The sequence below is a fragment of the Proteiniclasticum sp. C24MP genome, from assembly GCF_043951855.1.
GTDB lineage: Bacteria > Bacillota > Clostridia > Clostridiales > Clostridiaceae > Proteiniclasticum.
Genome location: NZ_JBINJW010000015.1, coordinates 1 through 57,067 on the forward strand (window position 1 = coordinate 1; position 57,067 = coordinate 57,067).

Sequence of the window (57,067 nt, forward strand, 5' to 3'; positions counted from 1 at the left end):
CCAGAAGAGTTTAAAGGAGAGTCAAATGAAAAAAACACTTGGAATCATCTGTGCCATGGAAGAAGAACTTGCCCCACTGAAGAAAATCATGAACCTGGAAGAAACCAGAATCAAAGCAGGAATGGAATTTTTTAAAGGAAACATCGAAGACGTATCTGTCGTCATGGTGGTTTCCGGTATCGGAAAAGTGAATGCCGCTGTATGCGCACAGATTCTGGCTGATGACTATGAAGTGAGTCATCTCATCAACGTAGGTGTAGCAGGAGGCGTCAAGGAAAACATCATTCCTATGGATGTCGTTGTAGCGACGTCGCTGATTCAGCATGATATGGATGTGACAGCCTTCGGACTGAAACGGGGAGAAATCCCAAGATTCGAGACTTCTTCTTTCCCTGCAGATGAAAGGCTCACCGCCCTTGCTCTGGCTGCTTCAAGAAAGAACGAAGCCTATACCACCCATGAAGGCGTCATCGTCAGCGGTGACCAGTTCATTTCCAGCAAGGAAAAAATCATGGACCTGTCGGAGTCCTTTGATGCTTCCGCCTGCGAGATGGAAGGCGCTGCCATTGCTCAGGCGGCTTATCTCAATCACATTCCCTTTTCTGTCATACGGGCGATTTCAGACAATGCCAATACAGGCGCCAGCATGGATTATGAGAAATTCAAGGATCTGGCAGTGGAAAACACCGTATCGATACTTCTTCACATCATCAGGCATCTTTAGAAGAGGCTACTCGGTTCAATAGAACATATGAAAGAATGAAGGTCCTGAAGGTGCATCACCTTCAGGACCTTTTTCATGCTTTCTATAAATTGTAGATCTTGCTGTACTTCTCATTCAGATACTGAAGGAAATACTTCGCATCAAGGGGTTCGCCGGTGATCTTCTCGATGAGGACCTTCGGCTCATAGGTTCCGCCATGGATATGAACATTGTCTGACAGCCATTTTGTGATTTCACTGATCTTTCCTTCCTTAATCAGCTGATGATAGTCTGGCAGATCTCTCAGAATTCCCTTATAGAGCATCTGAGCCCCATAAAGATTCCCCAGAGCATAACTCGGGAAATAACCGATCATACCACCGGACCAGTGGACATCCTGAAGAACGCCCTTGGAGAATGTATCAGGTCTTACGCCCAGATACTCTTCATACTTATCCGCCCATAATTCTGGAAGCTCATCAAAGTTCACTTCCCCGTTGATCATCATCTTCTCCAGTTCATAACGGATGATGATATGAAGGCTGTAGGTGAGTTCATCCGCATCGATTCTGATGAGGGAAGGTCTCACATTATTCACTGCCTGGAACACGTCAAAGGAGGACAGTTTATTCAGCCCTTCAAAAGCCTTTACCATATTCGGATATTCGGCATCGATGAATTCCTGACTTCTAGCGAGAATATTCTCATAGAATCTGGATTGGGATTCATGAATCCCCATGGAAACGCCTCCACCGATATTGGTTTTTGTAAGGTCATCCGGAATATTCTGCTCATATATGGCATGTCCTGTTTCATGAATGGTGGAATACATTGCTGTAAGCGGGTCTTCCTTGCTGTAGGCAGTTGTGATTCTCACATCCTTGTTTCCGAAGTTTGTGGAGAAAGGGTGTGCACTCTCTGCAATGGCTCCACGTTCAAAATCATAGCCCAGTCTCTTGGCAAGCTCGGTGTTGTATTTCTTCTGAGGCTCGATTTCGTACGCGCCCTTGAGAACATCCCCATCAATACTGACATCGCTGGCATTGATCTTGTCGATCAGCTCAATGAGTCCATCTCTCAGCTCTTTGAACACCTTGTCAATTTCCTTCACTGTGGCGCCTGGTTCGTACATATCCAGAAGCGCATCATAGGGAGTATCCTCATAGCCGATATATCCTGCAATCTTCTTGTTGAAATAAACGATCTTCTCCAGAATCGGTTTGAATGCTTCATAGTCGTTCTTGCTTCTTGCATCCGCCCAGTAGTTTTCCCCAGATGCCACAAGTTTGCTGTATTCAAGATATTCCTGTTCAGGAATCTTGTTCATGAAATCAAGAGATTTCTTCGCAGCCTTGATCATGGCTTTTTCCTTGTCGTTCATTTCTTCCAGGTGTTCATGGAGACTATAGACCAGATCATTGTATTCCTTGCTGGTTTCCAGGTCATACATGAGTTTGCTGAGGTATGCCATCACTTCAGATCTTCTTTCCACTCCCTTGGAAGGCATGATCGTCGCCATATCCCAGTAAAGAACGCCTTGCGCATCTCCGATGTTCTTCATCTCTTCCTGAATTTCAAGAAACCTCTTGAATCCTTCATTGTAGTTTTCCAAAATCTTCACTCCTATCTATTCCATATTTTTTGTCTTGTAATATCTTTCTATCATATATTCACGTTCCATGTCTATAGAACCTGCCAGTTCCAGAACCGATTCTGTTTCTCTGCAGTACTTAACTGTTATGCATTGCCCCAGATTTCTCGGACATCTGTAGCAGAGACAGGAAGGATCATTGCCCTCGCAGCTCTTCTGATACTCCGGACAGTGTTTGCAGTTTTCCGCTAATACTATTGTACTCAATAATTTTGCCCCCTGTATTTATCCATCAGTTTCTTCATGATTTCCGTATTGGAAGGTGGAGTATAGGTAATCGCATTGGCTCCCGCTTCTATGGTTTCCCGAATGCTTTCTTCCGTAGGACCGCCCGTGGCGATGATGGGGAAATCCGGATACCGCTCTCTTATTTTCCTTACAATCTTTGCCGTGTCTCTCGCTCCGGACACATTGAAAATCGTGGCACCGGAACTGATTCTTGCTTCGAAATCATCCAGTATGGAAATGACGGTGATGACGATGGGAATGTCTATGGTATCCCTCACCCCTTGTAGTATATCATTTTTTGTGGGGCTGTTCAGCACCACTGCCATCGCTCCTTTGAATTCGGCATCCAGTGCAAGATTGATGACCCTTTTCCCAGTGGTGGTTCCACCACCTACTCCACAGAAAACAGGTACATCCGATGCAGAGATGAGGCTTTGGGTGATGATGGGCTGAGGTGTAAAAGGATAGACGCTCATGACAGCATCCGCATTTGTATTCTTTATGACTGCCACATCCGTTGAAAAGATCAGTGATTTGATTCTTTTACCCAGTATGACAATTCCGCTTGCCTTTCGGATCACTTCCGGCACTTCAATCATATGCCCCCGAAGATTTGTAGTAATGATCGGTGCAGGTCTTTTTTCCATATGCTACCTCCAGAATTCCATTTCATTTTGAATTATTATATCACTAATCAAGTCCATCGATATTTAATTTTCTCTGAACCTGCAGTCAGTCATCCTCCCGGAATCGCACCGGAACCCGATGTGTAAGATCAAGGGAGTGCTCTGTCACTTCGCATTCGTAAGCCATGACTTTCACGCCATGCTTCATAGCCTTGAAAAGCGTTGCGGAAAAGAGCGGATCCTTCTCATAAGCCGGAGAGAATTCTTTCATGTTCTCCATCTGAAGAACAAATAATACACCTGCACCAAATCCTTCATCATAGGCATCCATGAGCTCGTTTATGTGCTTTGTTCCTCTTTCCGTGGGTGCATCTGGAAAACTTGCTCTTCCATCCTCCTCCAGCGTCACTCCTTTGACTTCCAGATAGAACTTCTCCCCTTCGGGACTTTCAAGCAGAAAATCGAACCTGCTCTTATTGTATGTTTTTTCTCTCTTTATGATGGAGTATTTTCTAAGCTCTGGTATATGTCCCTTGTGAAGAGCTTCTTCCACGACCCGGTTGGGAATCTGAGAATCGATATTAATCAGCGCTTCCCCCTTATAGGCTGCAATGAGACTGAATGCGGTTTTACGTGCAGGATTGTCTTCCTTTCTCAGAACCACCGTGGTTCCTGGAACGAGAATCTCCTGAACACGGCCAGTATTGGGTACATGGGTCATGATCACTTCTCCTTCATACTCCACAAACCCCTGGAAGCGGTTTGGTCTTTTTACGAAGGTCGCGCGAACAGTATCTTTTATGAATTTCATAATAAATTCTCCTTGAAATATGATTCACAATATGCTTTGCAGCTTTTAAATGTTATCCACAGATCGGTGGATGTTCCACTCCTTTTCCTGTGGATAATGTGGTCAAAACAGTGGAAACCCACAGAATCAATGATGATGTTATCCACAGTTTTTCATTATTGTCCACATTCTCTGTGCATAACTTTTTACGCGGAAATCTTCGGATGTCAACCTGCTTCAGCAGATTTAACATTTCCATAATATCTACCCGCTATATGTTGTCTAAAACCTTTTCATCGCAAAGGTAGATTTAACATTAATCATATACCGGAAATCTTAACACTTCCTTTGCAAATCACAGAATATCTACGAACACCATGAATAACAGGCACAACATATTCATACATTCTTCATGATACAGCGCTCAATTCACTGTTTGTCAAAATAATTCATTGCCAGAAAATGGTATAATAAGACTAATCAGATGTATTAACTTTGTACTACTGTGTTGTAATAATCATGGCATAGGAGAGAATGGATATGAAATGGAAAGGTAGAAGAAGCAGTTCAAATGTAGAAGACCGAAGAGGCAGTTCCAGTTCCGGTATGGGCGGAAGCATCGGTGGAAAGAGCATCATGGGCGGCGGATTCGGAATCATCATTATCATCATCATCGCTTTACTGGGCGGAGATATCGGATCTTTCCTCAACCCTAATTCCGGTGTTGTAGATCCTGGTACTCAGGCACCCTATGAAAGCACTCAGCAGGAAGACGAGCTGGCGGAATTCGTGTCAGTGGTTTTGGCGGATACCGAAGATGTCTGGACTGCAATTTTCAGAGAGAACGGTAGAACCTACCAGAAGCCTACTCTGGTGCTGTTCAATGACAGCGTCCAATCCGCCTGCGGTGTAGCAGGTTCATCCACTGGACCGTTCTACTGTCCTGCCGATCAGAAGGTATATATCGATCTCGAATTCTACCAGCAGCTGAGTCAGAGGTTCGGCGCACCTGGAGATTTCGCCATGGCTTATGTCGTGGCTCATGAAGTGGGGCACCATGTACAGACGCTCCTGGGAATCTCTCAGCAGGTTCAGGATCTTCGCGGCAGAGTCAGCGAGACAGAATACAACACCTATCTCGTTCGTCTGGAGCTTCAGGCGGATTATCTGGCTGGCGTATTCGCCCATTATGTACACGGCAAAGGTTATCTGGAAGAAGGAGATCTGGAAGAAGCCATCAACGCTGCCAACGCCATCGGTGATGACCGACTGCAGAAGCAGTCCCAGGGATATGTGATTCCTGACACGTTCACCCACGGCACATCTGAACAGCGAATGAGATGGTTCAAGAGAGGTTTCCAGTATGGTGACCTGGACCACGGAGATACCTTCAACACAAACGATCTTTAACAACATCCTATACATAGAACTGATCCAGTACTGAACAAAGGCCTGAAACATCATTTCCCGATGTTTCAGGCCTTCTTGCCGTACTATAACCACGAAGCAGTTCTGCCTATCCTTTTATTCGAAAGTCACCTGGCTGTCGTTTCTCATGATCTGAATGAAGGTCTTTCCAGGTTTGAAAGGAATTTCATTCCCCTCTTCATCAAAATATCGGGTCATGGATCCTTCATCCCGTCTCTCCCAGGTTCCTTTTTTCATGACGCCATCGATGAAATACTCGGCATCACCAGTACCGATGAGATCAATATTGGTGTAGACCGTCCCCGTCACATGAAAATGATTCGTATGCTGGACAATGATGTTCTTCACTGCAATCTGCTGGTCTGATTCCTTGTCCATCATAGGCTTCCCGTTGATGAAACGAAGATACTCCTCTTCTTGCTCATCATATTCGTATGTGACCTTGTTATCGCTTCTGTAGGAAAGAGAAATCTTCGTAGCACTTTCTCCACCCTGTCCAGCCTCATCCGCATAGTACAGCGTTCGATCATAAGGTTCGAAATCATAGGCTTGCGACATGACTGTATCCAGATTCGTGTAGGCATTGTGCGGGGCTTTTCTGTCTGTCGATCTGGAGAATCCGATGGTATCTCTCATGCCATCCACTCTTCTGGCAGTGATATCAAGGTCTCGCATCCAGTCATAGATGTTCTGCCCCGATGGAGTGGAACCCCCATAAAATACATAAAGATAATTCCATTCGCTCCACAAAAACATATGCTGCTTTCTTGCGCTTCTTACCGGACCCACCTTTTCAGGGTAATTCCCGTGAAAGAAGGCTGTGAGCCTTGTGATGGTGCTTTCCACTTCCATCTCGTAGATCAGACCCGCTTCTGCCAGACCGCTGTGAGGCCTAGCCGCTTCTGTATTCTCGATCTGAACCATGATGACTTTTCCATCCCCCTCATAAGGAAGTCCAGTCAGTGGAGAAAGTCCAGGCTGTGGTGAATCGTAATGGTGTTTTTCTCTCACTTCCGGCTCTTCTTCGGGTTCCTCCACAGGGTCTTCTTCTGCCGGTTCTTCCGCAGGTGTCTCCGCAGGTGTTTCTATAGGTTCTTCCGGCACTTCATCTTTTCCACAGGCCGAAAACCCCATGGATAAAATCAGAACTGATAAAATGACTGCAATTTTTTTCATACTCATCCCCCAAGATTTTAATAATCATACTCTGATTTTACCATATCTCCACCCAAACAACTTCCGTCAGATGACGAAATCTTCAAAATCATTTGTCTATCTGCAATTCCTTCCCTATAATGGAACTAATAAGGAAGTTGGAGCGTGATGATTTTGAGTTATAACAAGACAATGGAAACCTTCCCCAGCAGCAACGGTCTTTTTGATATTCACTATTATATCTATACACCGAAGAAACCGGTTCGTTTTGTTCTTCAGATCACCCATGGCATGTGTGAATATATTGAAAGGTATGAGGGATTCATAAAATACCTTTCCAGAGAAGGAGTTCTGGTCGCCGGTCATGACCATGTAGGGCATGGCAGAAGCATCAACACCCTGGAGGATTTAGGATATTTTTCTGAAGATGCATCAGACCTCACACTGGTCAAGGATCTGAAAACCATGACGGATCTGCTTTCGGAACGGTATTCCGAGCTGCCGCACTTTATCCTGGGACACAGCATGGGTTCTTTTGTCCTGAGAAAATATCTCATGAAATTCGGAAGGAGCCTTTCCGGAATCCTGATCAGCGGAACCGGAGGTGCCAATCCAGGCGTTTCCCCTGGCATCACTCTTGCAAAGTCCATTTCAGCAGTGAGAGGAGAAAAGCATCGAAGCACGCTGTTCAACTCCGTCTTCTTCAACGGTTTCAACAAGAACTTCCAGGACGAAAAGGATAAGTTCTCCTGGCTTACAAGAGATGAAAAGGTTGTGGCCGCTTATCATAAGGATCCGAAATGCAATTTCGTGTTCACCATGAATGGCTTCAAGGGATTTCTCGAAATCATGAGAGAGGTCACTTCCGATGAATGGGCAGCACAGATGCCCAAGGAAGTTCCAGTCCACCTTTTCAGCGGAAAGAATGATCCTGTGGGTACATATGGCAAAGGTGTCACTGATACGTTCAATCATCTCCTGGATGCCGAAGTGAAAACCGTGACCATGAAGCTCTATGAAAAGGGACGACATGAGATGCTCAATGAACTCAATCGGAAGGACGTCTACCAGGATCTTCTTTCGAAAATGGAAGAAATGCTTTCCCTGGAGGAAGAAGAATAAAAAAACAGCAAACTGCCCCTGTGATTCACATCATAGAGGGCAGTTTTTCTGTTTACTCATGCCTCAGAGACTCTATTTTCTTCTTCTCTTTGAAGTATTTCCTTATGGAGTCAATGGTGTATTCTTCGATCCTTGTGTAATGGGATTTCAGTTTGTAAGTCATGACCACCTGCCAGGAGATCGGTTTTTTGAATGACACTTCCGTCACATCCTTGAAGGAGAAATGTTCTTTGATCGGTGCCGGAAGAATGGTGATGAAGTTTGATGTTCTTGTGACTTCCAGAAGAAAATCCCAGGAACCGGACATAAGAGAGATTTTCGGCTCCATTTTCAATGACTGGAACTTTCTCATGAGCTGATGATGTATCATGAAAGTCTCATTGAAGACTGCCAGATCTTTTCCTTTGAGATCCGTCCACTCTATGGTGTTTTTTGCTGCAAGCGGATTGTCTTTGCTCATGAATGCGCTAAGGGCATCTTCTCTTATGACTTCCTCCTTGAACAGCAGCTCATTGAGATTTGTAGGGTGAAGAAGCACGGCAAGATCCAGCTCATCCAGAAGAAGCATTCTGCGCAGCTCAAAAGCTCCTTTCTCCACAATGATGAACCTGATGTCCGGATTGAGCCTGATGAGATCCGCCATGACCTCTGTGAACAGCACAGTAAGAATCAGCGGTGGGATTCCGATCCTTACAGTGCCCTTGATGAGACTTCCATGATCTCTGAATTCCTTCATGAGATGATCATGCTTCTCGATGACAATCTGCGCATTCCCATAGAAATTCTCCCCTGCAGGTGTCAGCCCGGTAAGTCTTCCGTGACTTCTTTCAAAGAGCCTTACCTTCTCCTCCTCTTCAAACTTGATGATATATTTCGATAGAGCCGGCTGACTGATGTGCAGTTTCTTTGAAGCAACGGAAAGGTTCAGATCATTTTCCACAATGGCTATGAAATATTTCAGCTGATTGATATCCATGTAACCCTCCTAGTTTTCTTTCTGAATCTCATTATATCACTTCTTATAACTTCTGGTTATAGATAATATGAAGTATTGCAATTAGACAAAAGCATCACAAAGAAATAGAATCAGGGTGTAATCGTATACTCAAAATCGAAAGAACAGATATGATCGAATACATGGAGGTAAATATGAGCAAATTGATCTCAATACAGGATGCAGCATCAAAGATTAAAGACGGTGATGTCATCATGGTCGGCGGATTCCTTGGAGTAGGATGTCCTGAGAAAATCATCGATGCGCTCTGCGCTTCAGGAGCAAAAGACCTGACGCTGATCTGCAACGATTCCGGGTTTATCGACAAGGGACCAGGAAAGCTTGTAGTAAATAAGCAGTTCAGAAAAATCATCGCATCCCACATCGGTACCAATAAGGAAACCGGAAGACAGATGCTGGCTGGAGAAACCGAGGTGGTTCTTACACCTCAAGGGACACTGATTGAGCAGATCCGATGCGCCGGCTTCGGACTAGGTGGTGTGCTTACAAAGACCGGGCTTGGAACTGAAGTGGAAAACGGAAAAGAAAAAGTGGTTGTGGATGGAGAGGAATTTCTTCTGGAGAAACCTTTGAAGGCTGATGTTGCCATACTCTTTGCCAATAGAGTGGATCATTTCGGCAATATGAACTTCCATGGAGCCACAAGAAACTTCAATGAAATCATGGCAACAGCAGCTGACCTTACCATCGTGGAAGCCGGGGAGCTTGTGGAAGTGGGCGAGCTTCATCCAGACTATGTTCATACGCCTGGGATTTTCATTGATTATATTGTAGATGGAGGGCATGAGTCATGATGGAAAAAAGAGAGATTCAGAACTATATCGCGAAAAGAGTGGCAAAAGAATTAAGAGACAACGATGTGGTCAATCTGGGTATCGGGCTGCCTACACTGGTTGCAAACTTTCTTCCAGAAGGCAAGAAAATCGTTTTCCAATCAGAGAACGGATTTGTAGGCCTTGGCCCATCACCCACAGAAGAAGAATTCGATCCGCATATCACCAATGCCGGCGGGATGCCTGTGACAATTCTTCCTGGAGGCGCTTTCTTTGACAGCGCACTGTCTTTCGGCATCATCAGAGGAGGCCATGTGGATCTGACGGTCCTGGGTGCCCTGCAGGTGGATGAGAAAGGAAACATCGCAAACTATATGATTCCCGGAAAAATGGTTCCAGGGATGGGTGGCGCCATGGATCTCATATCCGGTGCAAAGAAAGTGATTGTAGCCATGGAACATACCGCAAAAGGAAATCCGAAGATTCTACAGGACTGTACGCTTCCACTGACAGCAAGGAATCAGGTGGACATGATCATCACCGAAATGGCTGTGATTGAAGTGACGAGCAGCGGCCTTCTGGTGAAGGAAATCAATCCTCTCTACACTGAAGACGAAATCCAGAAGCTGACCGAAGCACACCTGATATTTTCAGAGGAGCTTATCTATATGAATGAAGATGAATTATCCGATGCAGGAGTTATCTGAAATCAATACTGAAAAAACCGTGGAAAGTCTCTTCCACGGTTTCTTTTATTAATCTTCAAACCAACTGAAATCCAGACTTCTCCATACCTTACTCGCCTGAAAGAACACATATCGATCAGTTCACCAGTCTTCTGATTCAGGAACGCAAAAAATACACCTCTTGTAAAGTTCAGCGGGAAGTTCCATGAAAGAACTATCCTTTAACTCATCAAAAGGTGTATTTATACTGGTGACCCCTAGGGGAATCGAACCCCTGATTCCAGCGTGAGAGGCTAGCGTCTTAACCGCTTGACCAAGGGGCCACAATCTGTCTACATGACCTTTAAATAATATCACTCTAAAAATGACAAGTCAAGAAATTTTCGTTTAAAACAGAAAACACGTGTCTTTTTATGAACTAAATGTTAATAGTACTAACTAGTATTAAATTAACGCAAAGGATACACTCCATTTACACATCGTACACAATCAAATGTTATAACTAATACATGGAACAAAACATAACCAGTAAAAACATAAATATACATAGAAAGGAACGATAATTAAATGGAAAAAGTTAAAGTAGCAATCATTTATTACAGCTCAACTGGAGGAAACTACCAGATGGTGCAGTGGGCAAAGGACGAGGCTGAAAAGGCAGGCGCAGAGGTAAAGCTGCTTAGAGTAGCTGAGCTGGCACCGGAATCAGCCATCGAGCAGAATCCGCTATGGAAGAAGCATTATGAGGAAACAAAGGATCTTATTCCAGTGGCAACGCCTCAGGATTTTGTGGATGCAGATGCAGTCATTTTCTCCACACCAACACGTTATGGAAACGTAGCTTCCCAGTTCAAGCAGTATTTTGATATTCTTGGTGGAGTCTGGTCACAGGGTCTACTCGTAAACAAGATGGTCACCGCCATGTCTTCTGCCATGAATGTGAATGGTGGAGTGGAAGAAACCGTCAGATCCATCTACACATCCGCAATGCACTTTGGTGCAATCGTAGTCGCCCCTGGATACACTGACCCAGTGATCTATCAGGCAGGCGGAAATCCTTACGGAACAACAGCAAGTATCGTTGACGGTAAGATCCTCAATGATGTGGAAGGCGCTGTCAGACATCAGGCCAAGAGACTCGTGGATGTAACGAAGCAGTTTCTTAATAAATAAGTAGAATTACAATCTTGAGAGCTTCATTCGGTGAAGCTCTCTTTCATTCCATCAGATGAATATCTTATCAGAGACATTGCAGATTACCGGCTGAACCTGACACTTCATTCAAGTAAGAATATTCAGTCAATTATTTGTATGGAACAGCTATTAATGATAGAATATGAATCAACATACAGGAAAAAAAGGAGGTCGACAATGAAAGCAGTCTATAAAAACACAGTACTTGCAGAAAGCGATCACACTGAAATTGTGGAAAACAATCACTATTTCCCAAGAAAAGACGTGAAAATGGAGCACTTCACGAAAAGCGATAAGCAGTATACCTGTCCATGGAAAGGTGATGCAACTTATTATCATATTCAGGCTGGGGAAGAACTGCTGAAAAATGCTGCCTGGTCCTATGAGGACCCGAAAGAGAAAGCAAAGAACATAGCAGGACATATCTGTTTTGAATCAAAATATGTGAAACCATAGTATCAGCTTCATCATTGCCTATACTGAGTCTCATATCGCAATTCTGATTCCATCACGAATCGTGATCTGCGTAACTCAAACATCATACACTCCATCTCAGCTTCTGATTGCTTGAGTGGAGTGTATTTATTTCTTTGATTTTATTTAAATTTCCCACAATTTAATTTGACTAAATTCAATATTCATATTACTATAGTTAGTATAATAAATAATAATTGAAGGAGCGTTTTTTAATGAGTGTATATGAGTACAGCGCAATTGATATCGATGGAGAGAAGCAGGATCTGAACCAATACGAAGGTAAGGTCATGCTCATAGTGAATACTGCAAGCAAATGCGGATTTGCCCCTCAGTTCCAGGGACTGGCAACTCTTTATGAAAACATGAAGGATCAGGGATTCATGGTGCTTGGATTTCCCAGCAACCAGTTCAAGAATCAGGAGCCTGAAGATGAAGCCGGAATCAAAAATTTCTGTGAACTGAACTACGGTGTGACCTTCCCCATGTTCTCCAAAATCGATGTGAACGGAGAAAACGCTCATTCCCTCTTTCAGTATCTGAGAAAAGAAACCAAAGGACTGCTGGGTGATTCCGTGAAATGGAACTTCACGAAGTTTCTAGTGGGCAAAGACGGAAAAGTGATCAGAAGATATGCACCGCAGGTGAATCCTATGGACATCGAAAAGGACATCAGAGAATTATTATAGTAAGAAACGATCAGAAGCGCTTGAAAAAGCGCTTCTTTTTTCTGGTTCCCTCACATTAACTTGTATGCAATAATATTTGACAATATCTAATATTTGGCTTATCCTAAATGTGACTATACTATTAATTTTTTGAGGTGCTTCATGAGTATATATGAATATCAGGCAACAGACATCGACGGAGAGCTGCAGTCCATGCGCCAATATGAGGGCAAAGTGCTTCTTATTGTGAATACGGCCAGTAAATGCGGGTTTACCCCACAATATGAGGATCTGGAGAAACTTTACCAGAAACATAAGGACAAGAACTTTCTTGTACTCGGATTTCCATGCAACCAGTTCAAGAGTCAGGAGCCCGGTGACGAAGAAGATATAAAGAATTTCTGCGAAATCAATTACGGCGTGACCTTCCCCATGTTTTCCAAAGTGGATGTCAACGGAGAAGACGCCCATGAACTGTTCAGATATCTGAGAAAAGAAACCAAGGGTCTCTTAGGTGATGCTGTGAAATGGAACTTCACTAAATTCCTCGTGGATCAGAAAGGACAAGTCATCAGAAGATACGCACCCACCACGAATCCTCTTTCCATAGAAAAAGATATACTGGATTTACTGTAGACTATAGGAGAATTCCCATGAGAAATTTTAGAATCCCCCTCACCGTTCTTCTGCTCCTGCTTCTGTTTCTCGTTACAGGATGTTCGGCAAAAGAAGCGTATTTTCCTAGAGAGGAAGCAATCCGAAACGGCTATATTGTTTTAGATGGCACCAACAGCGAGAATCACGACCGCTTTGAGATTTTCATAAAGAATGTCGATGCAAAAAGAGAGGACTCCATAAGCATCGTCATCTACGATCTCACGAAAAGCCAGTATGTGATCAATATTCACTTTGATGGGGAACTGATTCATGCTTCCCGATATTTTATGGATCAGGATTCGAATAAATCTCAGGTTACCGATGAGATGATCTATACTCATATCAGCAGAACCGAATCCAAGAACTACTTTCTCGTGGATGAACGAAACATTCATGAGGAGCTATGGATTTATCAAGGAAACTGAATATTTTTTAAAAAATCTACTGTTATATTGACTTGATTTTTGTTATACTAAAGAAGGAAGTAGAGTATTATTCTCACTGTACTTCTGACAACCAATACAAGGACAAAAGGAATCCAGAGGAAATCCTCAAATTGCTTTAAAGAATGGACATGACTTCTGCAAGAACTTGCAGAAGTCTTAATTTTTGCCCAAATTTATTTCTAGTATCTGATTTCCCTGCTGTCTCTGAAGGCTTCGATCACTTCCTGTGTTCTAAGTCCATAAAGTCCAGTGGAATCCAGTTCAGATTCCTTACCCATGGCCAGAGCCACATCACTTATGAGCGGCATCTGAACATGTTCCAGTTCCTCAAAGGAAATCTCGTCTATTCCATTCGGCTTGATGATCTCCAGAGGTTCATTGTTCATGATGGAAAATTTCAGCGTTCCTTCGCTCCCTGTAATCACCATCTGATCTTCATTCACCTTTCCATTGAAGGTCAGCTGTACGGTTCCCTGTACTCCATTCCTGAATAACAGGATACCTGAAGTATTGTCTTCCACTTCAAGCACCTTTGCCTGATTCCTGGAAATCCCTTTTGCATAGCCCACATCTCCGAAAAGATACAGGATCATGTCCATCATGTGAGAACCCACATCATAAAGCTGCCCGCCACCGGAGATTTTCGGATCATAAAGCCACGCTCTATCAGGGTTATGCTGTGGCAGCGGATTCACATAGTGATAATGAAAAGACCTGATTTCACCGATTTCGTGATTTCCCAGAAGCTCCTTCACGGTTCTGAACTTCTTCTGAGATCTTCTGTAGTATGCTGCAAACAGCTTCACGCCTTCTGCTTTGCAGACCTCCATCATTTCCACGCATTCTTCCACCGACAATGCCATGGGTTTCTCCACATAGACATCTTTTTTATGCTTCGCTGCCTCAATGGTATAGAACTTATGCATGTAGGGTGGGGTAGCGATATAGACCGCATCCACTTCCGGGTCTTCCAGAATCTCCTTGTAATCGGTGGTATAGTGTTCTATCCTGTGTCTTCTTGCATAGTCTTTCAGCTTCTCTTCATTTCTGCGCATCACCCATTTCAGTGTGGTGTGTGGAAGCTTCTGAAAAGCAGGTCCGCTCTTTTTCTCTGTCACGTCTCCGCAGCCGATGATTCCGAATGTGATGTTTTTCATTTCTTTCTCTCCATTTTCAGTCTCCATACAGTTCCAGCAGAATGCTAAACTTGCCGCCCATATAAAACACCGAGAAGATATTCCTCCGCCCGATGATATTTCTCCATTCTTTCCAGGTCTTCGCTGCTGAGGTTCTCCTTCAGTCTGGTTCGGTTCTGATTGTCTTTCAGATCACTGAGCTTGATCTTTATGGCTCTTTCATCCCCTGCAAGGTCTTTGATATAGTCCATATAAGGTTCTTTCGGATCCCTTGAAAGAATGCGGACTATACCGATGAGATCCTCACTGAACCCGTACGAAAGAAGCTCTTCTGCCGAAAGATCCGTATCTTCCAGAAGATCATGCAGCAAAGCAGCCACTTTCAGCTCCATCTCTTCCAGCTCCATCATCACCCGGATCACATGCATGACATAGGGCTGCCCACCTTTATCCTTCTGGCCTGCGTGCATCCCTGCAGCCAAAATCAGCGCTCTTTCAAATAGCGGCAGTTTTTTCAGTTTCTCTTTCTCCACGACATACCCTCCTTCTTTTCCTTTGCTGAAAGATTTTATTCCCCTATAATAGGAAATAGGGAGTAAAATTCTTAAGTTGCTGATACTATTATACCTCATTTTATTTAGAGAGACGGGAGAGAAGAATTGATGAAGAAAGAAAAAATATATATCGAACTCATGGAAGAGGGCAGAATTCCAGCCTATGCGAATTTCAATGATGCTGGAGCCGATGTCTATGCTGCTGAGGATCTGGTCATAAGACCCGGAGAAAAGACCATTATCCCGCTGAACTTCAAAGTAGCCCTTCCAGATCATATCGAGATGCAGGTAAGGCCTAGAAGCGGGCTTTCCCTGAAGACCAGCCTGAGCATTCCAAACAGTCCTGGCACCGTTGATGCAGGCTACAGAAACCCTGTGGGTGTCATTGCGGAAAACACATACAACATTGCCAGCCTTCCCTATGAGATGCTTTATAACGAATCGCTACGGGAAGATGTGCAGAAAAACTGCAGAATTCTTTTTCCGGATCATAAGAATGATGTGTTCACCACTTACAGTGCCAAAGGAACAGAAACGCAGGAAACGCTGGGACTTGCTCCCTTTCTTGTGCTGGATAAAAATAATAATCCCTATGGCACATTATATATAGAAAAGGGCACAAAAATCGCCCAGGTGGTCTTTAATGAAGTCATTCACGCAGAATTCATCGAAACAGAGGATGTGTCCGTCATCGGAAAAAACCGTGGTGGCGGTTATGGAAGTACTGGCCTGAAGTAGTTTCAACAACATCGGAAAAAATGCCGTTCATGATAAATTTATCATGAACGGCATTTTTTCATTCCTGCAATTACTTGTGTTTTCTTATGAGCTCCTCGAAATAGTCCTTGGATCTCATACCTATGGCTCCATCCACAGGCTTCCCGTCTTTGAACAGAATCATGGTGGGTATGCTCATGATCTTATATCTCTGGGCAATGGCACTATGATCATCCACATTCAGTTTGGCTATTTCAATATCCTCCTGGTATTCCGCTGCCACCTGTTCCAGAACCGGTGCAATCATCTTGCAGGGTCCACACCAGGGTGCCCAGAAATCCACCAGTACAAGTCCTTTCCTGTCCAGGACATCCTTCTGGAATGTCCCTTCTCCTGTATTTACTATCATTACTTTCTCAACTCCATACTACTATCAAATTTAATTTTATAAAACCTATTATAGCGTAAAATCTGATTTTGCACAATGTATTATGTTGTGAACTCTTCTTGAAAAAGGATCTGAATGAAGAGTATGCTGACTTTGGGCAGAATTTTAGGGAACTCGATAGAAAGTTCCCTAAATGCACATAATAAGAATGTTAAGCACGAGGATGTTCTATATATTGCAAAATATAGTCCTATTCTATTGGCATGTAGCCAAAAGGAATCACGATCACAAACATTGCGCGCAGAGTCATCTGAATGTAAAGACTCCCATGTTTTTTCATCTGCATTTTTTATTGTAATAATATCTGCGTCTATACGCTCTTTTGAAGCAAACTCGGTTTCTTAATATAGTTTATACTGTTATTGACAGCCTTTTGCTGTTCAGGCGATAATGAAGGCTCATTACTTGGTTGATACACCTTTGAACTTCTTCTTCCATCCTCTAAAACACTGTATAAAGCATTAATGCTTTGTGTGTGATCCATGCCTTCTTTAAACTTTCCGTTCTTGATTTGACAAGCCATACACCTATATTTGTATTATAACGAATCTGATAAAATATCCATGTTTAATATATATTTCATGCAGAGCCAAAAAAAAAGCCCTGATTAAATCAGGGCAATCCTCTTCTACTTGTCTGTATATTCAAAGTTCAGCGTATAACTCATCTCAGCCACATGGGACAGCGTCTGATAGACGGAGCAGTACTCAGTAGCCAGTCTCATGGCCTGGTCCAGTCCCTTTTCCTTCACTGGATTGATGACGGTGACCTCAACATTCACTGTCTTCAGTGTAGTAGGCACTTCGGTTCTCTTTTCTCCTGAGACCTTCATTCTGACCCCTTCATAGACAATCTTCTTCTTCACTGCGATATCGAGAAAAGTGGAATACAGACAGGATCCCAGTGCACCGAAAACCATATCGTATGGTTCGATGGTTCCTTCTTCGATACCGATGTCCACAGTTCCTCTCTTCGCCTTCAATATACCTTTAAATGCATAGTCAAACTCCATATTGACCCATTTCATAACTATTTACCTCCTGAATGAATATTTTCCTTTATATAGTTAGATTTTAACATAGGAATCAGAGACTGTCATATCATTCAGGAAATATCCACAAGATGAGAGCATGGCTCCAAAAGTGTACACTCTTTCTTTTTCACCAGTAAAATGAGCAGGTTTATCCTTTCATGGGAATAAACCTGCTCATACTATTTTAATCTCTTTTCCTTTTCCATGATTTCCATGATTTTCTCATGCATCTCACTGACTTCATGGGTTCTGCTTCTTCCACAGACCTTAGCGGATTCATCACAGATCAGGCATCTTCTTTCAGGAAAACCCAGCGCTTCTCTGGATATGGTCCTTACTTCTTTTCCTTCTGCCATGAATACATCCAGGTCAAACAAGCGCCCTAATGGCATATCATCTTCCAGTATGATCATGGCTTTCTTCACTTCCACAAGAGACCCTCTGGTCACCAGGAAGAGCTCCGGACCTGTTTTGAGATCCATGATCTTCTCATAGGTGATCTCCCATCCCCTGTATTTCAGAGAATCTGTGATATCGGCTTTTCCTACGGAAAAGATCTTTCCGATGGCTTCATTGTTCTTCACAGGTCCTGGAATATTCAGCTTGAAGGAAATGATGGTATCAGGTGAATACTTTACAGCCAGTGTTTCCTGGAATCTCACACGATTTTCTCTTGTGTGAAGCACTTCTTCCAGCGAGGGTCTGCTTCCTTCTGTAAATATATTGCTCCTCATATCCTGACCTCCCGTTCTTTATGGATTCTAGTCTCTTACTTTTCTGACTACATCAATGAGGCTGCCGTCACGATATTCTATGAGTGCTACAACTCTGTCCTCATAGACAATAGGATCAGGACGTCCTACAACCTGGTAGGCTTTCTCCTTCAGCTCCTCCATGGTGAACTGAGGAACGTTTAGGTTCCTGAAAGCTTCCATGAGGTCCTGTCTGCGTGGATTGATGGCGATACCGATCTCCGTCACCACCACATCAATGCTTTCCCCTGGCGTGATCACTGTATTCACCTCTTCCACAATGGTAGGAATTCTTCCTCTGATCAGTGGTGTAAGGACCAGACTGAGCTTTGCCCCAGCTGACGCATCACTGTGTCCGCCTGATGCTCCTCTTATGATTCCGTCAGAACCTGTCATGACATTGACATTGAAATTCGTGTCGATTTCCAGTGCTGATAGAACGACCACGTCCAGCTGATTCACTGCAGCACCCTTGTTTCCTGGATTGGCATAGAAGGATGCGCTGATTTCATAATGGTTCTCATTCTTCTTCATGGACTCGATGGCTCCTCTGTCGAAGCACTGGGTGTCAATGATCTTTTCGATGAGTCCTTCCTCCAGCATGCTGCACAGATGTCCTGTAAGTCCACCTAAGGCAAAGGATGCCTTGATGTTGTCCTTCTTCATGGAATCCTGAAGAAATCTCGCCACTGCAAGGGTGGATCCGCCTGTACCGGACTGGAAGGAGAATCCTTCCTTATAGTAAGGTGAAGAGGTAATGACCTTATTGGCATTTCCCGCGATCAGAAGCTCTTTCGGATTGGTGGTGATTCTGGTCGCTCCCTTTGCGATGCCATTGGGGTCTCCGATGGAATCCACAACCACTACATAATCCACCTGGTTCTGAGGAATGCTGATGGGCGTATTGGGATAGGGTACAAGATTATCCGTAATGATGACAACTTTGTCCGCAAACTCCGCATCCACTTTTGCATATCCCAGAGATCCACAGTTGGCCTTCCCGTGGGATCCGTTGGCATTGCCATAGACATCCGCACTGGGTGCACCCAGGAACGCCACATCGATATGGATTTCATCCTTTTCGATGGCTCTGGCTCTTCCCCCATGAGATCTTATGATCACAGGGTTTTCCATAAGTCCGTGTGAAATCTCAGCACCCAGTCTGTCTCTCAGCCCAGATGATGTGATCTGTGTGATCACACCGTTTTTGATATGATCGATGAGCGGTGCATGAACATTTGCTATGGAACTTGGTGCCAGGGTAAGATTCTTTATGCCCATGGCCGCAATCTCTTCCATGACCATATTAAGGACCTTGTCCCCTTCTCTGAAGTGATGATGGAAAGAGATGGTCATGCCATCTTTCAGTCCTGATTTTTCAATGGCTTCTCTTATAGACCCCAGAAGCTTTGATTCTCCAGGTTTCACGGAGGTCACTTTCCCGCTGGATCTACTATATTCATGTCTTCTGGAAAACTGCCCTTCAAAGGCACCGAAGACTTCTCTGTACTGTTCAGGGATTTCCCTGCCTAACTTATTCTCTGCCATGATTACTCCCCCTTCCTGTATACGCCGGCCGCTTCGGCAAGCATCAGTACTCTTTCGGCTCTTTCCACAATGGGCTTATCAATCATTTTTCCATTCAGCGCAATAACGCCTGAACCCTTTGCTTCTGCTTCTTCTATGGCATTCATGACAGCCACCGCATTGGCGATTTCCTTTTCCGTGGGTGTGAAAACAGAATTCACAATAGAAATCTGTCTTGGATTGATGACGGATTTTCCATCATAGCCCAGCTGCTTAATAATCTCTGTTTCTTTTCTGAGTGTTTCTGAGTCATTGACATCGGAGAACACCGTATCCAGCGCCGCAATGCCTGCCGCTCTGGCCGCATGGACGATCATGGATCTGGCAAAGAAAATCTCTTCACTGTTTCTTTCAGGATATCTACTGGTCTTCATGGATGTGACATAGTCTTCCGCACCCAGCGCGATGCCGATGAGTCTGCTGCTGGCTGTGGCAATACTCAGCGCATTAAGTACGCCCACTGGCCCTTCGATGGCCGCCATCATTTTCGTGGAACCTTCTTCCCTTCCACACTGTCTTTCCGCTTCCAGAATGACTTCTTCCACATCCAGGATATCCTGGGCCGTTTCCGTCTTTGGTAGTCTGATCACATCAATGCCTGCTCTTACCATGGCATGGACATCATCTCTTCCCCCCATATCCAGACTGTTGATTCTGACGACAGTTTCAGTGCTGCCGTAGTCTATGGTCTTCACCGCCTGATAGACCAGAAATCTTGAAGTATCCTTCTCTTTCAGTGAGATGGAATCCTCCAGGTCAAACATAATGGAGTCTGCTCCATATATATAGGCGTCTCTCAGCATCCCCGCATTACTGGCAGGAACAAACATCATGGTTCTTCTTAAACGTTCCATTCTTCAAGGCCCTCCCAGTCGATTTTATCTGTGGCATCCGCTGCACGGTGCACTGCTGCTATGGTTCTTGCGACGATGGTGCAGTCCAGAGCACCCTTGTCCGTCACTGTGAGCTTTGCATCCTCTATGCCCAGATTCTTCAGAGTATCCAGAAGGACCTCTCTGATTCTTCTCCCATACTGGTTCTCCACACTACTTTTCAGTTCGATTTCAATGCCGTTGCCTTCGTTTCTATCCAGAATGATCTGAAGATCAGATGATTCCATAGTTCCCGCAATGGCCTGCTTTACAATGTTAAACTTCTGCATTTGCTGTTACTGCTCCTCGCTTCTTAATTTTTCCTGTATCTTTTTCCCTTCTTCTGAGACCAGAAACTCGAAGGTGGTCTCGGGAACCAGTCCCTTCAGGTCTTCTACGCGATCTTCCTTCAGGTACTTCCTCACTCTGGATGCACTGATGACTTCCCCGTCAAATTCCTTACGTGGAATGATCACAAGGTTCATCTCATCCTGAAACACTTTCTTCATGGCCTCATTGTAGATATTTGTTGCAAAGGACAGCGGTTCTTCTCCCACATATCTGGTGGTGATCCCCAACGCTTTTGCAATATGGTTCTTAAAGATCCTGGCATCCAGGCTTGCCTGGACTTCCGTCACATCCTTGTTTTCCTTCAGAAAATAGGATGGGAACGTCTTGGCAGAGACCATATAGTCTCCTGTTTCATGAATTCTCACATTCTTCAGGTGGTCTGTTCCTCTTTTTACAAGCTCTTTTCTCACGCTGGTGGGAAAAACAGACAGGTCTTCTGTAAGCACAAAAACATGAAGAACATCACTGGCCTTTGCCGCTGTTTCTATGAGATATTTGTGGCCCTTTGTAAATGGATTGGCATTCATGACGATGCCTGAGATCTTTTCACCCTGGATCTTTTCTTTTTCAAGGTTTCTCAGGAATTCATCAAATCCGTGAACCGCTTTTTCCAGAAAGACCAGATCTTCCCCTACCCGCTCGATTTCATTGAATCCCATATAGAGAAAGGACTGCACAGACTCGGGCTTTGTGTATACATAGCAGGAGGTGAATCCCTCATCAAAGACTTCCGTCATCAGGTGGGAAATAAGAAGGCTTATGACTTCTCCGCCTGTATAGTTCTTGCAGACTGCAATGCACTTGAGCACATTTTTATAACGGGATCCCGTGGCAACCAGCTTCTCTCCGTCGTATACGCCAACGGTGTATTCCACCGTATCTTCCGATCTGATTCCAGCCTGATTCAGCATGGTCTCCCACGCTTCTTTAGCTGATCTGCTTCTTCTGATCCACATTCTCTGAAGTGTATAATTCATGAAAATCTCCCCCATTTACCTATATAGGATTTAAGAATTACAAGCAATCCTTATCGTATCGATTACATTTTAATTATACGACAACTTTTTTGATTCATGTGTTTTTTACCTGTACTTTATGTTTCATTTATAACAATCAGATCTTCGCAGGATAAGATGAAAAAATCTCCAGATGCCTTCCTGGTTGCGAGTCTCCGAATTATCAATTCAGCAATAAAATAGTCTCTACATTATAATTGCAATAATGATAATCTGTTTTTTTACTGTTCTTTAAACTGAAATATATTGTTAAGGTAATATCTTTAATTTATACTGAGTGAAAACGTTGAGATGAAGAATCAATCTTTCTCAAAAGACAGGAGGGACCGAAATGAACCTGCTCCATTCAGCAATGGCCGGAACTCTGGAGTCCAGTGACATTCAGATCATGATTTCACCAAAAGAAGATGGTCTGGAACTTATACTGGAAAGCAGTGTCTTGAGCCAGTATGGCATACAGATCCGAAGTACCATCATGGAAGTTCTGGAAAAACTGGAAGTGAAGAACGCAAAAATCATCGCCATGGACAAGGGTGCTCTGGACTGTACCATTAAATCCAGAGTCGAAACCGCTGTATTTCGTGCCATGGATCAGAATAAGGACCTGCCTTGGGAGGTGATGTAATGCATCCAAGCAAAAACAGAATCAGAAGAACCATGATGTTTCTGAATGCACATCGCGCAAGTCTGGTGAAAGATGCCTATATCTACAAACCTGACTCCGTGATTTTCGATCTGGAAGATGCTGTTTCGGAAAATCAGAAAGATTCAGCCAGAATTCAGCTCTACAACACTTTGAAGTATTCGGACTATAAGGGCGTGGAACGTCTGGTCCGAATCAACGGCAAAGAATCCTCACACTGGAAAGAAGATATCCGCGCCTCTGTTGCGGGAGGATGCGATGGCATCAGAATTCCGAAATGCGAATATAAGAGCGATGTAGCGCTTGTGGAAGAAGAAGTGAGAAAAGCGGAGCTTGAGTTCCAAAGGCCTATCGGAAGCACGCTTCTCATGGCTGCCATTGAAACACCCATGGGGGTCATCAATGCACTGGAACTGTCACAGAGCTCGGAGAGAATTTTCGGTATATCCATCGGAGCCGGAGACTTCATGAGAACCATGCATGCAAATAGAACCTCAGAAGGTTATGAGATGCTCGCAGCAAGAAGTCAGCTGGTCCTGGCAGCAAGAGCTGCCGATATCATGTGCTTTGATACGGTTCATACGGATGTGGATGATTTTGAAGGCCTCAGAAAAGATACGGAACTCATCAAGAATATGGGCTTTGACGGAAAATCCGTTATCAGCCCGAAACAGATTTCCGTGATTCATCAGGTCTTCACGCCCAGCCGGCAGGAAATCCAGATGGCAGAGAAAACAATCTACGGAGTGGAAGAATCCGCAAAAGAGGGAATCGGTGTACTCGTCGTAGATGGTCAGATGATCGATATCGCCATGGTTGAGGGAGCAAGAAGAGTGCTCACCCTGGCAAAAGCATCTGGTGTGTATAGGGGGGATTTGTAATGATCAACAAGGTTCTAAGAGAAATCCCGGATCAGTTTCTAGGCCATGGCGTTGAAGTATTCAAAGGTCAGTATTACCGGGATGGCTATGAATACAAGAAAGCCGCACCGAGGGTAAAAGCCTCTGTACGTCCACAGGAGAGCAAAGTGGTGCCTGATCTGAAGGAAGCCATCAAACGATCGGAGCTGAAGGATGGCATGACGGTGTCTTTCCATCATCACTTCAGAGATGGAGACTACATCGTGAACATGGTCATGGATACCATACATGAGCTGGGCATAAGAGACATCACCATCTGCGCCAGTTCTCTGGGTACGGCCCATGCACCCATCGTCAGATACATTGAAGATGGAACCATAACAGGAATCTCCTCCAGTGGAGTCCGTGGTGAAATCGGAGAAGCCATTTCAGAAGGAAAACTCAAGCATCCTGCGTATATCAGGTGTCATGGTGGAAGAGTCCGTGCCATCGAAACCGGAGACATCCATATAGATGTGGCCTTCATCGGAGCGCCCACATCTGATGCTTACGGAAACGCACGAGGGAAAGGCGGAAAATCAGATTGCGGTGTTCTGTCCTACTCCATGGTGGATGCGCAGTATGCGGATAAGGTGGTCATCATCACCGATACACTGGTACCCTTCCCCAATTTCCCACCCAGCATAGAGCAGGTGGATGTGGATTATGTGGTTGTGGTTCCTGAAATCGGAAATCCGAAGAAGATCGCCAATGAACTGCTTCGATTCACAACAGACCCCAGAGAACTGCTCATCGCTGAATATGCCACAAAGGCCCTTGTCAGCACACCCTACTTCAAAGACGGATTCTCCTTCCAGACCGGAGGAGGCGGACCCTCTCTAGCCGTGACAAGATTTCTGAAACCCTATATGGTGGAAAAAGACATCAGAATGGGCTTTGCCATAGGTGGGATCACAAAACCCATGATCGACCTTCTGGAAGAGGGACTCATCGAAACCATCGTGGATGCACAGGATTTTGACCTTACATCCATCGCCTCAGTTCATAACCATCCCAGGCATTTTGAGATTTCCACATCCCAGTATGCCAATCCCATGAACAAAGGCGCCTTCGTCAATAAGCTGGACTTTGTCATTCTGGGTGCGCTTGAAGTGGACACGGATTTCAACGTCAATGTCGTTACAGGTTCTGATGGCGTTGTAAGAGGCGCTCCTGGAGGCCATGTGGACACAGCAGCCGGCTCAAAATGCTCCATCATCGTCGCACCGCTTGTGAGAAGCCGTATCCCCACCATCAAAGACTCCGTCATCACTGTGACTACACCTGGTGAAAGCGTTGATATCGTAGTGACAGAAATCGGTGTGGCCATCAATCCGAGGCGAACCGATCTCATCGAAGCACTGAAGGATTCAGGACTTCCCCTTGTCACCATCGAGGAGCTTCGTGATGAAGCCTATCAGCTGGTGGGAAAACCGCAGGAGATCGAGTTTGAAGAGGATGTGGTGGCACTGGTCGAGTATCGTGACGGCACACTCATCGATGTGGTGAGAAAACCTAAAAAAATATTCTGAAACAATTTTGATTCCAATGGTGAACATCCGCTCTGATGTATTCTTGGCTGATATCCACCTTGAAATAATATATTCATACTAAATAATAATTTATCGGAGGAATGATCAATGACTACTGCTACCGACAAAAAAGACTTAAAGCTCTTTTCAATGCCATGGTGGTTCGCTTTAGCCGCCATACTCGTGGTTTATCTAGCCACATATCTGGAGGTACTTGCTACAGATATGGGTGGTACAATGGCTCTTATGCTTGCCATCGCCATCCCGCTCAATGAGCTTGGAAAAAGAATCCCCATCTGGAACAAATATGTGGGAGGCGGACTTGTCCTCACCTTCTTAGGTACTTCTGCTCTTGTTCAGTGGAACCTGATTCCTGAAACATACGTGGAATCCATGGACGTCTTCATGGGGGATACCAACTTCCTGACTTTCTTCATCATCGTTCTGATCACGGGTTCTGTTCTTTCACTGGATAGAGACATCCTGCTGAAGAGCTTTGCTGGGTACGTTCCTGCCATCCTTGGTGGTGTTGTAGGTGCCGGAATCCTTGGTTCCCTTGCAGGACTGGTCTTTGGTGTGAACCCTGCTATGATCATGCTGCAGTATGTGCTGCCAGTCATGGGTGGTGGTAACGGAGCTGGTGCAATCCCACTGTCACAGATCTACGCGGATGTGACAGGCGGAAGCAGTGATTCCTACTATGCCTTCGCCATCGTCATTCTGACCATCGCCAATATCTTCGCCATCATCTCAGGTGCACTGCTGAACTCCCTTGGTGAGAAGAAGCCATCCTGGACTGGAGACAAGAAGACCCTTCTTAGAAACTCCACCTTTGATGTATCTGATGATGTGAACTACAAAGTGACCATGGGTGACATCGGAGCAGGTCTTTTCCTGACCGTTGCGGCTTACACATTCGGAAGACTGATGTCAAAGAGCATCCTTCCTACCATCTTCGGTGCACCCATCCATCAGCTCGCCTACATGATTCTGTTTGTAGTGATCCTGGCAGCTACAGGTGTTGTGCCTAAGAGCATCAGAATGGGTGCCAAGAAGCTTCAGTCCTTCACCACAACAAACCTTACCATCCTTATCATGGTTGGTGTAGGTGCAGATATGGACCTTGGAGAGTTCGTTGCGGCCCTTACACCGCAGAACGCCCTCATTGCACTCTTCATCGTGATTGGTGCAATCATCGGATCCGGATTCGTTGGATATCTTGTAGGATTCTATCCTATCGATGCTGCGATCACTGCAGGTCTTTGCATGGCCAACAGAGGTGGATCAGGAGATCTGGCTGTTCTTGGTGCTGCTGACAGAATGGACCTCATCGCTTATGCGCAGCTGTCCAGCCGTCTTGGCGGAGCCATCATCCTGATACTGGGAAGCTTTGCTTTCTCCTTCATGATGTAGGTGGAACCCCAATATATATAATCGTACGATACATTAGGTAACTCCCTTTTAAAAGTGCACGACTCATAGACAGTCGTGCACTTTATTTCTATATAAGATTTTAATTCATGTACTTTCGCTGTTTTTTCATGATGGCCTGGTTGTTCCTTGTTTCGTAATCGTTTATACTAGTAGTGATTGAAATTTAGATTGTCTTTCAAGCCTGAAACGCGAATCTGTGAAAACAGATTTTGTGTACTTAGCAGAAAGACATCCTAATAAATAGGAGGAGAAAAAATGACAAAAGTCCTGCTCAACGACCTGACCGTCCGAGATGGCAATCAGAGTCTTCTTGCCACAAGAATGGAAAAAGAAGACATCATAAAGCTTGTCACGGCTCTGGACAAAGTCGGATACAATGCGCTTGAAGTATGGGGCGGCGCTACCTTTGACTCAGCTCTGAGATTCCTGAATGAAAGCCCATGGGAAATCCTTAGAGAAATCAGAAAAGCGGCCAAGAACACCAAGCTTTCCATGCTTCTGCGTGGCCAGAACCTGGTAGGCTACAGACATTATGACAATGACACTCTGGAGAGATTCATAAAGCTTGCCATCGAAAACGGCATCGACATCATCAGAGTCTTCGATGCCTTGAATGACATGAACAACATCGAGAACTCCGTGAAGTTCATCAAGAAGCACGGTGGACACTGTCAGTGTGCCATCAGCTACACTGTAAGCCCAGTGCATACAGAAGAATACTTCGTTAATCTCGTGAAGAAGATGGTGGACATGGGCGCAGATTCCATCTGCATCAAGGATATGGCCGGAATTCTCGTTCCAGAAGCGGCCTACAGCCTGGTCAAGGCACTGAAATCCGTGACGGATCTGCCCATAAACGTACATAGTCACACCACTGCTGGACTCACCCATCTTGTGATGCTGAGAGCCATGGAAGCCGGTGCGGATATCGTAGATACGGTCATCTCTCCATTCTCCGGCGGAACAAGCCACATCGCTGCTGAAACCATCATAGAGACAGCGAAGAATATCGGCAGAGACGCAGAATATGATGCTGAAGCCCTGGATGAAGCCTATGAGCTTGCAGACAAGGTTGCTCAGAAGTATATCGACAGCGGTCAGTATAAAGCAAGAGCGCTGGTGGTCAATCCGAAGATTCTCAAGTATGAGGTGCCTGGCGGAATGCTGTCCAATCTCATGAGTCAGCTTCAGGATGCGAAGATGTTCCACAGATTCACAGAAGTGCTGAAGGAAATTCCAGAAGTGAGAAAAGATATGGGATATCCGCCACTGGTGACACCACTTTCACAGATGGTGGGCACTCAGGCGGTGATGAATGTCATCAGCGGCGAACGCTACAAGATGATTCCTAATGAAATCAAGACCTACTTAAGAGGCGGATACGGAAACTCCCCTGCCCCCATCGATGAGGAGATCATGAAGAAGATCCTCGGAGATGAAGTAGTGCAGCCGCCAAGACCTGTTTCCGACTTGTCTCCAGTCTTTGACGAAGCGAAAAAGGAAATGGAAGCGAAGCTCGGACGCGTGGCCAAGGACGAAGAAGTGCTGTCCTACATCATGAATCCGCAGCAGGCCATACTAAAGCCCAAAACGGAAGCACCTGAGACAAAGAGTGCAGCACCGGTCAAAGAGAACAAGAACGAAGTCGTAGAATTCGAAATGATAATAGAAAGGTAGGAAAAACAACATGGATATCAATAATTTCCAGTTTTCAGATGGAATCACCATGTCCATCTTCGCCATGCTCGTGGTTTTCCTCATCCTTGTACTCCTGCAGATGATCATTTATGCTTTCAAGTTCCTGCCACAGGACCTCAATGGAAAGAATAAAGCAGTGGCAGCTGTTCCAGCAGCAGCGGCTCCTGTACATCAGGATAACGATGAAGAAGAAAGAATGGTTGCGATGCTTACGGCATCCGCACTGGCCAAAGAAGAATATCAAGGTAATGTCAAAATAAAATCCATCAAGAGAATAGGGTAAGGAGATTTAATAATGAAAACATACAAGATCACCGTTAACGGAAAAGTATATATGGTAGAAGTGGAAGAAGCAGGTGCCAATGAAACCGCTTCTGCACCAGTAAGCACTCCAGCAGCACCAGCTGCTGCATCACCACAGTCCTCAGATGAAAAGATCGAAGCACCGATCCAGGGAACCATCATGTCCGTAAAGGTTGCTCCAGGTCAGGCGGTAAAGAAGGGTCAGGTTCTGGCGATTCTGGAAGCCATGAAGCTTGAAAACGAAATCGTGTCCCCATTTGACGGAACCGTATCCACTGTTCAGGCAAAAGATGGACAGGTCGTGGATAGCGGCGCTCTTCTTATGACCATCGCAACGAAGTAGGTGGCATAATGTTAGAAATACTAAGCGAATTTTTTGCCAGCAGCGGAATTATGCAGCTCGATGGAAAGGCCCTTCTCATGATCGGTATTTCCCTGTTTTTCCTCTATCTCGGCATTTATAAGAAATACGAACCTTACCTGCTCATCCCCATCGCCTTCGGTATGCTTCTGGTGAATCTGCCTGGCAACGGACTGATGGAAGAGGGCGGTCTTCTGAGACTGCTCTACATGGGCATCGAATACGGAATCTATCCTTCCCTGATCTTCCTGGGTGTCGGAGCCTCCACGGACTTCGGCCCCCTCATAGCGAACCCCAAAAGCATGCTTCTAGGGGCAGCGGCGCAGTTTGGTATCTTCGCCGCATTCCTTGGAGCGGTTGCTCTAGGATATACAGCCCTTGAAGCGGCATCCATCGGAATCATCGGTGGTGCAGACGGCCCAACGGCCATCTATCTCACCAGCAGACTGGCAGATCATCTTCTGGGACCCATCGCACTGGCGGCATACTCCTACATGGCACTGGTGCCTGTGATTCAGCCACCGATCATCAGAATGCTTACAACCAAGGAAGAAAGACAGATCAAAATGAAGCAGCTGAGACCTGTTTCCAGACTGGAGAAGATTCTCTTCCCCATCATCGTGACCATCGTCGTAATCCTTCTTGTACCAAGTGCAGCGCCTCTCGTAGGAATGCTCATGTTCGGTAACCTGATCAAGGAAGTAGGCGTTGTACCGAATCTGGTTGAAGTGGGCAAGAATGCCATGATGTACACTGTAACCATCCTCATCGGACTTACAGTCGGCGCAAAGGCGGATGCGGAAACGCTTCTTAATCCCAAGACCCTGGGCATCATCGCTTTAGGCCTCATCGCCTTCTCCATCGGAACCGCAACAGGTGTGCTCTTCGGTAAGCTTATGAGTAAGCTCACAAAGGGACAGATCAATCCGATGATCGGCGCAGCCGGTGTATCTGCAGTACCAATGGCAGCTAGAGTTGTGCAGAAGGTAGGACAGGAAGAAGATCCTTCCAACTTCCTTCTTATGCATGCCATGGGACCAAACGTTGCCGGAGTCATCGGTTCTGCCATCGCAGCCGGTGTTCTGCTAAACTTCTTCGGTTAATGATCCCGATATCAGTATATAAATTCAAAAACCCTCTCGTTTCTAAGCGAGAGGGTTTTTCATATGCCTGCTAGTGAATTCTTCTTTATCTATCTGATTATAAGATGTTTTCCATTTTCCCCAGAAAAACAGCCAGAGAAAGAAGATCTGCTGAACCTCCTGGAGAAAGATTTCTACTCACGAAATCCTGATTCATTTCATGGAGCTTCTCTAATGCGGTGGGATTTCTCATTCCGCCTTCCTTCATGAATCTATCTGCACTTCTTCTTACGTACTGCAGTGACTCCATGCCACCTCGGCTCACGATGTTCGAGTCTTCCACTTCACTCATGAGGATCATAAGCATGTCCAGTAGCCTGCTGTCATAGGATTCCTTACTGTTTCTTCTCTCTCTCAGAACAGGAAGCACCTGTTCTCTTAGAACCGGATATCCTTTTTCCGCTTCTCCACGGATACCAGTGAACCCGTAGTCTCTATAGAGTCTTTCGCCGTGGGTCAGTATGCTTTTTTCGTGAAGATTCCTGAAGTCACTCCGGATGATGCCCTCGGTCATGGACTTGATGATCTGAAACACCTTTTCCGTATCTTTAGCAGTGAACACTCGGAGAGCATCCCCTTCATATTCTGACACGCTCATGTAGTTTCCAAGGGCAGCCAGAAGAAGTCCCATGGAAAAGATGATGCCCTTATGGGTGTTGATGTCCTTTGTCGCTTCAAACATCTGGGCTTCAATATCCATCCCCTTTGGTCTTAATTTTTTCAGAAGCTCCTTGAGATCCGCACCTCCATGATATCCGGAGAGAAACATCTCTTTGAATCCTTCTCGAAGGCTCACTGCACTGCGAAGAAAGGTGAAAATATCCATATCCTTATGTGCACCGCTGTCTCTTGCATCCACAAGGCCTGGTTTCGGAGTCAGAACCGCTTCCGTAAGAATGGATTCCTCTGCAAGCTTTGCCGCTTCCTCTGCCCAATGATGTGCTCTATTTTTTTCTTCCATTACTTCTGTCCTTTTCCTTGTCTGGTTCATCAACTTCCTCTTCAATTCTTCTCATTTCCTTGAGAATGAACTTCTCGGAGTAATCCAGATGTTCCGAGGTGATGATGGCAACCTGTTCATAATTCTTCTGTCTCATATTCTGATAGAGCAGCCAGTGCTCATCCAGCGCTTTTCGTCTTCGATCGTTTTCGGTAAGAGAAATATCTCTGAACCGCATGAGATACTGTCTCAGTTTCTTGACGATGACATCCAGTCTCGGCATTCTACAGAACTCGTAGATCATGTCGTTGAATTGTCTGGAAAGCTCAATCACCTCCTTATAATCTCCTCTGGCATCCGCCTCATCGGTTCTTTCAAGCAGCGCTTTCATCTCATCAAACTGCTCTTCTGTCATGATCTTCATGGCATTCTGGGTGGCAAGAATATCCAGCGCTTTTCGGATCTGATAGATTTCAACAGCATCTTCGATGGTGATCTTCTTCACCACCACGCCGTAGTGCGGAACATATTCCACCAGTCCCTCTTCCTGAATCCTTCGGAGGGCTTCTCTTACGGGGGTTCTGCTGATGTTCATCTTCTCTGCATAGACAGACTCGTTGATTCTCTCCCCCACGGGTATGATTCCTTTGATGATGGCGATTCTAAGTCCCTCAAACACGATTTCATTCAAAGGTTTATTCTGGCTCAGATCCGCCAGCTTTATGACTTCCTTCATGTATTCATCCACTTACAGACACTCCTTTATCCTATTGTTTTTCTTCTGCATACTGTATACAGCTACATTATAAAGGATTTCACTTGCCCCGACCATTCATTTTAAACAAAAACAGTAAAAGTGCAATCCGAAACATCCTTGATGCTGTAGAACTATGCGTATTTCGTGAATATAAAGAAACGGCCAGAAGGCCGTTTCAAAGGTATCTCTTATTAAGCTAAATACTTCTTCAGTGTGTCTCTCACCGCGTTCTTGCCGGCGATGAGTTCCAGGAACATGCCTTCCACTTTATCTGCAAGACCTGCTTTTTCAAGGTCCAGTCCGAACAGAATCTCATTGGACAGCACATCCTTCAGCTGACCTGTGTAGGAGGATACATCTCCTACCTTGATGCCTTCCAGCTTGCTCTGAAGTTCTGTAAGCATCGGATCACTGGATAACTCGAATTTTTCAAGGTTATCATCGACACCTAGGAGATATCTCAGCCATCCGGCCAGGGCGAGAGGAATGTAAGTCAGTGAAGATGCATCGAGATCGTCTCTCTTCATATAGGACTTGATGGTTTCACCAAATCTAATGGCCACTTTCTGACTTGTATCCGTTGCGATTCTCTGTGGTGTATCCGGAATGAATGGGTTAGGCAGTCTTTCTTCGATGACTTCCTTGATGAAGCTCTTAGGGCTGATGATCTTCGGATCAACCACCACCGGCATACCTTCTTCATAACCGATCTTCTCCACCAGTGCCTTCAGCTCCTTGTCATTCATTTCAGCTGAAATGCTTTCAAAGCCCAGTACACATCCATAGACTGCAAGTGCAGTATGGAGCGGATTCAGACAGGTGGTCACCTTCATGGTTTCCGTATTGTTTACGGTGTCTCTGTCGGTGAAGTATACGCCTGCTTTTTCAAGTTCAGGTCTTCCGTTCGGGAACTTGTCTTCTACTACCAGGTACTGTGGCACTTCCGCATTGACATAAGGTGCAATGAAGGTGTTCTTGGATGTGACGACAGGTGCCATATTCTCCACACCCAGTTCATCCAGCATTTTCTTCACTTCTTCTGCAGGTCTTGGTGTAATCTTGTCGATCATGCTCCATGGGAAGGAAATCTTCTTTTCATCATTGATGTAATCAATGAATCCCTGATCCACGAACCCTCTCTTCAGCCATTCATCGGCGATGGTCTTGACGGATGTCTCCACCTTTTCACCATTGTGGCTGCAGTTATCCATACTGACCACCGCCAGAGGATACTTACCTTTCTGATATCTTGCATAGAGCAGTGAAGTCACAACGCTCATGGCATGACTTGGGCCCTTTGGACCATTTTCAAAATCCTTGGTCACGAAGGGGAATACATCTCCGTTTACATTCGTAAGCGCATATCCTTTTTCAGTGATGGTAAAACTGATCATCTGAAGGGATGGATTTTCGAAAATCTCTTTCAGTCTGGCTGCATTCTTTTCATCTGACAGATTCGCCTTGACTCCTTCAGCAATACTTGCAATCACTGAGTTTGCTGTGGTGCCGTCTGCATTCAGACTGACCAGCAGTGTAAGATTGTCATATGGATCATAGATTTTGTCTATGATGTCAAAATCAAATGTTTCCGCTGCAATGATTCCCTTATCTGATAAACCCTCTTCCAGCAGTGTATGCTGCAGGTTTGCGATAAAGCCTCTGAATATATTTCCAGCTCCAAAGTGAACCCACACTGGATCCTTCTTTGTTTTTTCCACCATACTGTCAACATCAAACTGTGGTACCTTTATACCTTTGCTTTCGAGTTCTTTCAAGCTTTTTACCTTTAGTTCCATGATTTCACCTCTTTAAATTATTTGCCTATCCATTAATAGGATTTATAGTTTCAGTTTATGCCAAATATTACCAAATATCCACGATAAATACGCAATAAAGCAATATTTGCCATGAACACGACTGTAAACGCTATACCGCGCTTCAATGCGGGAATCAGAGCAAAAAAGAATGACCAAGACAACCGCCCTGGCCAGTTTTACTAATTATTTACAATCGTGGAATGATATAGGTTACGATAAAGTAAAGTACGATCAGAAGTATGATGATATATGCTGAATACTTGATAAAAGTGGATCCGACAAGACCCGGGTTCTCATTTCTATTCACGTTTCTTTTTTCTACGTTGATATCTTTGTTTTCATTGTCAGCCATTAATAACTCCTCCTACTTTGATATATTTTATCAAATTGATTACTTTCATTATACAATTATAATTTGTAAACTACCAAAGAGATTCTGTGTCAATTTGATTAAAGTTACTTCACATCTCAGTAAGCATGAAGGTATATTACATACTGATATATTCCTTCTGAATGATCACTATTTCTATAAGTAAGTCTTCATACGGTCAGCTGAAAATTCACAATTGCCTTTTTGATGACAGCATCGTTGATATTCCTTCCTTACAGGCGACTGTAAAAACTCCTTCTATTTACTGATTGAAATATTCACATTTACCTTGAGTTACATCAGGTATACTAATGGCTTGAGGTATTTATTTTTTTAGTTTGCCAGAAGGAAGGAAGAATAAAAGTAATGATGTTCGATAAAATATTCAGAGGATACAGACTTGTCAGCAGGAGTTCCAGCGTAGCGCTCGACATTGATGTGGTGGAGGAACTCAACATAGGGTTCTTTACAGATTACATGTCCACAAAGACCCAATTCAGAGCTGTGGGTGAATCCATCACCGTAAAATGGTACAGGAATGGTGAAGTGAAGATGATTCTCCCTGAAAATGGAGTATCTGAAAACAGTATGCAGCTCAAGGGATTCCTGGACTGGTATGCAAGATTCAATGATCCTTCCATGGAGAAAGTGATCGAAAGGCTGAAAGGCTATGGATTTACAGATATCACAGAGGATGAAGAACTGAAAACAGATCTTCAGAAAGTACTGAAGCATTTCACCGATAGTCAGGAAGAGCTTCCCGATCTGGAAAGTGAACTATTAGAAGAAATCAGAAAGTACGATTCTGGAAATTGTAAGCTGAGTCAGCTGAAGCAGTATCTGGAAGCACATAATGATACTTTCTCAGATTTAAAGAAAATAATATAACGAAATAAGAGTGATTCCATATTCAGTATCACTCTTTTTATATATTTTAAATATTTTTGTCACCTACATATAAAGCACTACCAAATTATAATTAAAGTTGTACTTCCCCCACTCCTCTAACCCCCTATCTACCCCATTCTTTAATTAACTACAATTTCCATAATTGTTTATCCAATTCTTGTTTCTACCTGTTTTTCCCCCTTTAAAGTTGTTTCAAAACAGATTTTCACCCTCTATTTCTTTCAAAAATCGAATATAGTTATCCCAATTATCAACCCCCCTCACTTTTCTCAGTGTTATTCCTCTGATAAATGATTGAACGCTAGACAAATCAACTCTAGCGATATTGTGTTGCACTCTATTTCAGAGAAATATTCGAGATATCATAGGACCATAATAGCCTGAGTAAAATGCTCGGAGAAAGGCTTGGGATAAGGCTTGAAGGAATCAGGGAAAAACCCTGTAATCCTTCTTATTTTTTTGTCTCAATAAAGTAAGTGCCTGATATAGGCGTCCTTACGGACGCAAAGAAGGATAAATGAATGGGCTATGTTTGGATTGTGGTGTAAGAATGGGGTGATGATTGGGATAATGGATGAACTTGGGTTAATCGTTGGGTGGATGATTGGGGTAAGCTCTGCAATCATTATGTACCAATGGATTAAGAGGATAGGGGGAGCGTCCGCTAGGACGCAAAGGAAGGGGGAAGGGTTGGGGAAAGGTTGGGAATAAAAAAGAGCGAGGCAGTTGATGCTGCTTCTCGCTCTAAGGGGTGTTTAATTTTTTTGTATGACTTTGTTTTGATTTATCAATTTTTGTCACCTACAAATAAAGTACTACCAAAACACAAATAAAGTTGTACTTCCCCCACCCCTCTAACCCCCTATCTACCCCATTCTTGAATTGACTATAATTTCCACAATTGTTTATCCAATTCTTGTTTCTGCCTGTTTTTCTCCCTTTAAAGTTGTTTCAAAACAGATTTTCACCCTCTATTTGTTTCAAAAATCGAATATAGTTGTCCCACTTTTTCTCCCCCACTTTCTCCAGTCCTCTTTTTTCTTTTCTCCCCTCTTTATTCCAGTATCGATAATCTACTAGAAGCAAGTAAAATCAACACTTGAGCAAGGTATGTAACAAGCTACATTTGTAGAGAAGATAGGGAAAGGCAGGAATAACTTGTCCCTGGATAAAAGGCTTGAGAAAAGCCCGAGAGAGGCTTTAGGATACCCTATAAGCATTCTGCTGCAACAGCTTCAAGCTTGTCACAGGCGTCCTCAGGGACGCCAGAATGGAGGAAAGAAAGGGATAATGGATGAAAGGTTGGGAAAAGGGATGAGAAAGGTGTGAGGAATTCGCTGAGATGTGCCTGTATCAATGGATGAGGGAAAAGAAGAGGCGTCCGAACGGACGCAAAGGAAGGGGTAAGGGTTGGGGAAAGGTTGGGAATAAAAAAGAGCGAAGCAGTTGATGCTGCTTATCGCTCTAAGGGGTGTTTAAATTTTTTACTGTACTTTATTCTTAAATGACAATTTTTTTATACTTAAAGAATCTCTTTCCTGCCCTCGAAGGACTTTGATAACGTCACTTCGTCCGCATACTCCAGATCGCTTCCCACAGGCATACCCGAGGCGATACGTGTCACCTTCACATCCAGGGGTTTCAGCACTCTGGAGATATACATCGCAGTGGCCTCCCCTTCGATGGTGGAGTTCGTCGCCACAATGACTTCTCTGATGTCACCGGACATTCTTCGGACAAGCTCTTTGATCTTGATGTCTTCCGGCCCTCTTCCTGCCATGGGCGAAATGCTTCCATGGAGCACATGATAGACTCCGTTGAAATCCCTTACTCTTTCGATGGCCATGATATCCTTAGGCTGCTCCACCACACAGATCACATGATGATCTCTGTTTGGATTGCCACAGATGGCACACGGGTCTTTCTCTGTGTAATTACCGCAAACCTGGCAGTACTTGATGGTTCCTCTTGCTTTGATCAGCGCTTCTGCAAATTCTCTGACCTCATCTTCAGGAAGATTCAGTACATGTAGTGTCAGTCTCTGCGCTGTCTTGTTTCCAATACTGGGAAGCTTCGCGAATTCCTCGATGAGCTTCTCAATGGCAACTGGATAAAAATCCATTTATACTCCTCCTAGAATAAGCCCGGCATTCCTCCAGCCAGCTTACCCATCACTTTCTCTGCATCTTCGTCTGCCATCTGCATTGCAGCATTCACAGCGGACAATACCAGGTCCTGGAGCATTTCCACATCATCAGGATCCACTACATCGGGATTGATGGTGACATTCTGCAGTCTCTTCTTTCCGGTAACGACTACGGTGATTGCTCCACCACCTGCTGATGCTTCGTATTCCTTGTTCTCCAGTTCCTTCTGATTCTTTTCCATGTCCTTCTGCATCTTCTGCGCCTGCTTCAGCAGGTTGTTCATATTTCCTCCGCCCATTCCTGGGAATCCTTTTGCCATAATTCATACCTCCATATATTTATCTTTTTATAATTTACACTAACTCATCTGATCTTGCAACTCTACTCATCCACTACATCGATACCGAATTTCTTCAGCGCATCATCAAAGGTTTCCGCCGGGGATTCCTCCTCCTGCTGGGCACGTTCGCCCTCCACGCTGAATCTGAACTTCACCGGTTCTCCTAAAATGGAGCTTGCCGCTTCTTCCAGAACAGTCTTGTTCTCCTTCTTTTCCAGCCTCTTTCTGCTGAATGCGTATTCCTTGGTGAATCTCACTTCAATCACGCCTCGTTCGCATTTCACAGGCTGACCTACAATGATGGAAGCCTGAATGATCATCTGCCTTCTGGCTTTGAGGGCTTCCATGATTTCTTTCCAGTTTCTCTTCACCATGTCCAGGGTCACCTTGCAGTCATCATTGAAAGCTTCTTCCTCGATCTTCACCGCATTCTTCATGACTTTCAGCTCTTCAGCCTTAGTAAGTTCATCGGATTTAGACTTCCTCTCGGGTTTCTTCTCCGTCGCCGGAGCAGCCGAAACGGTTACCTGCTGTTTCTGCCCTTCATTGGTATTCGGCACCACATGTCCGCGCCGCAGGTAGTCTTCAATAACCGAAAGTCGTCCAAGAACAGATTCCTGCGATACATCCAGCTCATTTTTCGTCAGACTGATGATGGCAAGTTCCAGATAGATTCTGGACTGCTTGCTGAACTTCGCCTGCTCCTCCGCCTTCTGCAGGAGTCTTATGATCCTCGTGATCACTTCATTGGAAGCGATATCCCCCTGTCTTCTGATCACTTCAATATCCTCTTTGGAAAGGTCTATGACCTCTTCGGGGTTGGGCATGATCTTCGCGACCAGAATGTTTCTGAAATGGGTGATGAGATCCTTTGTGAAGCTGTAGGGATCTTTTCCTCCATCCACAACATCATCAAGGATTCGTATGGATTCCTTCACGTTCTTTCCCAGCATCGCTTCTGAAAGTCTGAAGAGGTTCTCCTGACCGGAAAGACCCAGCATATCCAGAATATCTTCGTAATCCAGCTTCCCTTCTCCCATGCTGATGGCCTGATCCATGATGGAAAGGGCATCTCTCATGGCGCCGTCGGAAATACGGGCTATGAGATCCAGTGAACGGTCTTCCGCATAAATCCCCTTATCCGTGGCAATACGCCTTAAACGCTTTGCAATCTCCGTATATTTGATGCGCTTGAAATCAAACCGCTGACATCTGGAAAGAATGGTCACCGGAAGCTTCTGAGGGTCTGTAGTGGCCAGAATGAACACCACGTGTTCAGGCGGCTCTTCCAGTGTCTTCAGAAAGGCATTCACAGCTCCTGTAGAGAGCATATGCACCTCATCCAGGATATATACCTTATACTTTCCTTCATGAGGCGGATACTGGACTTCATCAATGAGATCTCTGATGTCATCCACCTTGTTGTTCGTGGCAGCATCCTGCTCCACCACATCCAGAGACATCCCCGCATCGATTTTCACGCACATGTGACACTTGTTGCAGGGTTCTCCGTCTTTAAGGTCTACACAGTTCAGTGCTTTTGCCATGATCTTGGCGCAGGTGGTTTTACCCGTTCCTCTGGTTCCACTGAAAAGATAGGCATGGCCAATGCGATTGGCTTTTATTTCATTAATGAGTGTGGTGGTGATATGTTCCTGTCCAATCACATCACTAAATACTCTAGGTCTCCATTCACGGTAAAGTGCGGTATATGCCATGACTTTTTTTCACCTGCTTCCTAAAAATTCTTACCTTTTTATTATACATGAGTTGACTCTCTTTTTCATGGATTATCATGAAGTTCATGAGAAACTCCAGTCATTTGTTAAAACTTAACTTCATTGAATATTCTGATAGTTAGTGTTATGTTGATAGTAGATAAACCTGTTAATTTATTCACCTGGATTTATCAAAGGATGATGCTATATGATTCAATTCATTTTCGGTATCGTAGGCGGAACAGCCCTTCTCATGTACGGAGTAGACATGATGGGAGAGGGGCTTGAAAGAATGTCCGGAAATATGATGAAAAGGATTCTGGAGAGATTCACCGGAAAGCTCTGGAAGGCTTTTCTGGCTGGAATCTTTCTCACTGCGGTTGTGCAGAGCTCCACTGCCATCTCCGTTCTCAGTGTAGGCTTTGTCAACTCCGGAATCATGAAACTCTCCCAGGCCATCGGCATCATATACGGAGCGAACATCGGAACCACCGTCACTGCACAGTTCATGGCCTTCAGCTTCAGCTTCAACCTGATTCAGCTGTCCCTGCCCATTGTCGCTGCAGGTTTCATCATGAAAATCATCGGAAAAGGTTCTAAAATCATCAACGCCGGCCACTCCGTCATGGGTGTCGGTTTTCTTCTTCTGGGACTCAAGATACTCAATGAAGGGATTCCCTATATGCAGCAGAATGAATCCATTCAGTACTTCTTCTCCCATTATGCATCCAATGTCATTCTTGGAATTCTCATCGGGACAATCACTACAGCCCTCGTACACAGCAGCTCCGCCACCGTGGGCATTGTAATACTTCTTGGAAACGCCGGACTCATTTCTCTTACCACGGCTGTGATCCTCATGCTGGGCGATAACATCGGAACCTCCGTCACAGCGCTCATCGCATCCATCAACGGAAATATCAATGCAAAGCGAACCGCCTGGGGACATGCCCTTCATAATGTCATCGGTGTGGTCATTGCGCTGCCGTTCCTGCACCTTTTTGTACGCTTCATCGAATACTTCACGTTGACTGTTCAGGGAAGCACCAACATTCAGCTGCAGATTGCCAATTCTCACACCATCTTCAACATCGTAGTGGCACTGATCTTCCTTCCTCTCAACGACTACTTCGTGAAGCTTCTTCTGACCATCATTAAAGAGAAGAAGTCAAAGGAAAAGGTTCAGGTAAGCTATCTGGACAAGCTGCTTCTGGATACTCCCGTGGCTGCCCTCGGAGCTTCTCTCAGAGAGCTCAGAAGGACAACCTCCTACAGCAGGACCATGGCCGCGAATACATTTTCCTCCATTCTCGAGAATAATCTGGATGCCCTGAAAGAAGTCGGATCCATGGAGAAAAACGTCGTTCTCCTGCAGAAGGACCTGACCAACTACATGATTGCGCTTTCCAAGAGAAATCTCAGCGAAACTCAGTCCATTATGCTGCCTGGCATCATAAAAGGAGCAAAATATCTGGAGCGCATGGCCAATCACACAAATCATCTCATGGACCTTCAGAAAGAGCGATATGAAAACGAGATGTTCTTCACCCAGGATGCACTGGATGAGATGAAAGAGATCAGTGCGCTTCTGGATGAGATGTATGAAAAGACCTGCTCCAATCTCAGCAGCTACCGGGAAGCGGATTTCACTGCAATGGAAGAGCTGCACGCATCCACTGATCTCAAACTGGAGAGTTACAGCATCAATCATGTCCATCGTCTGGAGAACGAGGAGTGCTCACTGGATGCTTCTCTGGTCTATCTGGAAATGCTCTCCACACTGGAAAGCATCAGCGATTACCTGTATAAGATCGAAAAGCTCTGCAGATATGAGCTCAGAGGGATTGCCGCACCTGTGGAATGATATATGAAAAGTCAAAAAATCCTCTGCCTGACACCAGGCAGAGGATTGCTTCTTATTCAATTAAAACCGTGCACCTAACTCCGTTCAGTAAACGTTCAAGCGTTACCCGAACAGTAAACTCAAAATAGGTTTGCCACGGCACACGAAAAATTCTATTTATCGCTGCTACCTTCCGGTCCTGACGAGGTTCATAGACTTCCGTTGCGTGGGACCCACTTATCAACGTCACTTTTAAGGGTCAGACCCTGAAAGTTCAAGCCTCGGTTAGGGATTACACCCTGCTATAGCGGATTGCAGGTTACAGGGCACCGCTAACTCCCCGTCTAGCACGGTAATGGCGGAGAGGATGGGATTTGAACCCATGATCGAGTTTCCCCGATACACACTTTCCAGGCGTGCGCCTTCGACCACTCGGCCACCTCTCCATATAGGCTGCTCGTAAAACTGAATCTACGAGCAACACAGTTAATTTTAAAGGAAAACCTTCCTGAAGTCAACACTAAATGAAGGATTATTTATCCTACTTTTTTCAATCTTTCTTCAGGACCGGCCAGATCTTTTCCTTACCTTTCCATAGACCATCTTCAGAAAACCGAAGGCGGGTTTCGGATCGGTGAAACTCCAGATTGCTGGGGCTTTGCGCCTGAAGAGAGACTTCATGATCTGGCCCTTTGTAAGCTGCCCGGCACGGACATACTCTCTGATGGCCAGGAGATCCTCGTAAAGATATCTGAAATGGATTCCGGTATCATAGGTCCTCTTTTCCTTCTCGATCTTCTCTCCGGTCATTTCCTTATAAGCCAGGAGAGGAAAATTCACGCCTGCTTTTTCAAGAAGGCTGTTGAGATTCGTGGTTCTGGTATTGATCTCGATGAGGTAGTATTTTCCGGTCTTCTCATCCTTCTTGTACTCTATTTCTCCGAAACCCTTGTATCCGATATTCCTGTAGAATTCTCTGCTCATCTCATGAAGCTCCGGAACCAGTCTCTGCTCTGTATAAACGGATGCGCCGAAATTGATGGGAAACTGCCTATGCTTCTGACAGGTCATCCAGTGGGTTACTTCAGAATCCCTGTCAAGATAGGCATCGTAGGTGTACATATGATCATCAAACCCTGGAATGATTCTCTGAATGACCCCATCGAGTCCGCTTTCTCTTATGGTATCTCTGTACTTCTCCAGTTCTTCGCTGCTATGCAGAATGAAGTTCTTCACACGGAACTTCGCCACAAACATGGTGGATTCCGTAGGCTTTAAGATACATGGATAACCGATGCTTCTTTCCACTTTTTCAAAAATAGCCGGATCGTTCAGCTCCACACTTTCCGGAATGGGCATACCGTATTTCACTGCCAGCTTTTCCAGCGTATCCTTCATCATGATGTCCGTCCATTTCCCTTTGACATCCATGGGGAAAAGATACCCTTCTTTCAGTGCATCGAAATTTCTGTCGATGAATTCCACATAAGGGTCTCCACTGGGGAAAAGCACAGGTTTCTCTTTCTCTTTCTTCGCATAATCCACCATGAATTGAAGCAGTTCCTGTTCATTCTTCTTGTAATGAGGAACGATAATCTGTTCCTTGAGATATCTCGAATCCGCTCCATAGGTATTCTCCCTGGCATAATCCAAGGCCACCGTATGAATGCCCTCTTTTCCAAGACATCTGATGATTGACAATCCTATATAATAATTCGAACCCAGAATCACAGCTTTATTTTTCATCTATTCGTCCTCCATCTGATACTCTACACATTATAAACCATAATGCTCTCCCTTGCATAGAAAAACAGTTGTCGCAGTTGAAGCCTGAAGAAGAAGACTGCCTGGCATATCCTCTATAAGGATGCGCGCTCAGGCAGTCTTCTATCACTATATTCTTTCTCTAGTCCAGATCATGGAGGAACAGTCCGCTTCTCAGCTTCGGTTCAAACCAGGTGGATTTCGGAGGCATGACCATGCCCGCATCGGAGATGGAAACCAGATCCATGATGGTTGTGGGATACATGGAGAATGCCACCTTCATATCCTTCGCCACTCTTCTCTCCAGCTCTTCCAGGCCTCTTATACCACCGACGAAGTCGATTCTCTTATCCACTCTTGGGTCTTCGATTCCCAGAACCGGCTTCAGCAGATGGTCCTGCAGAATCTTGCAGTCCAGTCTCTTCAGCGGATCTTCATCGAATACGATATGCTCCTTCGCTGTGAGCTTATACCACTTCTTGTCCAGATACATACCGAAGGTATGCTTCTCTTCTGGTCTGTATGGACCTTCCCCTTCGTAAGGAGTCACTGTGAAGTTCTTTTCGATGGTCTTCATGAACTCCTCACTGGTGCAGCCGTTCAGATCCTTCACTACACGATTATAGTCCATGATTCTCAGCTCGTTGCTTGGGAAGATCACGGAAAGGAAGTAGTTGAACTCCTCTTCTCCCGTATAGTCCGGATTATGTTCTCTTCTCATCATGCCCACTCTTACTGCAGAAGCCGCTCTGTGATGACCGTCTGCGATATAGAGGGACTCCACGCCGCTGAATTTTTCAACAAGCGCTTCGATGATCTCATCTTCCAGGATCACCCATGCCGTATGTTTTACACCGTCTTCCGCCACGAAGTCGTAAATGGGGTCATGGTTCTTCTTGTAGTCTTCAATGATCTTTGTGATCTCTTCCTTATATACATAAGTCAGGAAAATAGGACCCGTATGGAAATTCGTCACATCCACGTGACGGATTCTGTCCGCTTCCTTTTCCGCTCTTGTGAACTCATGCTTTTTCACCACATTGTTCTGATAGTCATCGATGGATGCCAGTGAAACAAGACCGGTCTGAGGATGCCCATCCATCACCAGGGTGTAGATGTAGAGACCTTTCTTCTCTTCGCGTACCAGCGTGCCTTCTTCGATGAACCTCATGAGGGTTTCACGCGCCTTCTCATAGACTCTCTGGTCGTAATGATCTATGGATGGATCCAGATCAATCTCCGCCTTGTCCACATGGAGAAAGCTATGTGGATTGTCCTTGACCATTTCTCTTGCTTCTTCTGAATTCATTACATCATAAGGTAGTGCAGCAACCCGATCCGCAAGATCTTCGTGGGGCCTCACTGCCTGAAAAGGTCTGATTATTGCCATGCTATTACTCCTTTATGCTACGCGAAAAACGCTTTGATGATGGACACGATTTCTTCACCGATTCTCAGCTGAGCTTCTTTTGTGGAAGCGCCGATGTGCGGTGTCAGTGAAATCCTGTCATGGGTGTAGATTCTCTCATTCTTTGTAGGCTCTTCCTTGAATACGTCTATGGCAGCCGCAGATACCTTCCCGCTGTCCAGCGCATCGCAAAGAGCGTCCTCATCGATGAGTCCACCTCTGGCTGTATTGACCAGATATACGCCGTCTTTCATCTTCTCGATCTCTTCCTTGCCGATGAGATGTGGCTTGTCCGCAAGCTTGGGCATATGAAGAGAAATGAAATCCGCTTCCTTATAAAGCTCTTCCAGTGTCACATATCGGTTGGGTTCATTTTCAGGCTTGTGCCCGCTTCTGTTGGTGTAGATGACTTTCATACCCAGGGCGTTGGCTCTGATAGCCACTTCTCTTGCGATTCTTCCGAATCCGATGAGTCCCAGAGTCTTTCCTGAAAGCTCGATTCCACTGTACTTCTTCTTGTTCCATTCTCCTTTTCTCATGGTCACATTGGCACTGTGCATGTGTCTGGAGATGGTGAAGAGGTGCCCTATAGCAAGCTCTGCCACGGATGCACTGGATGCATTGGGTGTATTTCTGACGGCTATGCCTTTTTCTTCGGCATATTTCACATCGATGTTGTCCACACCGACGCCACCTCTGATGATGAGCTTCAGTCGTCCTGTCTTCAGTGCTTCATCTATAAGCGGTTCTCTGATCTTTGTTGCAGATCTTACAACAATCACATCAAATTCCTTGATTTTCTCATTCAGCTCCGGAAGTTCGTAGTGCTCATTGACGACTTCATAGCCTAAGTCTTCTAATGTACTGATGGCACCTTTTTCCATTCCGTCAGCGGTTAATATTCTGATCATATGATCTCCCCCTTGTATAACAGATTTCTATGAATTGACAGCTTCGAATTCCATCATGAATTTCACCAGTGCTTCCACACCTTCCATAGGCATCGCATTGTAGATGGATGCTCTCATACCACCGACGGATCTGTGACCCTTGAGGTTGGAGAATCCCTTGGCAGCGGTTTCCTTCACGAACTTCGCATCCAGTTCCTCGTTTCCTGTAAAGAACGTCACATTCATCATGGATCTGTTTTCCTTCACCACATTGGTCTTGAAGAGCTTGCTTCCATCCAGGAAGTCATACAGCAGAGCAGCTTTCTTTTCATTGTGCTCCTTCATGCCGGAAAGACCACCCATGGAGTCTACCCAGTCAAGGACCAGCCCCAGGATATAGATGGCATAGGTTGGTGGTGTATTGTACATGGATTCCGCTTTCACCAGTTCATCATATCTCATGAGAACCGGTGTCTTTTCCTGTGGCTCTCCTACCAGATCCTCACGGATGATGACAACTGTAAGACCAGCAGGTCCCATGTTCTTCTGTGCCCCTGCGTAAATCAGGCCATATTTTGACACATCCACAGGTTTTGACAGAATGCAGGAGGACATATCTGAAACAACGGGTACTCCGTCAGTTTCCGGCAGATAATTATATGTGGTTCCGAAAATCGTGTTGTTTTCACAGATGTGCAGATAATCCGCATCCTTGGAAAGGTTCAGTTCTTCCTGGGTTGGAATGTGACTGAAGTTGTCTTCCTTGCTTGTGGCAGCAAGATTGATTTCGCCGTACTTCTTCGCTTCCTTGTACGCCTTTCCTGAGAAACTTCCTGATACGATATAATCCGCCTTTCCGTTTTTCACCAGAAGGTTCATTGGAATCATGGAGAACTGCAGTGTAGCTCCTCCCTGAAGGAACAATACCTTGTAGTTGTCCGGAATGGACATGATCTGTCTCAGCTTCTTCTCCGTGTTTTTGATGATGCCGTCATATACCTTGCTTCTATGGCTCATTTCCATGACGGACATTCCTGAACCCTGATAATCAAGCATCTCGGCAGCGGCTCTTTCCAGTACACTTTCAGGCAGCATGGATGGACCAGCAGAAAAATTAAAAATTCTTGACAATGTAATCGCTCCTTTTAATATGTATTGTTTCGTTACAGTACTTTCATTATGTCATCTAACAAAATATTGGTAAACCTTATTTTACAGCATAAAAATGAACCATTTCTAAATTGGCAGAAAAGTTCCGGTCAACAAAAAAATCTCGAAATTAAAACTTGTAATCATTTACACAATACTGAATTGTTTGAAATATATTTTCTACATTGACATTAGAGATTTTCCACCTCTCATGGCCAATTCGAGATCAGATGTATCTCAATCATGGAAATTCACCTTTTTCAGCGGTCTTCTTTCTCAATATAGACCTTCTCCACATAGGGAGAAGTCATGGCATTGAGAAGACCCCCGTATTTCACATAGAAGACGATGATATCCCCCACCTGATAGGCTTCCTTGTCCTTAGACAGATCCACGATGAGGTGATCGGAGCTTGCGCCCAGAATACTGAGATTCGGATTCACCGGAATGATTCCCGATGGATCCACATCCTGCTTCCCCAGAGCCAGAATGGCACGCCTTATGATGCCACGGTCTTTATGATGCGGAATGTTCCCGAAGGCATCTCTTCCGATTCTTCCATGAGGAACGGAAGGTTTGTCTTTCAGTTCAATGATCTGCGCTTTTAAAATGAACGCATCTTCATGCAGTCCGTCAAAACGCTCTCCAAAGGCCGTTTCCTTCCCGAGAAGAATCACTTCTCCCAGTCTCAGATTGTTGATGCCCCTGGGAATTCCATTCTCCTCATTGATGAGGTAGATACTGGAAGAGCTTCCTCCGGAGACAATATCAATCTGAAGATCGTACTTCACCCGCATGGTTTCTGAAATCTCCACCAGCCTCTGAAGCGTGGTCTGCTCCGGAATGACACCTCCGAAACAGGTGAGATTCACCCCGAATCCTCTGATGGCTACACCTTCAATCTGCACCGCTTCCTTCACAAACTGCTCCACTCTGTGATACCGGATTCCTTCCCGGTAATCCCCCAGGTCCACCATGATGATGACTTTGTGCTCAATTCCCAGCGAAGTGGCTTCCTTTCCAATGAGCTTCAGGGTATCAAGCTCTGAATTCAGGCTGTAGTCGCAGTACTTCACCACATCATGGATTTCACTCTGCATGGGCAGCCTTAAAAGCACCTTCTCTTTGGGGAGATCCTTCAGCTTGATGAGATTCTTGATTCTGGCATCTGCGATATAGTCTGCTCCCCCATCAAGAATCGCTTTGGCGATCCTCGTTTCTGCCGTGAATCCCTTGGTCACGGCCATGACACTGATTCCCAGCGGTTTCAGCAGTCCGTTTACTTTTCTTGAATTATCTTCCAGTTTTTCCAGATTGATTTCAATGCACGGATACATCAGCTCCACCTCCTTTTCCCTCTATTCTCAGACTTTTCAGCATCAGCTTCAGCGCCGCTTCCTTATACTGAAGGGAAAGAACCCCTAGAGAAGCCAGCAGATAGTCCGTATCCAGCAGCACCTCTGCTTCCTTTTTCGGATACAGCTTCTGCCCTCTGCCCTGCAGATGGATGTCGGATAGAATCTCATCCATATTCTCCAGCCTTGTGAGGGCTCCTCCTGTACCGATGATGTATTTCACTTCCGTCAGGTCTTTCCCTTCCGCCACCGTCTTTCTTCCGGAAGATTCCCCGTAGAGATTTCTCACGGTACCTGCATGTCTCTCCACGGAAGCAAACACCGCTTCCCTGGTCAGTCTTTTTATGATTTCCTTCTCAAGAGACGTTTCCGGTATGGGCTTCAGCCCATGAAGATCAATGCCTGGAATCTTCAGCTCCTGACAGATCTTCTCTTCTCCGATCCGCAGAATGAGATTCTTCCTGTTCACATAAACCCCCAGGTCCCCTTCCACCGTTCTTTTCGCTTCAGGCTCCGGAGAAAGGAGAATCCGACTGATCTCTTCTGAGCCTCGGGTCACCGAGTGGACATCTGTGGTGGCACCGCCCACATCGATGATCATGAGATCTCCCAGGACCTCCTTCAGCACCTTGGCGCTTTCCATGACAGCACCAGGTGTAGGAAGAATCCTTCCATTGACCAGTTCATGGACTTTTTCCATGCCTTTGGCATGGATGATGTTCTCTTCAAACACTTCCTGGATGATTTTTCTTGCAGGCTCCACCTGAAGCACATCCACCTGGGGATACACATTGTCCGTCACATAAAGCTTACCCTGATACCCATCAAAGATTTCTTCGATGTCATCCCGATTGTCTATGTTCCCGGCATAGATCACAGGGACGGTGAGACCCATCTCCAGAATCTTCTCCGCATTGTAAAGAGCGGTGTCTCTTTCTCCATGGTCCAGGCCGCCGGCGATCATGATGATGTTGGGATTGATTTCCATGATTTTCCTGAGGTCGGATTTTTTCAGTCTGCCGGATGTCACAAGCCTTATGATGGCGCCCGCGCCAAGAGCAGCCTCCCTGGAAGCCTTCACAGTCATGTCATGGACCAGCCCGTGAACGGTCATCCGTAGACCACCTGCCGCACTGGAGGTGGCCAGAAAACGGTCATAGGTGATTTCCTCTAAGGCAAGCTTCATTCGAAGATCTTCCATGGCCTCCTGAAGGCCCAGGGTCACATCACCTTCTTCCACCGAAGTGACCCCCTGACCCTGACCGAGAAAGACAGGATTCTCGCTCTCCAGATTATGAAAGGCATTGACCACTGTGGTGGTGCTGCCGATTTCTGCAACCAATACATCTATTTTCATCTTTCGATTCCTCCAGAAGGGAGATTACTCCTCGCCTCTAAGTTCTCTTCTCTTTTTCACCAGGAACGTAGCTACATGAGATCCCTTGGTTCCTCGTCCAAATCCCATATCCAGTCCCGTATCCAATGCCAGATCACTGATGATCTGTGTTCCGCCACCGAGGATGATGAGCTTGTCTCTCACACCCTTTTCAACGGCCGTATCACAGAGCTTCTTCAGGTTCTTGTAGTGTATGTTGTCGTGGCTTATGATGGTGCTGGCTAAAATGGCATCGGCATCAGACTCTATGGCCGCATCCACCAGCTTCTCCACAGGCACGGAGGTGCCCAGATAGATGGATTCGATACCGTATTTTTCAATTCCGCCATGCTTGATGTCGATGATTTCTCTCAGTCCCACGGAATGCTCGTCATTCCCAAGGGTTCCTGCAACAATCTTCATGGGATGCTTTTCGATGTCTGCTCTGATTTCCTCATCTGAGAACACTTCGGGTTTTTCAGGAATCACAAGGTCCTTGGCATCCAGTGAAAAGGCTACTCTTCCCTTGATTTCAACTAAGGTCCCTTCCGCTTCCTGAAGCACTTCCTTATGCACCACTTCCACATCCAGAAGCCCCATCTTTCTGCCGATTTCAACCGCCGCGGCTTCTGCGGTCATTTCATCCACCGGAAGCATCATGGTCTGAAGAATGACGCCATCTCCTGCCCATTCCACTTCAGGCCGGATATGCTCTCTTGTGAAATACTTTCTGGTTTCTTCCAGTCTTCTGTTCACATTGTCTTCCGGGTCCAGTTCATCGATATAGACGATCTTTTCCCTATGCTCCAGTGTATCTCCACCTATGGCATCGGAAGGACTTTCGTACTTCTCCTCCACATTGTTGTATCCGAAGAATCCGGTAACAGGTGCAAAATAGTCCTCATCCTTTTCAAAGACCGTATCCGCCGCAAGGCCTCCGTCGATCTTTCTCACGATCCCGTCTCCGTTTCTTTCAGGATAGTAGCCTGAATCCACAAAGAATCCTTTTTCCACGGCATTGAAATATCCGCCCGCTTCCAGAATCTCTTCCAGGAAGAGCACTGCTCTTTCCTTGATTTCTCTTGTCTTGTCTCGAAGGAAGCCGTCTTTCTTCAGCTCGATCATTTCCATGAGTCCGTCCATGCCCTGGAAGGCCTGCTTGGCTGTGGCCAGCGCTGCGATATTGTTGTAGTTCCATGGCACATTACGACCCTCATCCGGTGTGATGGTGGACTGGATATCTGCCCCTGTAAGCTCCGATATGAGAAGATTCAGGACGTGGGTCACCGTGGCTTCTCTGGTGTCGGATTCCATATATTTCGTGTTCTGCTGGGCACGGATACGATATTCATCGAAGAATTCCCTCAGTGCCACCGCATAGGGAAGATCCAGGGTCATGGAAGGCGCCGGCGGCGCGGTAGGCGGTACCGTACTGAGGCATATGTTTTCCTTTTCCATGCCCACCTTCACGGAGAATACGGAGTTTAGCGCATGCTGCACCATGAGCTCAGGCAGAACCTTATAGGCTTCTCTGGCTGTGGCATTGGCATTATGGGCTCCGTCGATCTGCGCCATTTGTGCAAAAGCCATGACTTTTTTCGCATAGCCCGCATCCACAAAGGACCGGACCATATTGATGTTTCTGTAGAGCACGTTGTACTGCGGATCCTGATGGGCTCCATTGACGCCTTCTTCCGCAAACATCACGGCAATCTCAGGACCAGCCACACCTGACACATAGGAGTGATAGTTGATTTCTCTGCCCACTTCCTCTTCTATGAGATCCAGTGCCTTTCTCTGGGCTCTCACCTGTTTTCTGGTGATGGGAATGCCGCCTATGCCTTGAGGCGTTCCTTCGATGAGTCCGTCATAATGGCTCTGACCTGCAGTTCTGATGACCATGATATGGTCAGCACCATGCCAGGCGGCCATCCTCATTCTTCTGATGTCGTCCTCGAACCTGCCCGATGCGATTTCAGTTGTGATGACAGCCTTTGGCTGAGGATCGATGTTTTCAAAGTACTTGGCGGAGGGCAGGCTTTCACTCTGGGTAAGCGGCCTGCTCATCTCCTTGTAGGTGAACTGTCCCATGGTAAGATCCTTCACCGGCTCTCTCCAGTGCCATCCGCGCCTTTTGGGGATGTAGCTTTCCAGATCCTTCAGGACCTCTTCCACATTCAGTTTTTCGTTCTTCTGAAGCTTCATTATTTCCCCCCCTTGAAGATATTCTGCGCAATATCCAGATGTTTTCCTTCAGCCATTTCATGACCGACCTTAAGATAATCTTCCTTCAGTTTTTCCGCTGTCTTCACCACGATGTTTCCTGCACCTTTGCCCATAAGTCCCAGGTCCAGCACATGATTCACGATGTCCTGAGCCTCCAGGCTTGAGAATCCCATCCGTAGCAGCACGGATCTTTCCACAGAAGGAGATGTGCTTTTCTTTGAAAGTTCAATGAGCGGTTCCACGATTTCCTCCGCCAGAGAGAAGAATCTCCTCTTAAGCTCTTCCTCGCTGAGCTGCGCCAGATGCGCTCGTCTTGCATTAAAGTCGTCTTTTCTTTTTTCTGCCATATCTATTTACCCCTACTCTCTCATTTGTCTTATAGAACCACATTTACACCAAGAAGCTGAAGCTCCAGCTTCACAAAGTCATAGGATGCCCTGACTTCTTCCATCAGATAGAAGAGGTCAAGCTCCGTGACTCTTTCAATCTTTTTGTCTGCCACGATATTCTTAAGGAGTGACCGTTTCAGGTTTTCAAGATCCACTGATCTTAACCTGATGTCTTCCGGACGCTCTGGAAGAATGATGTTCTTTCCTGGAATCTCTTCATCGGAGTTTCCGAAGAAGACCTTCACGCCTCTTTCCCTTGCAAAGGAAAGCTGCGCCAGAGGATGCTTTCCGGCACCTGTATATTCCGTCTCCTGCACCACAAGAATATCCGTATCCTTCATGTCTCTCGCCATGGCGAAAGCCGCGGTGAGGGAAGTGTTTCCTGCTGGACCTCTTTCCAGTCCTTCGAGCTGCGCCAGAGCTTCTGTCATGTAGAATACCTCTCCCTGCTTCACCAGATAATATTCATCCATGTATCTCAGCGGCCTTGCGGCGCTTCTGGGCACATCGCTTCTGTCCGGGAAGGTGGCAAAGGGAATCCCGAATCCTGTATGGCCGGTGGTGAAGGACTTTTTATTGAAGTCCACATCCGAAGCCATATGAAGGCCCTTGAGATCCACACTGACGCCGATGACTCTCGTCTCTTCCGCTCCGGCCTGTCTCAGCCCCCTTGCTGTTCCAGTGAGGTTTCCGCCTCCTGCATGGGTAACAAGCACCGCTTCCGGGAATTTACCGTATTTCTCCTTCACTTCTTCCGCAATCTCATAACCCAGGCTCTCCACGCCGCGAATACCGAAGGAGGAATAAAGGGAGGCATTGAAATAGCCTGTCTCCTCCAGAATGCTTAAGAACGTGTAGAACAGCTCCGGTCCCACGGTGAGTGAAATCACTTCCGCACCCAGTGCTTCGCATTTTCTTCTCTTCTCCAGAATCTCCGGCTGACCGATCCCTTCACTGTCATAGCATTCCTGCACCACGATGCACTTCAGCCCCAGCTTTGCAGCCTGGGAGGCCACCGCCGCTCCATAGTTACCCGATGTGGCAGTAACAACGCCCTTGTATCCCAGCTCCTTGGCCTTGTACACGGAAAGGGAGGCTCTTCTGTCCTTGAAGCTTCCGGAAGGATTGCCGGCCTCATCCTTGATGAAGATCCGCGCTCCTTTGCCGGGCTCCGAGAATTTTCTTGCAAGGGCTGTTAGATTTCGCAGCTCCACCAGGGGTGTATCGCCCACAGACACTTCCCTCTGGATTCTTCTGATGTCCTCCATGGTGAGATCCACATCTTCCATCATGGTGTCATAATCAAAGGCGATGTCGGAGAGTTCATACTCCTCATAATCCACACCCAGCGCCTTCTTCATAATCTCATTCTTTCTTGCCATCACCGCAGCATAGCTTTTGTCTCTACTCATGGTCCACCTCCAGCATGGCACGCAGATCCTGCCCGATGGTCAGAAGCTCCGGTATGAAAGTCTCCCCGTATCCATGTTCATAGACAGGATTCTCTTTGATCAGTGTTCCTTCCACAATCCTTCCGGTCACGGTTCTGATCTTCACTCTTTCCCCAAGCTCCGCTTCTTCCTCAAGAAGAAACCCTTTGAGCCTCATTTCCAGAGGCACTTTCCTGGTCTCTTCAGGAAGATTTCCTGTCCTCTCTTCGGGTTTCAGTATCGTATCATGGATCTCCACCCATGTTTCTTTTCCTATCTTCATATCTTTATCCTTCTTTCTACTTCAGATGGTTTCTGAAATCATCCATGATGGCATGGGTCACTGGAATATCCGTCATGGTGATGAGTCCAGGGTCCGCATTCAGCACATGAGGAATCACGTTGACTGCCGCTGCTATGGTTCCGATGCCGCCAGGCACTTCCGGTCTGATGGCCATGGAAAGATCCGGATCTCCGTGGATTTCGATGTAATCTCCCGTATCGATATCCTCCATGTCCGGTCTCACCTGCTGGGGATGTTCCAGGGTGATCACAGGTTTCCCGTCTTTCAGTGCCACTGCGGTGTGGTTGCATCCGCAGACCATGCCCGCTTCCACCACCACATCCCTGGTTTCTCTGCGGACACTGGTCATGATAGGCTCTCTTGTCTGCCTGATCTCGTCATAGGTCAGCCCCAGAGACTTTGCGATCATCGGAATGGACTGCATGAAGCCCACATGCCCGTAGATGCTGCCATCAGCCACACCTTTTTCGAAGGCCTCTTTTGACAGTCCCACACCCTGCTCTTCCATGACAGTGAGTCCGAAAGGCGACAGGTCATTGACTCTTCTGGCAAAGATATGATCCACACGTCTTACGCCAAGGGAAAGCTGTATGATCAGCGTATCCAGTACAAAGCCAGGATTCACACCTGTTCCCATGACCGTGACGCCGTTTTCCTGAGCCATTTTATGGATTTCCTCTGAAAGCGCAGGCTCCGTCACATAAGGATAGGCCATTTCTTCCGCTATGGTGATGACATGGACCTTCTTCTTTGTGAGAAGACGGATTTCCTCCACCACGCCCTTCACGAAGGAATTGATTGCAAGAATGCACAGATCCGGCTTCACTTCATCCAGCAGCCTTTCCGCATCACTGTATACCGGAACACCCATGGTCTCTTTTCCAAGGAAAGTGCCCAGATCCACTGATTCCGTCACTCGTTTTTCGATGGCCCCTACCACTTCCACCCCTTCTTTGGTGAGAAGCATCTCTACCATACCTCTACCCATGTTTCCTAACCCCCACTGGACAACTTTAATTTTTTCCATCTGATTATTCCTCCTTCATGCAGAATTTACACAGCATAATCGTCAAGAATGTGGAGTTACAACGAACTCCACTTTCCAATCAATTATATTTATGAATAATTATGTATTAATATCAAGTGTTATTTATTGATATACCGTTTATGCAATGTAAACCTTTTTATTCATCTGATTATAGAATAACAAATAAACCGCTCTTTTGTAACCCCTCAAAGGGTTCTAACTGTTCTTTATATTCATTTCACAATTCATTTCATGCAGTATTCTGGGGCTTCCGGAAACACCAGCAGAAAGACTTCAAGAAAATGACAGAATATTTTAAAGAAAAGTCCACCAACAGAGCACCTTTTTTTCGTACAATGGTATCAAGAACAGTTTTAGGAGATTTTTATGGACATTGGAGAGATTATTGATTTTTTCATGAATCTGGATGGTCATATCGTGGACCTCATCGAATTTTTCGGCATAGGGGCTTACGCCATCCTCTTTTTCATCATATTTCTGGAAACCGGTGCGGTGATTCTGGCCATCCTTCCCGGAGATTCGCTTCTGGTCGGTGCCGGTGCCTTCGGTGCTACAGGAGACCTGAATATCGTGGCACTGCTTCTGGGCTTTTTTCTGGCCACAGTGCTTGGGGATATGCTGAATTTCAAGATCGGACAGATTCTGGGAAAAAAGTATCACAGAAGCAAATATGAGGACAGGTCCCTATTCAAATTCATCAATAAGGAGAACTTTGAAAAGGTTCATGACTTTTTCTCTAATAAGGGACGAAGGGCTTTTCTCATTTCAAGATTCATCCCCATCGCACGTACGCTAACGCCTTTTACCGCGGGTTTCACGAATGTCAACTTCCTGGACATTTCCCTCTTCATGTTCATGGGAAATGCCTTCTGGACTTCCCTCTACGTGATGATCGGATACTTCATGGGCAACATGGATTTTCTTGATGGTCGCTTCTTCTATCTGATGATCATCATTTTCATCATCTCCATGATTCCCGCATCCTTTTTCTTCATCCGGAACAGGATCCGGGCTTCCGTCAGGAAATAGGGAAAACAAAAGAATCACTGCAGGCTTATGATTTCAGCTTGCAGTGATTCTTTTACATTATCCTTATTATCTTAAGATCGTCTCTCTGAGGTTTGGCACATGGTCATACTCTATGGTCTCTCCGTCCAGTGTGAAATGAACACCGTCAATCCAGACACCGCCGTACTCTCTCTGCAGGAATGTTTCCGTAAGCGCTGTTTCCGTAACGAGACCACCGGTGGACCCCTGGAAGTAATCATATACCCAGCTTGGTGCACCCACTTCACCGGATCCCTCTTTCAGATCCACATAAAGGATGTCTTTGCCGTCTTCTTCCTTGATTTCAACCGCTTCCATGGTCAGTCCCTCAAAGACCGCCTCACCCAGCTCCAGACCCATCATGTTCATTTTGTTGATCAGCGGCTCGTCTGTCTTCACGACAATGGTGGAAGCCTGAATCATGGTTCCGTCTTCTTCTGCCCCAAAGATCGGCAGCTCCTCTTCCTCTTCTTCCATCGGATTTTCTTCAACGGGTTCTTCAGGTGTTTCTCCTGATTTCAGTGTTTCTATTTCCGCTTTCAGCGCTTCGTTCTCTTCCATAAGCTCCGCGTTGTCCGCTTCCAGCGTCATGATCTTATCTTCAAGCTTCGTTATATCACCCTTCAGTGCTTCCAGATCTCCCTCTGTCTGATTTCCGCATGCCACCAGTAAAGATAGCGCCATCAGGATTGCCAGAATTCTCAGCATGTTTTTTCTCATATTTCATTCCTCCCCAGGTACTTTATTTCTGTCTTGTGTCTCTATTATATCAAATTTAAACCTTAATATATGACAAACTGATTATTTCACAACTTTTAATCCCCTCAAAGCCTTGCAGTCAGGCTTTCAGCAGAACTTAAGGTTATTATAAAAGAGTATATGATATAATGATAGAAAAAATCAGCGAGGTATAAATATGGATCCAATTGCATTTCAACTATTCGGCATTCCCGTCATGTGGTACGGTGTCATCATCACCATCGGTGTACTGGTGGGATTTGTCGTTCTCTACTATAACAGTAAAAGAAGCAGAGGTGTGGTCAGTTTTGATGATGTGACAGACGCCTTCCTCTACGCCTTCCCTCTTGCCTTGGTCGGTGCCCGCGTGTACTATGTGATCTTTGAACTGGACCAGTATGACACGTTCATGGAGATGCTGGATTTCAGAAGTGGCGGCCTTGCCATCCACGGTGGAATCCTTGGTGCAGCTCTTGGGATCTTCATCTACAAGAAGGTGAAGAAGAAGTCTCTCACAGAGATTCTGGATATGGTCGATGCGGCAGCGCCAGCCATGATTCTTGCCCAGGCCATCGGACGATGGGGAAACTTCATGAACCAGGAAGCCCACGGCGGACCTGTTTCAGAGGAGTTCATCTCGAGATTCCCAGCCTTCATTCAGGAAGGTATGCTCATACAAGGCACTTACTATCATCCCACTTTCCTTTATGAATCCGTCTGGAACGTCCTGTGCTTCATCGCACTGATGATCCTCTTAGGAAAGAAGAGAAAGCATGATCACGGTATTGTGCTCTACGCTTATCTCATCCTTTACTCCATCGGAAGATTCTTCATCGAAGGCATGCGAACAGACAGCCTCATGTTCCTGGGTATGAGACAGGCTCAGCTGATTTCAGTGGCTTCCATCATTTTCGGTGTCATCATGATCTACATCACTCGAAATAAAGCGGCGAATCTGCCAGATTAGTGCAGAAAACAGAATCATCGTCATTTCAGAACTCAGCAGATC

57 protein-coding genes, 2 tRNA genes and 1 other RNA gene are annotated in these 57,067 nt (G+C 45.6%); 23 read left to right on the forward strand and 37 right to left on the reverse strand.

Going from position 1 to position 57,067, the window contains the following annotated elements:
* Positions 1-25 precede the first annotated feature (25 nt).
* Positions 26-724: a 5'-methylthioadenosine/adenosylhomocysteine nucleosidase gene (locus ACHAL6_RS10445; protein WP_395270616.1), complete on the forward strand. Its 699-nt coding sequence runs from the start codon at positions 26-28 to the stop codon at positions 722-724.
* An 82-nt stretch (positions 725-806) separates the two neighbouring features.
* Here the strand turns inward: ACHAL6_RS10445 and ACHAL6_RS10450 are convergent, their stop codons facing one another.
* The 4 genes from ACHAL6_RS10450 to sfsA form a co-directional block, all read right to left on the reverse strand.
* The gene (locus tag ACHAL6_RS10450; RefSeq protein ID WP_395270617.1) at positions 807-2,315 is read right to left on the reverse strand and encodes a carboxypeptidase M32; all 1,509 of its coding nucleotides are present in this window, start codon (positions 2,313-2,315) and stop codon (positions 807-809) included.
* Between the two features lie 15 nt (positions 2,316-2,330).
* Positions 2,331-2,552, reverse strand: a complete 222-nt coding sequence (locus ACHAL6_RS10455; protein ID WP_395270674.1) for a hypothetical protein — start codon at positions 2,550-2,552, stop codon at positions 2,331-2,333.
* A gap of 5 nt (positions 2,553-2,557) precedes the next feature.
* Positions 2,558-3,229 (reverse strand): hydrolase, encoded by a 672-nt coding sequence (locus tag ACHAL6_RS10460; RefSeq protein WP_395270618.1) that lies wholly within the window; start codon positions 3,227-3,229, stop codon positions 2,558-2,560.
* Positions 3,230-3,314: 85 nt separating this feature from the next.
* A complete protein-coding gene (gene sfsA / locus ACHAL6_RS10465) occupies positions 3,315-4,019 on the reverse strand; it encodes a DNA/RNA nuclease SfsA (protein ID WP_395270619.1) in 705 nt (234 codons plus the stop codon).
* 519 nt (positions 4,020-4,538) lie between these two features.
* On the opposite strand from sfsA, the gene ACHAL6_RS10470 reads away from it, so the two are divergent.
* A complete protein-coding gene (locus ACHAL6_RS10470) occupies positions 4,539-5,408 on the forward strand; it encodes a neutral zinc metallopeptidase (protein ID WP_395270620.1) in 870 nt (289 codons plus the stop codon).
* Positions 5,409-5,522: 114 nt separating this feature from the next.
* On the opposite strand, the gene ACHAL6_RS10475 is transcribed toward ACHAL6_RS10470, so the two are convergent.
* A complete protein-coding gene (locus ACHAL6_RS10475; protein WP_395270621.1) occupies positions 5,523-6,602 on the reverse strand; it encodes a DUF3048 domain-containing protein in 1,080 nt (359 codons plus the stop codon).
* Between the two features lie 147 nt (positions 6,603-6,749).
* Here ACHAL6_RS10475 and ACHAL6_RS10480 point away from each other — a divergent pair, with 147 nt between their 5' ends.
* Positions 6,750-7,703 (forward strand): alpha/beta fold hydrolase, encoded by a 954-nt coding sequence (locus tag ACHAL6_RS10480; protein WP_395270675.1) that lies wholly within the window; start codon positions 6,750-6,752, stop codon positions 7,701-7,703.
* 52 nt (positions 7,704-7,755) lie between these two features.
* Here the strand turns inward: ACHAL6_RS10480 and ACHAL6_RS10485 are convergent, their stop codons facing one another.
* Entirely contained in the window at positions 7,756-8,679 is a 924-nt protein-coding gene (locus ACHAL6_RS10485) for a LysR family transcriptional regulator (protein ID WP_395270622.1), read from the reverse strand.
* A gap of 173 nt (positions 8,680-8,852) precedes the next feature.
* Between ACHAL6_RS10485 and ACHAL6_RS10490 the strand changes: the two genes are divergently transcribed.
* Together ACHAL6_RS10490 and ACHAL6_RS10495 are read left to right on the forward strand one after the other, a co-directional pair.
* Entirely contained in the window at positions 8,853-9,512 is a 660-nt protein-coding gene (locus tag ACHAL6_RS10490; protein WP_395270623.1) for a CoA transferase subunit A, read from the forward strand.
* Positions 9,512-10,198: a 3-oxoacid CoA-transferase subunit B gene (locus ACHAL6_RS10495; protein WP_395270676.1), complete on the forward strand. Its 687-nt coding sequence runs from the start codon at positions 9,512-9,514 to the stop codon at positions 10,196-10,198. Before ACHAL6_RS10490 ends, ACHAL6_RS10495 begins: the two co-directional genes overlap by 1 nt.
* A 227-nt stretch (positions 10,199-10,425) precedes the next feature.
* On the opposite strand, the gene ACHAL6_RS10500 is transcribed toward ACHAL6_RS10495, so the two are convergent.
* A tRNA-Glu gene (locus tag ACHAL6_RS10500) sits at positions 10,426-10,500 on the reverse strand.
* 244 nt (positions 10,501-10,744) lie between these two features.
* Between ACHAL6_RS10500 and wrbA the strand changes: the two genes are divergently transcribed.
* The 5 genes from wrbA (at position 10,745) to ACHAL6_RS10525 (ending at position 13,595) form a co-directional block, all read left to right on the forward strand.
* Positions 10,745-11,350 carry an NAD(P)H:quinone oxidoreductase type IV gene (wrbA, locus tag ACHAL6_RS10505; RefSeq protein WP_395270624.1) on the forward strand — a complete coding sequence of 202 codons (606 nt, stop codon included), beginning with the start codon at positions 10,745-10,747 and terminating at the stop codon, positions 11,348-11,350.
* Between the two features lie 198 nt (positions 11,351-11,548).
* The gene (locus ACHAL6_RS10510; protein ID WP_395270625.1) at positions 11,549-11,827 is read left to right on the forward strand and encodes a DUF427 domain-containing protein; all 279 of its coding nucleotides are present in this window, start codon (positions 11,549-11,551) and stop codon (positions 11,825-11,827) included.
* A gap of 233 nt (positions 11,828-12,060) precedes the next feature.
* On the forward strand, positions 12,061-12,534 hold the full coding sequence (locus ACHAL6_RS10515) for a glutathione peroxidase (RefSeq protein ID WP_395270626.1): 474 nt from the start codon (positions 12,061-12,063) through the stop codon (positions 12,532-12,534).
* A 141-nt stretch (positions 12,535-12,675) separates the two neighbouring features.
* Complete coding sequence (locus ACHAL6_RS10520; RefSeq protein ID WP_395270627.1) at positions 12,676-13,149, forward strand: glutathione peroxidase; 474 nt, start codon at positions 12,676-12,678, stop codon at positions 13,147-13,149.
* 17 nt (positions 13,150-13,166) lie between these two features.
* Entirely contained in the window at positions 13,167-13,595 is a 429-nt protein-coding gene (locus ACHAL6_RS10525; protein WP_395270628.1) for a hypothetical protein, read from the forward strand.
* 200 nt (positions 13,596-13,795) lie between these two features.
* Here ACHAL6_RS10525 and ACHAL6_RS10530 read toward each other — a convergent pair whose 3' ends face one another.
* On the reverse strand, positions 13,796-14,773 hold the full coding sequence (locus ACHAL6_RS10530; protein ID WP_395270629.1) for a Gfo/Idh/MocA family protein: 978 nt from the start codon (positions 14,771-14,773) through the stop codon (positions 13,796-13,798).
* A 44-nt stretch (positions 14,774-14,817) separates the two neighbouring features.
* The gene (locus tag ACHAL6_RS10535; protein WP_395270630.1) at positions 14,818-15,285 is read right to left on the reverse strand and encodes an HD domain-containing protein; all 468 of its coding nucleotides are present in this window, start codon (positions 15,283-15,285) and stop codon (positions 14,818-14,820) included.
* A gap of 129 nt (positions 15,286-15,414) precedes the next feature.
* On the opposite strand from ACHAL6_RS10535, the gene ACHAL6_RS10540 reads away from it, so the two are divergent.
* Positions 15,415-16,044, forward strand: coding sequence for a dUTP diphosphatase (locus tag ACHAL6_RS10540; RefSeq protein WP_395270631.1), 630 nt, complete (start codon positions 15,415-15,417; stop codon positions 16,042-16,044).
* Positions 16,045-16,114: 70 nt separating this feature from the next.
* Here the strand turns inward: ACHAL6_RS10540 and trxA are convergent, their stop codons facing one another.
* The 7 genes from trxA to citC all read right to left on the reverse strand — a co-directional run bounded on the left by trxA (position 16,115) and on the right by citC (position 22,043).
* Positions 16,115-16,432 (reverse strand): thioredoxin, encoded by a 318-nt coding sequence (trxA, locus tag ACHAL6_RS10545; RefSeq protein WP_395270632.1) that lies wholly within the window; start codon positions 16,430-16,432, stop codon positions 16,115-16,117.
* Between the two features lie 667 nt (positions 16,433-17,099).
* Positions 17,100-17,498, reverse strand: coding sequence for an OsmC family protein (locus ACHAL6_RS10550; protein WP_395270633.1), 399 nt, complete (start codon positions 17,496-17,498; stop codon positions 17,100-17,102).
* Positions 17,499-17,683: 185 nt separating this feature from the next.
* Complete coding sequence (gene citX, locus ACHAL6_RS10555; protein ID WP_395270634.1) at positions 17,684-18,238, reverse strand: citrate lyase holo-[acyl-carrier protein] synthase; 555 nt, start codon at positions 18,236-18,238, stop codon at positions 17,684-17,686.
* 27 nt (positions 18,239-18,265) lie between these two features.
* Positions 18,266-19,804 carry a citrate lyase subunit alpha gene (citF, locus tag ACHAL6_RS10560; RefSeq protein WP_395270635.1) on the reverse strand — a complete coding sequence of 513 codons (1,539 nt, stop codon included), beginning with the start codon at positions 19,802-19,804 and terminating at the stop codon, positions 18,266-18,268.
* 2 nt (positions 19,805-19,806) lie between these two features.
* Positions 19,807-20,697 (reverse strand): citrate (pro-3S)-lyase subunit beta, encoded by an 891-nt coding sequence (gene citE / locus ACHAL6_RS10565; protein ID WP_395270636.1) that lies wholly within the window; start codon positions 20,695-20,697, stop codon positions 19,807-19,809.
* Positions 20,685-21,005 carry a citrate lyase acyl carrier protein gene (gene citD / locus ACHAL6_RS10570; RefSeq protein WP_395270637.1) on the reverse strand — a complete coding sequence of 107 codons (321 nt, stop codon included), beginning with the start codon at positions 21,003-21,005 and terminating at the stop codon, positions 20,685-20,687. The genes citE and citD (ACHAL6_RS10570) overlap by 13 nt, the downstream gene beginning before the upstream one ends.
* A 6-nt stretch (positions 21,006-21,011) precedes the next feature.
* The gene (gene citC / locus ACHAL6_RS10575; RefSeq protein ID WP_395270638.1) at positions 21,012-22,043 is read right to left on the reverse strand and encodes a [citrate (pro-3S)-lyase] ligase; all 1,032 of its coding nucleotides are present in this window, start codon (positions 22,041-22,043) and stop codon (positions 21,012-21,014) included.
* 370 nt (positions 22,044-22,413) lie between these two features.
* On the opposite strand from citC, the gene citD (ACHAL6_RS10580) reads away from it, so the two are divergent.
* The 8 genes from citD (ACHAL6_RS10580) (at position 22,414) to ACHAL6_RS10615 (ending at position 30,055) form a co-directional block, all read left to right on the forward strand.
* A complete protein-coding gene (gene citD / locus ACHAL6_RS10580) occupies positions 22,414-22,707 on the forward strand; it encodes a citrate lyase acyl carrier protein (RefSeq protein WP_395270639.1) in 294 nt (97 codons plus the stop codon).
* Positions 22,707-23,606, forward strand: coding sequence for an aldolase/citrate lyase family protein (locus tag ACHAL6_RS10585; protein ID WP_395270640.1), 900 nt, complete (start codon positions 22,707-22,709; stop codon positions 23,604-23,606). Before citD (ACHAL6_RS10580) ends, ACHAL6_RS10585 begins: the two co-directional genes overlap by 1 nt.
* Positions 23,606-25,156 (forward strand): citrate lyase subunit alpha, encoded by a 1,551-nt coding sequence (citF, locus tag ACHAL6_RS10590; RefSeq protein ID WP_395270641.1) that lies wholly within the window; start codon positions 23,606-23,608, stop codon positions 25,154-25,156. The genes ACHAL6_RS10585 and citF (ACHAL6_RS10590) overlap by 1 nt, the downstream gene beginning before the upstream one ends.
* Positions 25,157-25,264: 108 nt before the next feature.
* Positions 25,265-26,569, forward strand: a complete 1,305-nt coding sequence (locus ACHAL6_RS10595) for a 2-hydroxycarboxylate transporter family protein (protein WP_395270642.1) — start codon at positions 25,265-25,267, stop codon at positions 26,567-26,569.
* 276 nt (positions 26,570-26,845) lie between these two features.
* A complete protein-coding gene (locus ACHAL6_RS10600) occupies positions 26,846-28,267 on the forward strand; it encodes a pyruvate carboxylase subunit B (RefSeq protein ID WP_395270643.1) in 1,422 nt (473 codons plus the stop codon).
* 10 nt (positions 28,268-28,277) lie between these two features.
* Complete coding sequence (locus ACHAL6_RS10605; RefSeq protein WP_395270644.1) at positions 28,278-28,571, forward strand: OadG family transporter subunit; 294 nt, start codon at positions 28,278-28,280, stop codon at positions 28,569-28,571.
* A gap of 12 nt (positions 28,572-28,583) precedes the next feature.
* Complete coding sequence (locus ACHAL6_RS10610) at positions 28,584-28,934, forward strand: biotin/lipoyl-containing protein (RefSeq protein ID WP_395270645.1); 351 nt, start codon at positions 28,584-28,586, stop codon at positions 28,932-28,934.
* A gap of 8 nt (positions 28,935-28,942) precedes the next feature.
* The gene (locus tag ACHAL6_RS10615; protein ID WP_395270646.1) at positions 28,943-30,055 is read left to right on the forward strand and encodes a sodium ion-translocating decarboxylase subunit beta; all 1,113 of its coding nucleotides are present in this window, start codon (positions 28,943-28,945) and stop codon (positions 30,053-30,055) included.
* A 97-nt stretch (positions 30,056-30,152) separates the two neighbouring features.
* Here the strand turns inward: ACHAL6_RS10615 and citG are convergent, their stop codons facing one another.
* From citG to ACHAL6_RS10635, 4 genes are all read right to left on the reverse strand, one after another.
* A complete protein-coding gene (citG, locus tag ACHAL6_RS10620) occupies positions 30,153-31,055 on the reverse strand; it encodes a triphosphoribosyl-dephospho-CoA synthase CitG (protein WP_395270647.1) in 903 nt (300 codons plus the stop codon).
* Positions 31,039-31,782, reverse strand: a complete 744-nt coding sequence (locus ACHAL6_RS10625) for a GntR family transcriptional regulator (protein ID WP_395270648.1) — start codon at positions 31,780-31,782, stop codon at positions 31,039-31,041. Before ACHAL6_RS10625 ends, citG begins: the two co-directional genes overlap by 17 nt.
* Positions 31,783-31,982: 200 nt before the next feature.
* On the reverse strand, positions 31,983-33,587 hold the full coding sequence (locus ACHAL6_RS10630; protein WP_395270649.1) for a mannitol dehydrogenase family protein: 1,605 nt from the start codon (positions 33,585-33,587) through the stop codon (positions 31,983-31,985).
* Positions 33,588-33,795: 208 nt separating this feature from the next.
* On the reverse strand, positions 33,796-33,960 hold the full coding sequence (locus ACHAL6_RS10635) for a hypothetical protein (protein ID WP_395270650.1): 165 nt from the start codon (positions 33,958-33,960) through the stop codon (positions 33,796-33,798).
* Between the two features lie 384 nt (positions 33,961-34,344).
* On the opposite strand from ACHAL6_RS10635, the gene ACHAL6_RS10640 reads away from it, so the two are divergent.
* Complete coding sequence (locus tag ACHAL6_RS10640; protein ID WP_395270651.1) at positions 34,345-34,866, forward strand: hypothetical protein; 522 nt, start codon at positions 34,345-34,347, stop codon at positions 34,864-34,866.
* A 1,543-nt stretch (positions 34,867-36,409) separates the two neighbouring features.
* On the opposite strand, the gene recR is transcribed toward ACHAL6_RS10640, so the two are convergent.
* The 3 genes from recR to dnaX all read right to left on the reverse strand — a co-directional run bounded on the left by recR (position 36,410) and on the right by dnaX (position 39,092).
* Positions 36,410-37,009, reverse strand: a complete 600-nt coding sequence (gene recR / locus ACHAL6_RS10645) for a recombination mediator RecR (RefSeq protein WP_207598990.1) — start codon at positions 37,007-37,009, stop codon at positions 36,410-36,412.
* An 11-nt stretch (positions 37,010-37,020) separates the two neighbouring features.
* Positions 37,021-37,353: a YbaB/EbfC family nucleoid-associated protein gene (locus tag ACHAL6_RS10650; protein WP_395270652.1), complete on the reverse strand. Its 333-nt coding sequence runs from the start codon at positions 37,351-37,353 to the stop codon at positions 37,021-37,023.
* Between the two features lie 62 nt (positions 37,354-37,415).
* A complete protein-coding gene (gene dnaX, locus ACHAL6_RS10655) occupies positions 37,416-39,092 on the reverse strand; it encodes a DNA polymerase III subunit gamma/tau (protein ID WP_395270653.1) in 1,677 nt (558 codons plus the stop codon).
* A 208-nt stretch (positions 39,093-39,300) separates the two neighbouring features.
* Between dnaX and ACHAL6_RS10660 the strand changes: the two genes are divergently transcribed.
* Positions 39,301-40,956 carry a Na/Pi cotransporter family protein gene (locus ACHAL6_RS10660; RefSeq protein WP_395270654.1) on the forward strand — a complete coding sequence of 552 codons (1,656 nt, stop codon included), beginning with the start codon at positions 39,301-39,303 and terminating at the stop codon, positions 40,954-40,956.
* Between the two features lie 66 nt (positions 40,957-41,022).
* On the opposite strand, the gene ffs is transcribed toward ACHAL6_RS10660, so the two are convergent.
* The 13 genes from ffs to ord form a co-directional block, all read right to left on the reverse strand.
* An RNA gene (ffs, locus tag ACHAL6_RS10665) (signal recognition particle sRNA large type) lies at positions 41,023-41,288 on the reverse strand.
* 3 nt (positions 41,289-41,291) lie between these two features.
* A tRNA-Ser gene (locus tag ACHAL6_RS10670) sits at positions 41,292-41,381 on the reverse strand.
* 115 nt (positions 41,382-41,496) lie between these two features.
* Positions 41,497-42,681: a carboxylate--amine ligase gene (locus ACHAL6_RS10675; RefSeq protein ID WP_395270655.1), complete on the reverse strand. Its 1,185-nt coding sequence runs from the start codon at positions 42,679-42,681 to the stop codon at positions 41,497-41,499.
* Between the two features lie 160 nt (positions 42,682-42,841).
* Positions 42,842-44,089: a DUF1015 domain-containing protein gene (locus ACHAL6_RS10680; RefSeq protein ID WP_395270656.1), complete on the reverse strand. Its 1,248-nt coding sequence runs from the start codon at positions 44,087-44,089 to the stop codon at positions 42,842-42,844.
* Between the two features lie 17 nt (positions 44,090-44,106).
* Positions 44,107-45,018 carry a D-2-hydroxyacid dehydrogenase gene (locus tag ACHAL6_RS10685; RefSeq protein WP_395270657.1) on the reverse strand — a complete coding sequence of 304 codons (912 nt, stop codon included), beginning with the start codon at positions 45,016-45,018 and terminating at the stop codon, positions 44,107-44,109.
* A 27-nt stretch (positions 45,019-45,045) separates the two neighbouring features.
* Complete coding sequence (gene serC, locus ACHAL6_RS10690) at positions 45,046-46,128, reverse strand: 3-phosphoserine/phosphohydroxythreonine transaminase (protein ID WP_395270658.1); 1,083 nt, start codon at positions 46,126-46,128, stop codon at positions 45,046-45,048.
* 278 nt (positions 46,129-46,406) lie between these two features.
* Positions 46,407-47,483 (reverse strand): alanine racemase, encoded by a 1,077-nt coding sequence (locus tag ACHAL6_RS10695; RefSeq protein WP_395270659.1) that lies wholly within the window; start codon positions 47,481-47,483, stop codon positions 46,407-46,409.
* Entirely contained in the window at positions 47,467-48,858 is a 1,392-nt protein-coding gene (locus tag ACHAL6_RS10700) for a GlmL-related ornithine degradation protein (protein ID WP_395270660.1), read from the reverse strand. Before ACHAL6_RS10700 ends, ACHAL6_RS10695 begins: the two co-directional genes overlap by 17 nt.
* A 24-nt stretch (positions 48,859-48,882) precedes the next feature.
* Positions 48,883-51,081: a D-ornithine 4,5-aminomutase subunit OraE gene (gene oraE, locus ACHAL6_RS10705; RefSeq protein ID WP_395270661.1), complete on the reverse strand. Its 2,199-nt coding sequence runs from the start codon at positions 51,079-51,081 to the stop codon at positions 48,883-48,885.
* A complete protein-coding gene (locus ACHAL6_RS10710) occupies positions 51,081-51,449 on the reverse strand; it encodes an ornithine aminomutase subunit alpha (RefSeq protein WP_395270662.1) in 369 nt (122 codons plus the stop codon). Before ACHAL6_RS10710 ends, oraE begins: the two co-directional genes overlap by 1 nt.
* A 29-nt stretch (positions 51,450-51,478) precedes the next feature.
* Complete coding sequence (gene ortB / locus ACHAL6_RS10715) at positions 51,479-52,903, reverse strand: 2-amino-4-oxopentanoate thiolase subunit OrtB (RefSeq protein ID WP_395270663.1); 1,425 nt, start codon at positions 52,901-52,903, stop codon at positions 51,479-51,481.
* Complete coding sequence (gene ortA, locus ACHAL6_RS10720) at positions 52,896-53,204, reverse strand: 2-amino-4-oxopentanoate thiolase subunit OrtA (protein ID WP_395270664.1); 309 nt, start codon at positions 53,202-53,204, stop codon at positions 52,896-52,898. The genes ortB and ortA overlap by 8 nt, the downstream gene beginning before the upstream one ends.
* Before the next feature lie 16 nt (positions 53,205-53,220).
* Positions 53,221-54,252: a 2,4-diaminopentanoate dehydrogenase gene (ord, locus tag ACHAL6_RS10725; protein ID WP_395270665.1), complete on the reverse strand. Its 1,032-nt coding sequence runs from the start codon at positions 54,250-54,252 to the stop codon at positions 53,221-53,223.
* A gap of 387 nt (positions 54,253-54,639) precedes the next feature.
* Between ord and ACHAL6_RS10730 the strand changes: the two genes are divergently transcribed.
* A complete protein-coding gene (locus tag ACHAL6_RS10730) occupies positions 54,640-55,302 on the forward strand; it encodes a VTT domain-containing protein (protein WP_395270666.1) in 663 nt (220 codons plus the stop codon).
* Positions 55,303-55,368: 66 nt separating this feature from the next.
* Here ACHAL6_RS10730 and ACHAL6_RS10735 read toward each other — a convergent pair whose 3' ends face one another.
* Positions 55,369-56,040 (reverse strand): hypothetical protein, encoded by a 672-nt coding sequence (locus ACHAL6_RS10735; protein ID WP_395270667.1) that lies wholly within the window; start codon positions 56,038-56,040, stop codon positions 55,369-55,371.
* Positions 56,041-56,236: 196 nt separating this feature from the next.
* On the opposite strand from ACHAL6_RS10735, the gene lgt reads away from it, so the two are divergent.
* On the forward strand, positions 56,237-57,025 hold the full coding sequence (gene lgt / locus ACHAL6_RS10740) for a prolipoprotein diacylglyceryl transferase (protein ID WP_395270668.1): 789 nt from the start codon (positions 56,237-56,239) through the stop codon (positions 57,023-57,025).
* Positions 57,026-57,067 lie beyond the last annotated feature (42 nt).

Excerpts from the sequence above, each read along its gene's own strand:
- oraE (WP_395270661.1), bottom strand. The coding sequence starts at position 51,081 with ATGAAGCTTCAGAAGAACGAAAAACTGAATGTGGAAGAGGTCCTGAAG.
- ord (WP_395270665.1), bottom strand. The coding sequence starts at position 54,252 with ATGGAAAAAATTAAAGTTGTCCAGTGGGGGTTAGGAAACATGGGTAGA.
- ACHAL6_RS10600 (WP_395270643.1), top strand. The coding sequence starts at position 26,846 with ATGACAAAAGTCCTGCTCAACGACCTGACCGTCCGAGATGGCAATCAG.
- recR (WP_207598990.1), bottom strand. The coding sequence starts at position 37,009 with ATGGATTTTTATCCAGTTGCCATTGAGAAGCTCATCGAGGAATTCGCG.
- ACHAL6_RS10640 (WP_395270651.1), top strand. The coding sequence starts at position 34,345 with ATGATGTTCGATAAAATATTCAGAGGATACAGACTTGTCAGCAGGAGT.
- ACHAL6_RS10630 (WP_395270649.1), bottom strand. The coding sequence starts at position 33,587 with ATGGAACTAAAGGTAAAAAGCTTGAAAGAACTCGAAAGCAAAGGTATA.
- ACHAL6_RS10460 (WP_395270618.1), bottom strand. The coding sequence starts at position 3,229 with ATGGAAAAAAGACCTGCACCGATCATTACTACAAATCTTCGGGGGCAT.
- ACHAL6_RS10635 (WP_395270650.1), bottom strand. The coding sequence starts at position 33,960 with ATGGCTGACAATGAAAACAAAGATATCAACGTAGAAAAAAGAAACGTG.
- citF (WP_395270635.1), bottom strand. The coding sequence starts at position 19,804 with ATGGCAGAGAATAAGTTAGGCAGGGAAATCCCTGAACAGTACAGAGAA.
- ACHAL6_RS10445 (WP_395270616.1), top strand. The coding sequence starts at position 26 with ATGAAAAAAACACTTGGAATCATCTGTGCCATGGAAGAAGAACTTGCC.
- citD (WP_395270639.1), top strand. The coding sequence starts at position 22,414 with ATGAACCTGCTCCATTCAGCAATGGCCGGAACTCTGGAGTCCAGTGAC.
- trxA (WP_395270632.1), bottom strand. The coding sequence starts at position 16,432 with ATGATAGTAAATACAGGAGAAGGGACATTCCAGAAGGATGTCCTGGAC.
- ACHAL6_RS10585 (WP_395270640.1), top strand. The coding sequence starts at position 22,707 with ATGCATCCAAGCAAAAACAGAATCAGAAGAACCATGATGTTTCTGAAT.
- ACHAL6_RS10735 (WP_395270667.1), bottom strand. The coding sequence starts at position 56,040 with ATGAGAAAAAACATGCTGAGAATTCTGGCAATCCTGATGGCGCTATCT.
- ACHAL6_RS10485 (WP_395270622.1), bottom strand. The coding sequence starts at position 8,679 with ATGGATATCAATCAGCTGAAATATTTCATAGCCATTGTGGAAAATGAT.
- ACHAL6_RS10675 (WP_395270655.1), bottom strand. The coding sequence starts at position 42,681 with ATGAAAAATAAAGCTGTGATTCTGGGTTCGAATTATTATATAGGATTG.
- ACHAL6_RS10495 (WP_395270676.1), top strand. The coding sequence starts at position 9,512 with ATGGAAAAAAGAGAGATTCAGAACTATATCGCGAAAAGAGTGGCAAAA.
- ACHAL6_RS10515 (WP_395270626.1), top strand. The coding sequence starts at position 12,061 with ATGAGTGTATATGAGTACAGCGCAATTGATATCGATGGAGAGAAGCAG.
- ACHAL6_RS10660 (WP_395270654.1), top strand. The coding sequence starts at position 39,301 with ATGATTCAATTCATTTTCGGTATCGTAGGCGGAACAGCCCTTCTCATG.
- ACHAL6_RS10730 (WP_395270666.1), top strand. The coding sequence starts at position 54,640 with ATGGACATTGGAGAGATTATTGATTTTTTCATGAATCTGGATGGTCAT.
- citG (WP_395270647.1), bottom strand. The coding sequence starts at position 31,055 with ATGGAAGAAAAAAATAGAGCACATCATTGGGCAGAGGAAGCGGCAAAG.
- wrbA (WP_395270624.1), top strand. The coding sequence starts at position 10,745 with ATGGAAAAAGTTAAAGTAGCAATCATTTATTACAGCTCAACTGGAGGA.
- citX (WP_395270634.1), bottom strand. The coding sequence starts at position 18,238 with ATGAGGAGCAATATATTTACAGAAGGAAGCAGACCCTCGCTGGAAGAA.
- ACHAL6_RS10480 (WP_395270675.1), top strand. The coding sequence starts at position 6,750 with ATGATTTTGAGTTATAACAAGACAATGGAAACCTTCCCCAGCAGCAAC.
- citF (WP_395270641.1), top strand. The coding sequence starts at position 23,606 with ATGATCAACAAGGTTCTAAGAGAAATCCCGGATCAGTTTCTAGGCCAT.
- ACHAL6_RS10490 (WP_395270623.1), top strand. The coding sequence starts at position 8,853 with ATGAGCAAATTGATCTCAATACAGGATGCAGCATCAAAGATTAAAGAC.
- ACHAL6_RS10470 (WP_395270620.1), top strand. The coding sequence starts at position 4,539 with ATGAAATGGAAAGGTAGAAGAAGCAGTTCAAATGTAGAAGACCGAAGA.
- ACHAL6_RS10510 (WP_395270625.1), top strand. The coding sequence starts at position 11,549 with ATGAAAGCAGTCTATAAAAACACAGTACTTGCAGAAAGCGATCACACT.
- dnaX (WP_395270653.1), bottom strand. The coding sequence starts at position 39,092 with ATGGCATATACCGCACTTTACCGTGAATGGAGACCTAGAGTATTTAGT.
- ACHAL6_RS10710 (WP_395270662.1), bottom strand. The coding sequence starts at position 51,449 with ATGGCAGAAAAAAGAAAAGACGACTTTAATGCAAGACGAGCGCATCTG.
- ACHAL6_RS10530 (WP_395270629.1), bottom strand. The coding sequence starts at position 14,773 with ATGAAAAACATCACATTCGGAATCATCGGCTGCGGAGACGTGACAGAG.
- ACHAL6_RS10605 (WP_395270644.1), top strand. The coding sequence starts at position 28,278 with ATGGATATCAATAATTTCCAGTTTTCAGATGGAATCACCATGTCCATC.
- ACHAL6_RS10700 (WP_395270660.1), bottom strand. The coding sequence starts at position 48,858 with ATGAAAATAGATGTATTGGTTGCAGAAATCGGCAGCACCACCACAGTG.
- citC (WP_395270638.1), bottom strand. The coding sequence starts at position 22,043 with ATGAATTATACACTTCAGAGAATGTGGATCAGAAGAAGCAGATCAGCT.
- ACHAL6_RS10610 (WP_395270645.1), top strand. The coding sequence starts at position 28,584 with ATGAAAACATACAAGATCACCGTTAACGGAAAAGTATATATGGTAGAA.
- ACHAL6_RS10695 (WP_395270659.1), bottom strand. The coding sequence starts at position 47,483 with ATGTATCCGTGCATTGAAATCAATCTGGAAAAACTGGAAGATAATTCA.
- ACHAL6_RS10615 (WP_395270646.1), top strand. The coding sequence starts at position 28,943 with ATGTTAGAAATACTAAGCGAATTTTTTGCCAGCAGCGGAATTATGCAG.
- ACHAL6_RS10475 (WP_395270621.1), bottom strand. The coding sequence starts at position 6,602 with ATGAAAAAAATTGCAGTCATTTTATCAGTTCTGATTTTATCCATGGGG.
- citE (WP_395270636.1), bottom strand. The coding sequence starts at position 20,697 with ATGGAACGTTTAAGAAGAACCATGATGTTTGTTCCTGCCAGTAATGCG.
- ACHAL6_RS10685 (WP_395270657.1), bottom strand. The coding sequence starts at position 45,018 with ATGATCAGAATATTAACCGCTGACGGAATGGAAAAAGGTGCCATCAGT.
- ACHAL6_RS10550 (WP_395270633.1), bottom strand. The coding sequence starts at position 17,498 with ATGAAATGGGTCAATATGGAGTTTGACTATGCATTTAAAGGTATATTG.
- ACHAL6_RS10595 (WP_395270642.1), top strand. The coding sequence starts at position 25,265 with ATGACTACTGCTACCGACAAAAAAGACTTAAAGCTCTTTTCAATGCCA.
- ACHAL6_RS10650 (WP_395270652.1), bottom strand. The coding sequence starts at position 37,353 with ATGGCAAAAGGATTCCCAGGAATGGGCGGAGGAAATATGAACAACCTG.
- sfsA (WP_395270619.1), bottom strand. The coding sequence starts at position 4,019 with ATGAAATTCATAAAAGATACTGTTCGCGCGACCTTCGTAAAAAGACCA.
- lgt (WP_395270668.1), top strand. The coding sequence starts at position 56,237 with ATGGATCCAATTGCATTTCAACTATTCGGCATTCCCGTCATGTGGTAC.
- ACHAL6_RS10520 (WP_395270627.1), top strand. The coding sequence starts at position 12,676 with ATGAGTATATATGAATATCAGGCAACAGACATCGACGGAGAGCTGCAG.
- ACHAL6_RS10540 (WP_395270631.1), top strand. The coding sequence starts at position 15,415 with ATGAAGAAAGAAAAAATATATATCGAACTCATGGAAGAGGGCAGAATT.
- ortB (WP_395270663.1), bottom strand. The coding sequence starts at position 52,903 with ATGAGTAGAGACAAAAGCTATGCTGCGGTGATGGCAAGAAAGAATGAG.
- ortA (WP_395270664.1), bottom strand. The coding sequence starts at position 53,204 with ATGAAGATAGGAAAAGAAACATGGGTGGAGATCCATGATACGATACTG.
- citD (WP_395270637.1), bottom strand. The coding sequence starts at position 21,005 with ATGCAGAAGTTTAACATTGTAAAGCAGGCCATTGCGGGAACTATGGAA.
- ACHAL6_RS10680 (WP_395270656.1), bottom strand. The coding sequence starts at position 44,089 with ATGGCAATAATCAGACCTTTTCAGGCAGTGAGGCCCCACGAAGATCTT.
- ACHAL6_RS10525 (WP_395270628.1), top strand. The coding sequence starts at position 13,167 with ATGAGAAATTTTAGAATCCCCCTCACCGTTCTTCTGCTCCTGCTTCTG.